This window comes from Streptomyces sp. NPDC016469 (assembly GCF_040632905.1).
In the GTDB taxonomy this organism is placed as follows: domain Bacteria; phylum Actinomycetota; class Actinomycetes; order Streptomycetales; family Streptomycetaceae; genus Streptomyces.
Genome location: NZ_JBEYCQ010000027.1, coordinates 54,089 through 109,714, shown reverse-complemented (window position 1 = coordinate 109,714; position 55,626 = coordinate 54,089). Strand labels below are relative to the sequence as shown.

Below are 55,626 nucleotides of genomic sequence, written 5' to 3'. Positions count from 1 at the left end.
ATCGGCGTCGTGCAGTCGCTGCACCGCCAGGTCAAGACCGCGATCGACCTGTACGCGACGCCGGAGTGGCGCGAGGCGGGCCTGACGCAGTGGACGGAAGCCACACTGGAGCAGCTGCGGGCCGCCGAGCCCGGCAGCGACCACCAGCTGGCGTGGGCGCAGGCGTTCGCGGCCACTGCCCGCACCGACGAGCAGCTGGACCTGCTGGGGGCATTGCTCGACGGCAACCAGACGGTGAAAGGCCTCGCCGTCGACACCGAGCTGCGCTGGGCGTTCGTCGAACGCCTCGCGGCTACCGGGCGGGCCGACGAGAAAGTCATCGAGGCGGAGTACCAGCGGGACAAGACTGCGGCGGGCGAACGGCACGCGGCCACCGCGCGGGCGGCCCGGCCGACCGCTCAGGCCAAGGCGGAGGCCTGGGCCGCGGTCGTCGAGTCCGACACATCGCCGAACGCTGTGCACCAAGCGGTGATCACCGGCTTCGTCCAATCCGACCAGCGCGAACTGCTCGCCCCGTATACGGAGAAGTACTTCGCGGCGGTCAAGGACATATGGGAGTCCGGGTCCCGTTCGCAGGACATGGTCCAACAGATCGTGGTCGACCTGTTCCCCTCACTGCAGGTGTCGCGGGCGACCCTGGACGCGACGGATGCGTGGCTGGCCTCCGCAGAACCGAGCGCCGCCCTGCGTCGGCTGGTGTCGGAGTCGCGGTCGGGCATCGAGCGGGCGCTGAGGGCCCAGGCGGCAGACGCTTCCGCATAAGCGTTGCTTCTGGCCTCCGGCTTTGATGAGGCGCATCGGGTGCTGCCCACGCGTCCGTGTCCCGGGCGGTGGCCGTAGGGTGGTGTCCCTCCCGAGCCGGGACCCATTCCGCGGGTTGAGACCGTCCGCGAGGCCTGGCTGGACCAGTTGACCCTGCTGGGCGTGGCCCTCGCGGTCGCAATGGGCGGAGACTGCCTCGCGGATGTCGGAACTCTGAAGGCGACGGCGGCGCTGATACGGAAGATGCCCCCGGGAGGCCGGACCGCATCCGGCTTCCTGACGCCGCCATCCGCATACGCTCAGCGTGTGGCATCGCCGCGGGTCTCCTGAGGGCCGGGGACGACGCGATGGCTGACCGGGATGGGGGAGCTCGGAACCCAGGCCGGACACGTTGGGTCGGGCGTCGCCGACAGGAGGACCCCGCGCAGGGGCAGCGAGGCCGGCAGGCCTTCGAACGCCGGCACCGGCCGGTCCTCGTGGTAGGCGATCGACAGTGAGGGCTGCGCCAGCGCCCGCATCCGTACGACGAGCTCCGCTTCGTCCCCAGCGGCCTTGGGCTGCATGGTCTGCATGGGGACCGGGGTGAAGCTGAACCGGGCCTTGAACCCGAAGAGGCCCGGTTGAGCTGTGTGCCCGAGGAGGGAAGGGTCGCTGCCCAGTGAGGCCCAGGTGTAGCCGCGCTCCCGTGCCGCGTCGAAGGCAGCGGTGTACATCAGACGCGAGAGCATGCCGTTCCGGGCCGAGTCCGCTGCTGCGGAGAACCTGACGTGAACGAGAGACTGGTCGGGCCGCAGCGAGCACAGGCAACCGCCGACAAGGACGCCGTCGGCGTGCGCGAACACTCCGAGCAGAGAGGGCAGGTCACGCAATAGGAGCCGCTCCTGCCGCCTGGCGTAATTGACACCGTGGGGCATCGCGGAGATCTGCCGCTCGTACAATTCGAGGAAGCCTCGCAGGTCCTCCTCCCCCACTTGGTCGAGGACTCCCACCGTAATGCCGCTCGTGACAGCTGCCCGCGCGGCATTGCGGTGACTCTTGCGCTCGCTGACCGACAGGCGCTGTCGGAACGCGGCCGCCGAATCCGTCAAGGGAGCCAACCAGTTCACCCACGTCGGCTTGACCAGAAAGCCGGCAGCTTCAAGCGCGGGACGCCGATCAAGGTCTGCCAGCCTCACCCTGACGATGTCGACAACGCAGGCAGGGTCGTGCCAGTTCCTCTCCAGGGCTTCTTCCAAGCCCACGTGTGCGATCGTGACCGCTCCCTGCACGTCAACCCGCATGCTCGTCCCTCTGACCCGTCGATTCGCGCCGGTCACGAGCCGGCATGGCGGAAGATGCGTACTGTCCGGGGCAGGCGGACTGCCGCTTACATGGTGGTTCCGGTCCAGGCGCTTACGCGACCCAGGGCGCCATCGGATACCAGATCAGGTCACGGGCCGCGAGAATGCGTACGTCCCAGTAAAGGACCATAAAGATGCCGGCAGCGAGGAACGCCCCCGCCATCAGAGCTGACGCCCGGCCCGGGCGCTTCGTCAGCGCTCGGTGAATCCGGTCCCCGAAGAGACCTGTGACGATCAAGAACACCGTCGCCATGACCGTGATGTTGCCGAGGCTCTGCAGGGCGAACTCCAGCGCTGCGAAAAACGAGTTCCGGCTCTCAGCGGCATCCTGGAACAGCTGCCTGAACAGCGGGAACGGCCGACCGATGAGGAAGGCGCCGATCAGGCCGCCCATGAAAAGCAGGGGAGCACTCGGCAGAACCCGGGACACGTTTGCCAGCGGGTCGCGCACCACGCCCAGCGCGGCCAGCCCGAGGTACGTCATGACCAGGCCGATCAGCCCGAACACCACCATGGCCTGTACGAGTCGCCCGGAGAAGCCACCGCCGCCCTGGCCCTGCTCGAACTGCGGCATGCCCGCGCCCACGAGGCCGACGACCGTGCCGTACAGCGCCGACACGATGACAGCGCCCAGTGCGAGCAGACCGACTGGGCGCAGCGCGGCGGCCGTACGACCCCGTCGTGAGGTGGATCCAGCACCGGTCAGTGGCGCCAATGCGCTGAACACGGCGACGTTGCACGCTGTGAACGTTCCTGCGATGCCGGTGGCCAGGGCAAAGGCGAGGCCCGCCAGGGCGCCGGCGATCGGCGTCTCCTTGGCAGGGTGGCCCAAGAGCGTATTCGCCACGTTGTCACCGATGGTCTGGTCGACGAACTTCGCCGACCAGACCACTGTGAGCGCGAAGCCGAACAGCGCGCTGAGGGTCACGATCAGTGCGCGTCGCCGGGGCACGTGGCCGTTGAAGAAGAATGAAGGTGGGCGGGTCGCGGCTTTCGTACTCCGCTGCAGTGTCTGCGTCATGAGGTGTCGCCCTTCCATACAGGGGTGAGAGGGGGTGTCGCGCTGGGCAGCGGCTGCTTCGTACACCTCAGCGGCGTATTGAGCACGCGGCAGGAACGTCATGCGTCCACTTCGAAGGCCGTCCTCACCGGGGCACTTGGCGTTCCCACGGGCGAGAGGTCTCCGCGTCGGCCGCTGGCCGGGGCCTGGCCTGCTCGTGTTCGTACGTCGACGGCGGCTCCCCCTGCGGCGCGGCGCCCGACACATCCGGTAGCTGCATGTCGAAGCCCCGCCACAACCAGGCCCAGGCCGCGACCGAGCGGGGCAGCTTCGCATACGACACGACGCGCTCGTCAGGCACTACTCTCGCCCCTGCCTGCCAGTACGTGGGCGCACGGCGTCGTCCGACGCCTCCGCGGTCGTGGGCTCGTACGTGTACTGGACCCCGGACAGTTCCTCGGACAGGGCCCACAACCGTGCCTGCGCTCCCTTGCTTCGGGAAGCCCGGCTGGAGGACGCCGGCCCGGGTTTCCCTCGGTTCCCGAAGAGCCCCGACGGACCGAGATACGCACCGCCCGGCACATCAGCGTCCATGGCCGCCCGCAGCGAAGGCAGCGCCGCCTGCTCCGCGGGTTGGGCCAGCCGTTGGAGTCCCGCCGCCACCGCTGGGCGTAGCAGCGCAGGCGGGTCTCCGTTCCACAGCTGGGTCGGTGACAGCCCCGGATGCACAGCCAGGGACGTTGTGGGGGCGCCCACGGTGGTGAGCTGCTGCTGCAACTCCCTCGCGAACAGTAGGTTGGCGAGCTTGGAACGCCCGTACGCGGTCACCGATCTCCGGCCGTCATCGGCCCGGGCGCGGGCGGCATCGGAACCACCGATGCCTGCGGACGCGCCGGTCACCAGCGCCGTCCTGCCCTTCTGGCCGGGAGCATGAGCAAGGGACCAGGCCATACACCCTCCTAGAGGCACACAGGGGCCGAGCGTCAGCGCGCTCCGCTGTATCCACGTACGACGATGACGTCGGCCACGGCGTTGTAGAACGACGGGTCGGCCGGCAAGGCCGTAGCGAGTCCGCTCACGTAGCGGTTGAACATCGCGAACGCGGCTGCGATCAGTACTGTGTCGTGGATGTGGTCGTCCGTCGCGCCTTCAGCGCGGGCCGCAGCGATCGTTGTGTCGGAGACCGGGGCGGCCTTCGCCTGTACTTCCGCGGCAACCTTCAGCAGTGCCCGGATCAGCGGGGAGATGGGGGCCCGGTCCGCATCCGCGAGTACCGAAGCGACCAACTCAGTGCCGCCTTCCAGCTGTGCTGCCGCGAAGGCGCTGTGCGAGCCGGAGCAGTAGGCCGTGCGGTTCAAATCGCTCACGTACGCGGCGATCAGCTCGCGCTCACCTCGGCTCAAAGGCGACTCGCCTTCGCGCAGGAGAGTGTCGGCGAGCTGCGACAGAACACCCGCCGTGGCCGGGCGCTGGACGAACAGCCCGCTGATTCCGGGAAGATCATTGGCAATCTCGATGTGGGGCACGGGCGTCCTATTCCTCATCCGGAGTCGATAGCGACGTGCTCATAGTCGGGACACGCGCCCCTGGCAGCCAACTCCCAGAGTGCGGTGCTCATGCGTCCGGGCCTCTCCTCGAACCTCCTCCGATCCCCTACGGACACACGGATACACGGGTTCCGGGGAATCAGTACGCCGGGAAGAAGACTGCTGTTCGGGCGGCTGCTGCAATGCAGAAGTTGATTCCGATACTCGGAGGGACAACTCATGTCGACCGGCACACAAGGTCCGCCCTCTCGGTCGCGTCGTGCGTTCGAGGCGCTCAACACCTCATGGCACAAAAACGGGCTCAGGATATTCCTGGTAATTGTCCTGGCGCACTGGGCGGAGCACTTGACGCAGGCGATCCAGATCTATGCCCTCGGCTGGCCGGTGCCCGAGGCGCGTGGCGTCCTGGGGATACCCTTCCCATGGCTGGTCACCTCGGAATGGATGCACTATGGCCACGCGCTGGTCATGCTGGGTGGGATCATTCTGCTCCGGCCTGGATTCACCGGCCGGTCGCGCACCTGGTGGAATGTCACGCTCGGCGTTCAGACGTGGCACCACTTCGAGCATCTCCTCCTGTTGACGCAGGCGCTGGCCGGTTCGTATCTGTTCGGCAAGGCGGCACCCACCAGCATCGTTCAGCTCGTCATGCCGCGAGTGGAACTGCACCTGTTCTACAACGCCCTCGTCGGTGTGCCGGGTACGTTCACCGCACGCCGGCTCAGTTGCGTATCCCACCCCGGCCATGAGACCTGCGAGTGGATCGGCACGTTTCGATCTACCGATGGAACGGTCGAGCGCACGGCCGCCCGACTGTACGGTTCGTTCGGCCGTCACGCGACTGTCAGCAAGGCTGATTCGGAAGGACGATGTCCTCACCTTCCTCCCAGGCGTTGATGTGGTGGAAGGCAAAACAGGCCGGCCGCTGAGCAGCGGCTTCAGCGGGTTGACGACCAAGGGGAACTCCGCGAGCACCAGATACCGGTCCGTGACGCCGAAGCGGTGCATCTACGAGGGGCCGCAACACGGCGACGCCCGACAGTTTCCTTTCCGTCCCTCCTGCCGCCTGCCGATACACGCGGTACTCGCTACGGCGGGAATGGTGCGTCAGATAGTTGACCAAGTCGCCGGTGGCCCGGTCCTGGTGAGGGTGGGCTGACGTGATCTGGCCGTGCAACTCATCCTGATGGTCCACGATTCCCACCGTGGCAAGCGTCTCCGAATCGAACTCCACCGGCACAGGAGTCTCGGTCAGCGCCACCAGCCGCTCCCCGAAGCGGGCGATAGGGAGCGGCAGGGGTCGGTGGCGAACTCCATATAGGCGATCCGGCCCTGGGCGCACAGGCCTGGCCGTCGAACCAGTGCTGGAACGCAAGCGCTCCGGCCTCGAAACAGGCCGGACCGTTGCGCAGCAGCGTGCCGCTCAGCCAGTCCGGCAGGGAGCCTGTCACAGACAGCTCGTGGCGGACTTCTCGGATTCCAGGCTTCGCAGGCCGGCCGCAAAATCGAGGGCAGGCGGATGCACAGAGGTGCCGGGTGTTCGCATGTCCCTCCCCTCGCTGCGGGCGATCGGCGTGCGCGCACGTCACATGGAGCTTCATCGATTCGCTGTCCGGGCGTGGCTCCCTACACCACGTCGGTGGCAGGGGAAGCGCTGCCCGTTGAGGCATCAGTCGCCGCCGTTTGCGCTTCGGTGGTCTCGCCGGACGGCCGGGTGCGCTCTCCCCACCTCGCAATGGCCGGGCCGGTGAGCCCGAGGAGCAGCAGAAAGGCACCGACCCCGATCCAGCCGGTGCTGCCGAGGCTCAGCGCGAGTCCGAGCAGCAGGGCGGGTGCCGCAGCCTTCGCTGCTCCGGCGACCGCGCCGGCAACCCCTTGGTACTGGCCCTGCGCGTACGCGGGCGGCATGCCGAACTCGAACGCGAAGGTGCCGCTCACGTAGTAGATCTCGCCGAGTGTCAGCAACACCATGCCGACGACCAGGAGCAGCAGCGCCGCCCATGCGGGCACACCGGCCATCAGGCTCATCGCGGCGCAGCCCAGCAGCAGGGCGAAGCCGGCTCGGCGCAGTGCCGTGCCCCCGTCGGTGATCGACTGAATCTTTGCGCCGATTCTCACCTGGAGCAGCACGACAAGTGCTGTATTGAGCACGAAGGCGACGGTGACTGCCCACCCTGGCGCGTCGGTGTAGTTGACGATCCATACAGCGATCATGATTTCCAAGATCATGTTCTGTATCGCCATCGCGCCGCCGACCAGCGAATACGCAAGGAACGCCTTGTCTCTCAGCGCAATCCTCTTCGATGGCGCGCCCTCGGAGCCGTCGGCTTCCTTCTGCGGCCGGGGCAGCGGCTGGTAGTTGGGCAGCCTGAACAGCAGGGCGAGGGAGGCGACCTGAGTCAGCGTGAAGGCGAGAGCCAGCACTCGGTAGGAGGTGGGGGTGTCGATCTGAATGCCAACGCCGGCGATCAGGGAACCGAGGGACACTCCCAGGTTCGCCACCACTCTGATCTTGGACCTGATCGTGACCGCTTCGTCGCCGCCGATCCGTCGCAGCATCGCGCCGGAGGCGGGGTAGTTGGCTGCGAGGCTGGCGGCCGAGAGCATCTGGACCGCCAGCAGCATCCAGAAATTCTGGACGAACAAGTAGGAAACGCCCACCAGGCTATGACCAGCAAAGGTCGCCATCATCACGCGCCGCGGGCCGATTCGGTCGGCAAGCGCCCCGGCAGGAACGGAGAGCGGAATCGCCAGCAGCCCGGACACCGTAAAGGCAAGGCCTACTTGTGCCGCCGACAGGCCAACTATTTTGATGAAGTACAGGGTGCTGATGGGCAGGATGATGCCGCCACCGATCGTGGCGACGAATGTCGACACGACAAACGTGCGCTGAACACCTGGCTCGGCGAATGCAGATCCCATCAGGGACAAAAGCTTAAATCTGGACATACCCTGCCTTCTGTGTTCAGCAATGGCTGCACTCGCTGCAACAGCGTAGAGCGCACCTGACGCGGCAGCATCTCTCAGAATGCGATCTATTTCCAGGGATCGCCGGACTCATCGGGTACAGCGACAGACCAGGGCGCACATCCGCAATCCACGAGTCGTCGGCTTCCCTCTGCAGCGCATACGTTCCCTTCTCGTGCTTGAGCACGAGAAGGGAAGGTGGTTGGCATATGCCACACATCAAGGGGCCGGTTCGCTACCCGCTCTCCGCCGAGCTGTCCGCGCGCTGCGTCGATCAGCCGGGTGGAGAGGACATGGCGAGGTTCGTCATGCCGCTGGCGTGGCGGATCAAGGGAAACGTGGACTCAGCTGCCCTGCAGCATGCGTTGGACGACGTGGTGACCAGGCACGAGTCACTGCGCACCACCGTCACCTGCGGCTGCGGGGACGGCGAAGCCGGCTACCAGACAGTGCTGCCGCCCGTTCCAGTGCCGTTGACCGAGCACCGGTTGGCAACCGGTCCGAACCAATCGCGCGACGATCTCGCCGAGGAGCTCCTCGTCAAGCTTCACTCGGACACCATGTCGATGCACCAGACCCCTTTGCTGCGGGCCGCCCTGCATCGGTTCGATGATCAGGATTCCGTGCTCACCATCCTGTTCCACCACATCTCCGGCGACGGGCGGTCAACCCACCTGCTCTGGCGCGATCTGGCCGCCTTCTACCGTGCACGCACAACCGGGACGGAACCGGACCTGCCGCCCATCAGACAGTACGGTGAGTACGCCGAATGGCAGCAGGATTGGCTGAACAGCCCGAAGACCAAGGAACTCAAGGAGTTCTGGGGCGGTCAGCTCGCCAACGCGCACATCCTGGCGCCATCGGCAGATCACCCTGACCGGGTCGCCAATGCGCATGACCCTCACTACGGCAGCACTACCGTGGATGTGGCTCCGGACGAGATGGCGGAGGTACGGGCCCGCGCGCGCAGTGGGCGCAGCTCCACCTGGCACGTGCTGATCGCGGCGGGTGCGCTGCTCGCCGCTCAGCTCTCCGGGGAAACCGATGTGGCTCTGATGACCCTCCGGGCTTCGCGTGATCACAAGGATTTCCAGGAGACGATCGGCATGTTCGTCGACACCATGCCGCTGCGAGTCGATCTCAACGGATGCGAGACCTTCCGGGATGTCCTTGTCCGTGCACGCAATACTTGCCTGGAGGCGTATCGCCGCCCGCTGCCGAGCCGCAATATTGCAGAGCAAAGCCCTGATTTCCTACAGCCCTACGTGAGTTCGGAGAACGTACCGGTCCTCTTCACCTACTCGGTGCATGCACGACCGGGCGAGGAAATCAGGATCGCCGACGGAGCCGAGCCAGTGAAACTTCGGCAGGAGGCAGCGCTCAACCGAGGGGGCTTGTGCAACTGGATTATCTGGGACCTCCAGTCGGGCGGCCTGAGGATGCAGCTCGAATATCCCCCCGAGCGGATCGATGAAGGCACCGCAGCGCACTGGACCACGCTGTTCCGCGAGCTGATGCTGCGCATCACCAACACTCCCGATCAGAGCTGGAAGGAAGTCTAGTGGACGCCACAACCGCCAATGACCTTGCCTCCAAGGTTCTCGCCACGGTGATCACCGCGGTCCAGAGGGTCTATTCCGGGGAAGTCGACGAGAACCTGGACCTGATCGCGGCCGGCTTCGATTCGCTTTCCTCCATGGAGCTGACGACCATCCTGGAGCAGGAACTCGGTGTCGACTGCACGCTCGCGGATATTTTCGACACGACCTCTCTTGCCGAGCTGGCCGACCTTCTGGTCCAGCGCATCAATGAGGCCGGCAACCGGTAGCACCGAGGACCGGTGAGGAGGCAAGGAGCCCGCAGCACCTGATGGAGGCGTCGGATGACTGATGAGAACGAAACCTGCACAGTCGTCGTGTGCAGGTATCAACCGGAGCTGCTCGCGGCGCTCTTGGACCACGATGCCCGGGCTTCCCGAGACGTCGACGTCTGTGTCGTGCTGGAACGCGCCGACGTCATGTACAAGTCGACGGATGAACAGCTGCTTGCACGGTGCCGAAAGGTGTACACCGTCGGCAGTTTCGACTCGCTGGCCGAACTGTCGGCTGTAGCCGTCGATCTGCGCCAAGCCTGGCCGCCGGTGAGCCGGGTGTGCAATCAGGACGAGCTGAGCCAGTTCGGCGCGGGCTATCTGAGGTTGCTGCTCCAGGACGCTCAGTCCGAGCCGATTCATCACGTCGCGCTCCGGGACAAGCGTTTGATGAAGCAATTGGTCCGAGAAGCAGGTGTGCCCACAGCGGAGTTTCGGTCCCTTCCTGAGCCCGGAGACCGGGCCGCCGCAGCCGCGGCCGCGGGCGAGCTCACTGCTCCGCTGGTCGTGAAGCCGGCCGCCGGCTTCGGAGCCAGCTCCACGGTCAGAGTCGATGACGCCGAGGAACTGGGCCGGGCAACCAGCGAGGTGACCTTCGATCCGGCGCAGCGCTCCCGGCATCTGATCGTCGAGGAGTTCGTGCCGGGCGATGAGTTGTGCGTCGATGCACTCTGGTCCGGCGGAGAGGCGCTGACCTTCGTGGTGCACCGTTATCTGCGCCCACGGATGACAGTTCTGGAGAACGCGCTTGACGGATCGGTGATCCTGCTGCCCGAGGAACATCCTGAGTTGTACCGCCGGCTGCGAGAGATGCATTCCCGGATCAACCCGGCTCTCGGCATCCACGACGGGCCGAGCCACCTCGAGGTTTTCGAGCGTCCGGACGGTGAGCTGGTCTTCTCCGAGGTCGCTTCGCGTGCCGGAGGCGGCTGGGTCCAGGACATGATCAGTGCCTATCACGGCCACTCCACATGGTCACTGGTCGCCGAGACGGTTCTGACCGGTGGCGTTCCAGCCTTCCACCGGGCCTTTCCGCACATTGGCGGGATCAGTATCCGGCCGGCCTCGCCCGGTGTCATCACCGCGGAACCAGCCGACACCGACCTGCAGGCCTTTCCGGGCACGATCGCCTGGCACCGGCGCCGTCGCATCGGTGATCGAGCCCGTCTGATGGGACCGTCGGACTGGTACTTCTTCGTGATCCTCGGTGCGGACACGGCCGAGGGCCTCGTGGAGACCTGCGTCCGAGCTGCCCGGACCTTCGCCCTCCGGACGGACGCCGAGGACACATCCGCGGTTGCGTCGAAGCCATCGGACCGCGAGGGGCGTCGGCCGCAGTCGACGAGATGACGGCCTCCACGACGCCCTGGCCCCAAAGATCTGGTCGACGTCGACCGCCATGCGTGCAATTGAACCACGCAAAAGTGGAGAATGTGGGATTCTGAAATGAATGCAGATTACTCCGCTGCACCCTGGGCGGACGTGGCATGCGGTCTGTCGAGTCGCCACCCCTGCGGAACCGTTCCGATTCGCGAGTCAATCGCTTATCCGTTCCTGGAACAGGCAACCACACAGCCCCACCGCGAGGCCGTAAGGCATTCTTCCGGAGTATATACGTACGGGCAACTCGCAGAACGAGCAATTTCAGTTGCCGGCGGCCTCCAAGATTTCGGAGTCACACCGGGATCTCGGATCTCCTTGATCGCGAACCGCGACCCCCAGTTGATTGTTTCCGTCATCGCGTGCCTCATGGCAGGTGCAATCATTTCCGTCGTGGATGCATCGTATCCGGTGAGACGCATACATGGAATGGTCACTGCTGCTCGACCTGCCTGCGTACTCGTCGCCGGAACACGCTATCGCTCAGATTCAGGAATCCCCGTCCTCTCCACTGATAAAATCGCCTTCCGTAGCGGAACCGTCGCCGAAAACGCCTCCGCCCACGCGTATCTTGGACACACATCCGGGACTACCGGCCACCCCAAGCTTGTCAATGGAACGCACAGCGCGGTCAGGCACTTCATCCAGTGGTATACACAGAACTTCAAGCTGGACGCCCGCACTCGCTTCGCCATGATCTCCGGCCTGTCACATGACCCGCTGTGGCGGGACATTTTCCTGCCCCTCTCCATCGGCGGCCAGGTCCACATACCTGACGTCCGCACGTGGGCGCACGGAGAAAATCTCGCAGCCTGGTTGCAAGAAAACGCAATCACTGACCTCAACACCACCCCGACAATGGCACGAAGATTCCTGACGGGACAAGAGGGCCCTCTGACCGCATTGCGTCGTGTGGTTCTTGGTGGAGAGCCAACATATTGGGATGACCTTCGCAGCTTCACGAGGAGCGCCCCCGCAGCCACCTTCGTGCCCTCCTACGGTGCAACCGAGACACCCCAAATTGCCGCCCTGGGAGTCCTTGATCCCGGTGATATCGGAGACCAGTCGGGCATGGTTCCGCTCGGGGCCGCCGCTCCAGGCTTTGAGCTGGTGCTCGTGGACGAGACCGGCGTCAGGCTGTCCGGCGAGGGGTTCGGTGAAATAGTTGTCCGCTCTCCACACATAGCGCACGGATACTTCGATACGGAGAACAGCACCGGCTTCAGCGTATCGGGCGGCGTTCGCATGTACGCGACCGGCGATATGGCATACCGAACCGCACAAGGAAGCGTGGTATTTCGCGGGCGAGGTGACCGGCGCATAAAAGTCCGTGGCGTGAGGATCGAGTCGTCTGAGATCGAGTCGGCCATCAGGGAACTTCCAGAGGTAGTGGACTCCGTGGTCGTCATGGCGCCTCCACAGTTGCCCGGAAAAGGACTGCCGGCCAGCGAGAAGCTATTGGCGTTCGTCGCCACAAGGGGATCGGGCTCCCTTTCCGAAAGGCAGGTCAAGAGCCATCTCGCCAAAGCTCTACCGGCCCCTGCGGTCCCCGAGTTCGTTTCCGTCACGCGCGAGTTCCCCATCGGAACGAACGGGAAAGTCGACCTGCCCGTAATGCTCGATGAATGGAGGAAAGAGGTTCACACCCGAGCCGTTCCTCAAACAATCGGCGCCGCACGCTCAGATCCGCGCTTGCGCGCGCCGGCGGATGAATAGAACCACGCCGACCACGTCGTCGGGCCCTCTCCCTATCGCAGAGAACATCGCTCGGAACGGAGTTTTCCAGTGTCTGACACACCAACGCCGACCGGTACGAAGCGAGTCCTGGTCATAGGCTCCACCGGATATCTCGGCCAGTACGTCGCGCAGTCGTTTGCCGATGCCGGGTACCGTGTCGCCGCCTTGCAGCGCCCCGGTGGCCGACCGGTCGACCCGCGCTTCACCGCAGTACCTGGGGATCTGACGGACCCCGCCTCGTTGCGCAGCGCTTCCAAGGGCTTTGACCTGGTCATTCACGCAGGCCGGATTGAGGGCCCCCTGGAGCGCGAGGGTGTCGAGGCGATCCTCGCCTCCGGCACTCGGCTCATCCACACCTCTGGTGGCGACGTGCTCGGCCCTGGCGAAACCTTCGAGGACACAGTCCCCCAGCCACCCGACTGCGTGGCCTGGCGTGGCCCGGTCGAGGACGCGGTGCGCCAGGGCGGCGGCATCCTGATCCGGCCCGGACTGATCTACGGCAACAATGGCGGCGTCGTCCCGGACCAGCTGCTGCCGGTGACCGTCAAACTGGGTGCGGGACTCTACTTCGAACGGCGTGGCATACGCTGGCCGGCCGTGCACGTTGCCGACCTCGCGGAGCTCTATCTGTTGGTGGCGGAGAAGGCCCAGCCGGGCACCGCGTGGAATGGGGTTGCCGAAACCATCCTTGTCGACGAACTCGCTGCGGCGACGGGTGATGGAAAGTCGGTGTGCTGGCTGTCGACCGACAATCCCCCGGAGGAGATCGCGGACATCGTCGAGCTGTACGTGATGGACCATACCGTGAGTTCAGAAAGGACTCGGCGTCACATGGGTTGGGTTCCCAAACATCTGAACGCCATCGAATATCTTCGCGAGGAGTGCACGAAGGCGCTTCAGGCGCTTTCCTGACCTCGGTTCGTCAGCGGGTTCGATGCCCTGCCTCCCCGTCTGGTCTTCGTCGGTGCGGGGTCGGCGCGTCCGGTGACGGCCGGAAGCTCGCTGATGATCCACGCGCAAACATGAGTGTCCCGCCCATGAATATGCTGGGCGGGACACTCACGTTTGGCGTGGCCATTCGGGTCCGGCGGTGCAGTCCGGCCCACCCGTCCAGTGGCCACCGGTCGGGTGAGGGTGCGGTGTGGGACCGGGGTGCACAACGGACAGGGCTCCCGTGCCGTTGAGGGAGGTGTTCGACGCCTCAACTCAGCGACTCAGGAGCCCTGTTGGTGCTCATCGTCACCCGTGAAGGTGACCGCCCGTGCAAACTCGTCACCGCGGTCACCGGGCTGCTCACCGAGCGGTCACCGGGCCTACTGAAGACGCTGCGCACACACGATCCGGACTTCGGTCTCCCGAACGGCACGCTCGCGGAGCGCGACCGCGTCGGTGACGGCGACTGGGCAGCCCGTGCACGCGTCGAACAAGGCACAAGCACGACTGAAGTCCTGGCAGATCTTCCGCAGATCCCGCATCAGCCCCAACCGCATGACCGTCATCGCCAGAGCCATCCTCACCCTGGAGAGACAACGCTGAAAACGCTCAGTGAAGGACGACCGGAAGGGTTGCGTAGCCGTTCATGATGAACGTGCCCTGCGGCGGGATGTCCTCAGGCGCGGTGGCGAGCCGCATGTTGGGGAAGCGCTCGAAGAGAGCCGGAAGGGCGAGTGTCGCTTGGAGAGTGGCCAGCGAGCGGCCGAGGCACGCGTGTGGTCCGTAGCCGAACGACAGGTTGGTCTTGTCCTCGCGCAGGATGTCAAAGGCATCGGCGGTCTCGCCGTGGACCTTCGGGTCGCGCCCGACGCCCGCGAAGGCAATCAGCACCAGGTCGCCCTTCTCGATCCGGACGCCGCCGATCTCGACGTCCTCGGCCGCGTACCGGAAAGGCAGCTGGGCGACCGCGGCGTCCTTGCGGACGGTCTCGGCAAACGCCGTAGCCCAGTCGGCCTTTCCGCTCGTCACCAGATCCAGCTGGTCGGGGTGGCTCAGCAGGTCGACGACCGCGTGTGCCATGACGTTGCCGAGCGTCTCGGACCCTGCCCCGAGCAGCACGTGGAGGCTGCCGAGGAGTTCGTCGTCGGTCAGGGCGTCGTCCTCTTCACGTGCCTGGATCAGCAGACTGGTGAGGTCGTCACCGGGCTTTGCGCGCTTGGTGGCGACGAGCTCTGCCATGGCCTCGTGCCACTGGCGCAGGTTCTCCTCCGCCTCCTCCGGCGTGATGGTCGTCTTGCTGTTGGCCACCGCGCCCTGCAGCATCCGCTTGCGCGCCTCGACCGGCACCCCGAACATGTCGCAGATGACCCAGGCGGGCAGGGCGTACGTGAACCGGCCCTTGAGGTCGACAGCCTCACCCGGCTCGGTGGTTTCCAGGTCGTCGAGCAGTTCCCCGATGACCTTTTCGATGAGCGGACGGCTGGCTTCCACCTGGCGGGGTGCGAAAGCGTGGGAGACCAGCTTGCGCAGCCGATCGTGCTCTTCGCCGTCCCGGGTGTTGATGTTCTCCATCATCACCCAGGTGATCATTTCCCAGTCCATGGACACGTCGCCGTTGACCAGCGGCGGCCAGTACTTCTTGGCGTTCTTGGGGAACCGCGGGTCGAGAAGCATCTTCTTGGCGACCGCGTAGTCGGTCACCGACCAGCCGAAGTAGCCGCCCGGTAGTTCGACGCGGGTCACCGGCCCCTGCGCACGCAGCGCGCGTGCCTCGGCATGGATGTCCTTGCCCAGGCGGTCAAGGACGATCGGGCACTTACCCATTGAGTCTCCTCCAATGGACCTAGTGATGCCGGCGGTACCCAGCTTCGGAGTCGCCGACGGGCTGTGTGTGAAATCGGTGTTCGCCCACCAGCGGGGGCACCGGACGGAGCGCCCAGGGCTTCCGCGCGTTCCCGGGATCGCCACCTGGGCGGTGATGCTCAGGAGTGGCTACGGGCGCTGGTCGTAGCTCTCCGTCAGGGTGGGGTCCTTGACGATGGCCGGCGCCAAGGCCTCGTCGATCCTGCGCACGAGTTCCTCGTCCAGCTTCTGGCCTGACGCGGCGACGTTCTCGACGACCTGTTCGGGGCGCGAGGCACCAACGATCGCCGCGGACACAGACGGGTTGTGCAGCACCCAGGCGATCGCCAGCTGGGCGAGGGTGAGACCAGCCTCCGCCGCCAGCGGCTTGAGCAGCATCACCCGCTCCAGGAGCTCGTCCTTGAGCAGATGCCCCATGAACATGTCGTTGGCCGGGTCGGCTCCTCGGGCACCTGCGGGTCGCTGCTGTCCGGGCACGTACTTTCCGGTGAGCACGCCCTGCGCCATAGGTGACCAGGCGAACAGTCCAAGCCCTTCCTCGTCCCCCGCCGGCATCACCGCGGACTCGGGGACCCGCCAGATCGCGTTGTACTGAGGCTGGGAGGAGATCAGCGGCAGGCGCAGCTCGCGGGCGAGTGCGGCAGCCGCGTGGATCTGCTCCGCGGTCCACTCCGAAACCCCGATGTAGAGGGCCTTGCCCGCGCGGACCACGTCGGCAAATGCCTCCATGGTCTCCTCGAGCGGGGTGAACTTGTCGAAACGGTGGGCCTGGTAGATGTCGACGTAGTCCGTCCGCAGCCGCCGCAGGGAGCCGTCGATCGACTCGAGCACGTGTTTGCGGGACAGACCGCGATCGTTGCGACCCGGGCCCGTGGGGAAGTAGACCTTGGTGAGGATCTCCAGGCCTTGCCGACGCTCGCCGTGCAGGGCTTCGCCCAGCACAGACTCCGCACGGGTATCGGCGTACATGTCCGCCGTGTCGAATGTGGTGATCCCGGCGTCGAGCGCCGCGCGGACACACGCGCGCGCGGCGTCGGCCTCGATCTGCGACCCGTGGGTGATCCAGTTCCCGTAGGCGATCTCACTTACCATCAGGCCACTGCGGCCGACGAAGCGGTATTCCATCGTTCCGTCCTCTCGGTTCGGCCGATCGACAACGAGGGGTACCGCAGGCACCCCTCGTCGCGGTCCGGCCTGGTCAGCTGCCCGAACCCGGCATCGGCACCACGCCGTCCATCGGGGTGTTCGCGTAGCAGTCCACCAGCCACTCGCCGTCGCGCTCGACGAAGAACCACATGGCGCGGATGGCGTGCTCGGTCGGCACCTCGGTGGCGTCGGGCAGATATGCGCCTCCCTCCGAGAGAAGCAGCACGACCTTCTCGTCCTCGCCGACGTAACGCATTTCCTTCGGCACGCCGAGAACGTGCGTTCCCTTCCACTTGCCGCGGAAGGCTTCAGCCATGTACTCGTGAATGGCCGTGCGGCCCTTGAGCAACGCCCCGGGGAGAATCACGCTGGCGTCCGGTGCGTAGACCAGCGAGAACGCTTCGGCGTCCTGTGCGCGCCAGGCCGCGACGACGCGCTGGATGAGCCCACGGACCGCTGCCGCGTCGTGAGGACGAACCGCGTTGGTCGGCGCGGCTGTTGTGTCGGTGGTCATGGTTCTCCTGTCGGGTCGCTCAGACGAAGAAGGTGTTCGGCTCAAGCCCGCACAGCACCCGGCCGTAGAGCTCGAGGTTGGTGCTGGGCAGGTTGAGCGCGTGGATGGTGATGGCCTGGATGTCCCGGCGGATGCGCTGGATGAGCTGGTCGGCGTAGATGGAACTGGCGCCGGATGCGCCGGCGAGCAGGTCCACCGCCTCCGCGGTGAGCTGGCACACCCTGCCGACAGCCACTCGCGCGTAGGCGCGTTCCTGAAGCGTCCACTCCTGACCCGCGCCCGCCTTGCCGTCCACCATCGCGGCGAGCTTGCGGGCATGATGCTCGGCCTCGTCGGTCTTCAGCGTCGCCTCGGCGACCTGCAGGTGGGTGACGGGTGCGTCGATCTGCCGCTCATATGACGTGTTGGTTATGGGGCGCTTGGCGATCCGTTCCAGGAAGTCCTCCTGGGCCGCGCGGGCCAGACCGATGAGCTTGCCGCAGGTGGCGGCCCCGACAGCACCGACCACCGGCGCGCGGTACATCGTCGATTCGGCATTGCGCTTCGAGGCGTACTGCTGCTGCAGCAGGGCCGGGATGGGGATGTAGCGTCCCTCCGGGACGAAGACGTCGTGCCCACTCAGCGTGACGCTGCCGGTGCCACGCAGGCCGGAGACGTCCCAGTCCTCGACGACGTCGAGCTCGGCGCTCGGAACAAGTCCCATGATCGGCAGCGCACCGTCATCGGTGGGCAGGATGGCCGAGAACACCTTCCAGGAACTGTGCGCGGCGCCGCTGTTGAACGCCCAGGTTCCGGTGACCCGGAGGCCGCCCGTGGTGGGTTCGGCTGTAGCCGTCGGCGCGAGGGTGCCGCAGATGCGCACGTCCGGGTCGGCGAAGACCGCGTCCTGCACCTCATCGGGGAAAAGGCCCACATTCCACGACATGATCCACCAAGCGGCGACATCGAAGGCCACGGAACCGTCGCCGCGACCGAGTTCGATGCCCACGTCTATCAGCGTGGCCGCGTCGCACTCGTAGCCGCCGAAGCGCGCGGGGGTCCGCATGCGGAAGATCCCGGCTTCGGTCAGCGCGGCGACCACCTCGTCCGCAGGTCGAGCCTTGTGCTCGGCGCGGGCAGCATGCTCGCGCAGCATCGGCACCAAGCCCCTGGCGCGCTCGACCAGTTCGGCCCGAGTGGGTATGGCTGTGCTCTGCACTTCGGCTCTCCTCTACTGTGACTGTGCCGGCGTCGTGGCGCGCACTGCCGCGGCGAACGACCGCAGATCGGCGGTGAGCAGGTCAGGCTCTTCCATCGCGGCGAAATGACCGCCGCGATCGTGCTCGGACCACTGCACGATGTTCGGAAAGACTCGCTCGGCGAAGCGGCGGATCGGCTGTGCGGGATCGCGGGGAAAGACCGAGACACCCAGTGGCACCGGCAGCACCGGCGGCGGCGGGGGCAGGTTCGGCGCAGTGGGCAGAAGCGGGGCGTTGTCGCAGTAGAAGTGCGCGGACGACGCTCCGCTGCGGGTCAGCCAGTAGAGCGTGGCGTTGGTCAGCAGCTGATCGCGGTCCACCGCGTCATCGGGCGACTTCTCCGCGTCGGTCCACTCCATGAACTTCTCGACGATCCAGGCGAGTTGGCCTACGGGGGAATCGGTCAGGCTGTACGCCAGCGTCTGTGGCCGGGTGGCCTGGAGCTTCATGTAGCCCGATCCCTCATCGGCGAAGAGCGACAGCAGGCCGAGCCGGCCGAGCTCGATCTCGCTGAGGCCGATGAGGTCGGCGGGGTCAGGGCCCGGCGGGGTGATCAGGAAGTTCAGATGCAGCCCGGCGACATGCTCGGCATCAAGACCGGCCTGGATCGTTCCGACCCATGTGCCCAGGTCGGCGCCCTGAATCACGTAGCGGTCGTAGCCAAGGCGGCCCATCAGCTCGGCCCAGGCGCCTGCCGTCCGGAAGAAGCTCCAGCCGCGGTCGGCCACGGGGTTGGAGAAGCCGAAGCCAGGAAGGCTGGGGATCACCAGGTGGAACGCCTGCGAAGGGTCTCCGCCATGTGCGCGGGGATCCGTCAGTGGCCCGATCACATGGGTGAATTCCACGAAGGACCCCGGCCACCCATGCGTCATGATCATCGGTGTCGCGTCCGGCTCGGGCGAGCGTACGTGCAGGAAGTGGATCGGCGTGCCGGCGATCTCCACGCGGAACTGCGGGAACTCGTTGAGCTTGGCCTCTGCGGCGCGCCAGTCGAACTCGGTCCGCCAGTAGGACACCAGATCACGGAGGTAGTCGAGTGGCACACCCCGCTCCCAGTCCATGCCGGGGGACGTCTCCGGCCATCGGGTGGCGGCCAGTCGTCGCTGAAGATCCTCGAGCTCGGCCTCAGGGATATTGATACGGAAGGGTTGCATCTACGCTCCATGACCTTCGGCAGGACGATGACGGCGATGACAGGGAGTTGCCGCGCCCAGCGGAAAGGGGCCGACGTCCGTCACGCTAGGCGGACGACGCAGACCGCCGAAAGTGCCTGGCTGACCAGCGCAATCACGAAGTGGAAGCCTCGCACTACAGAAGAAGAACGAAGGCACGCCCGGGCTTTAGCGTGGACTGAGGATGACAGCGGGTCCGTATGGTTCACACCCAAGGAGATATGAGCTCATGGCAGCACACATCGGCGACCGCGCGGTCGTGCTGGGCGGGGGGATCGCGGGGTTGTTCGCCGCGCGCGTCCTTTCCGAGTCGTACCACGAGGTGACCGTGATCGACCGGGACACCCTCACCGGCGCCTACGGTCCGCGCTCCGCCACCCCACAGGGCCACCACATCCACGCACTGCTCGCCCGTGGGCAGCAGGTCATGGAGGAGCTCTTCCCAGGCATCACGCGCGAGCTGACGGCGTGCGGTGTGCCGGTCGGTGACTTCGGTTCCAGCCTGAGCTGGTACTTCAACGGGCAGATGATACGCAGGACGGAGACCGGTCTGGTCTGCGTTGCCGCCGGTCGTGCACGGCTGGAGGCTCACCTGCGCGAGCGCGTCACCGCGCTTCCCGGCGTGAGCTTGGTCGAGCGCACCGACATCCTCGGACTGGTCACGACCGGGCGGGAGCGGATCGTCGGAGTACGGATACAGGAGAAGACGCCTGGGTCCGCCGAGAGGAGCCTGGAGGCCGACATCGTCGTCGACACCACGGGCCGCGGCTCCCGCACCCCGCGGTGGCTCGAGGAACTCGGGTTCGGGCAGGTGCCGCAGGAGCGCGTCTACATGGATCTGACGTACACCACGTGCGACTTCGAGGGGCCGCTGCCCTTCGATCCGATCGGCGACGACATCGCGCTGATTCCCGTGGCGACGCCGGCGATGCCGCGTGGAGCGATCTTCGCCCGCATGCCGGACCGATACTCGCTCTCGCTCACCGGAATCCTCGGCGACAAGCCACCAACGGACCTCGAGGGTTTCCTCCGGTACGCCAGGACGCTGCCCGTCCCGGAGATCTACGAGGCGGTCAAGGACGCCGTGCCGATGGGCAAGCCCCACACCTTCCACTTCCCGGCCAGCGTGCGCCGGCACTACGAACTGCTGCCCGACCTGCCTGAGGGCCTGGTCGTCCTGGGCGACGCGGCGTGCACGTTCAATCCGGTGTACGCGCAGGGCATGACCGTCTCGGCGCTGGGTGCTGCGCTGCTCGCCGAGCATCTGAGGGTCGGATCGCCGCCCAAGCCCACCGCGTTCCAGCGGGACCTGGCCCAGGTGATCGACGCGCCGTGGATGATGGCCGCGGGCGCCGACCTGGGCTTCCCCGGAGTCCAGGGTCTGCGCACGCTTGAGGTTCGGATGGGCAACGGGTACATGCCCAAGCTGCAGGCCGCCGCCACGGCTGACTCCACTCTGTCCGAGGCCTTTCTGCGTGCGGCCGGCATGATCGACCCGCCGCAGGCTCTGATGAGCCCGGAGATCATGGGCCGTGTCTTCGCCGCAGGCTGATCCGGGACGCACCTCGCCGCCTTCTCGGCCGCATCGGTCTCGGACACCCCGATGAGTCCCTTGCGAGTGGCCCTGCGCACTCGGCCTCGGTTCGAGGCGGTCCCGCAGTAGATGGCGCGGTTGCAGGGCCTGGGCCGGCGAAGCGTGCCACGCGCCCGTGTCCGCCTGGAGAATCGCCTCCAGGCGGACACGGGCGCGCAGCCGGACCGGTCACGCGGCCTCGGGCCCGCGAACTCGCCCCCTGTCGGCGTACTCCTCGCGGTGCTCACCCGCTCGACCCACCAACGGGCCACCGGATTCCCTCGCTGAGGCAGCAGCCCTCCTCCAGTTCTCCTGATCGGGCCTACCGCAAGGTGAGCACGTACATCCGTACCCGGCTGGGCACGTTCATGTGTACGCAGACACCCCCTCCATACGTGCGCGGAGCCGACAGATGGTTGTCGGCTCCGCGCACGTATGGAGGGGGCGATGCTGTCACAGGGCCTGGATCATCGCCTCGGCAACATGAGTGTCCTGCTCCACAGTGCCGCCGGACACACCAACTGCGCCGATCGTACGGTTGTTTGCATCCGAGAGCGGGAGGCCGCCCCCGAAGGTGATCAAGCCGTCGTTGCTGTGATCGATGCTGTAGAGCGGGCCGCCGGGCTGCGAGATCTCGCCCAGGGTCGCGCTGGGCATGCGGAACAGCACTGATGTCTTCGCCTTCTTCAGGGCGATGTCGATGCAACCGAGCCAGGCGTCGTCCATCCTCGTGAAGTGCAGCAGGTGACCGCCGGCGTCGACGATCGCGATGTTCATCGCGACGCCGATGTGCTCAGCGGCCTTCTGGCCGGCAGCGGCTATCCGAGCGGTTGTCTCCAGGGTCAAATCGGTCACGGCAGGTCCTGCCCTTCGGAGTCATCGGTAGAAGCGGAAGGCTGAGGATCGTGGGGTGATGCTCATCGCGCAGGAGCGGACAAGACGCAAAGAGGACGAGCAGGCCGGCCGGGCACGGCACGGAGCACGAGCGAAGTCCACGTGGAGCCCGCTGTCCGGCGATCGCTAGCCGAGCAGGCGCAGACCCGTACCGGCCAGCAGATACGAACCCGTCTGCTCCGTCCCGCCGGCGGCCAGGCTCACGAACGCGGCTCCTGCCACCTCCGGGGTGAGGACCGGGTCCCCCATCCCCTTGATGAACTCCTCGACGCCGATTCCACTCCGGCGTGCGTATGCCTCGGCCGCAGCGAGGCCGAATGGGGTGGCTGGAGTCAGCTGCGGCAACACCGCCGCGAAGTTGATCCCGAGACCTTCTCGGTCCGCCTCCTGTGCCGCGTATTCGGTCAGGAAGCGCACGGTCGACTTGGCGCCGGCGTAACCTCCGCTCAGAGGAGATCCGCGCAGGGCCGCCCCACTGCTGGTCACGATCACCTGGCTGCCTGGCTCAAGCGGCCGTACCAAGGCCTCGCGTACCCATGTGAAGGCGATCCGGACGTCAACGTCCCACGGCGTCGAGAAGGTTTCCCAGGTCTGCTGTGCAATCGGGCGCAGCAGCGGCGAGGCACCCGCAAGGATCGCGAGCACGTCCGGACGGTGACGGTCGAGCAGCTGACCGGCCAGCACCGGGTCGGCTGCGTCGCCTTGCTCGCAGTGCAGCCGCGGCTGTCCTGCGGCGAGTTCGCTCAGGGGGGCCATGTCGCGGGACAGCGCCACCACCTCTGCCCCGGCGGTGAGGAACGCCTCGAGCACACCTCGGCCGAGCCCCCGGCTCGCGCCTACCACCAGGGCGCGTCGTCCTGCGAGTTGACCCATTCTCCTCGTTCCCTTCCTTCGTGCGCGACAGCGGGTGGCGGCTGTGTCAGCGATCTCCGTGTATTCGGCACTACGGCAGTGCCGTGCACGGCGGAAGCCGGAACGTTGCTGGGTACCTGATCGGCGCGAGACGAAAGCCGCAGACGCTGACTTTGGCAGGAGGGCCCGGTGTGGACATCTTTCAGATTGCCGAACCGGAGGCCCTCTGCTGCCAATCACCTGATGGGGTGAGGACTGCCATGCGGCCGAAGAGTCCGAACGGCGTCCTGATCAACATGCGGCCGTGTTGATCAGGACGCGGGAACCATCCCTACGACTGAGACGAATCCCCTCGTGCAATCAGTTCCTCAAGGCTGGCGAACGGCCGCAGCTCCAGGCGCCCCAGCTGCGCCAGCGGGTGAGCCCGTGCTACCTCGATGGCCTCATCGCTGTCTGCGCACTCAAGGATGTCGAAGCCGACGATGACGTCCTGGGTAGCGGCGAATGGACCTTCCGTCACGAGCAACTCGCCGTTGCGGACACGGACGGTCAGGGCCTCCTTGCTGGACACCAGGGGACTGCCCAGCACACGCCGGCCGTTTGCGTCGTTGGCGGCGACCCAAGGACCGCAGTCATCGGATACGCCCGTCTCGGGCTCGCTGTCGGTGCACACGAACATCATGAACTTCATTGGTCTGCTCCTTGGGATACCACGATGTGCTCCTTGCCGCGCACCACGCTAGGCAGACGAACAGGGCTGGGCGTCGTCTCCATTGGTGAGGTGCCACCGGATGCAGGACGCCACGCCGAGGCCGAGTGCGGTGCAGACGGTCAATCATGGGAGGCCGGGCTGAACGGCGAGGTTGCCGTGCTGGATGCCGCGGACCGCGTACCAGTCGGCGGCGAGCGCGTCGGACCGCGCCGGCGAGGCCGAGTGGAGGTTGGTCCGGGCAGGCGCTCGGTCTCGGCCATCACCACACCATGCAGACTACTCAACCCGCCAAATGAGACGACGCCAAAAGGCCACGATTGGCTGGAAGAGAGCACTGAGCGAGATTGAAGCAAGGACCGAGAAGGTGTGTTGCCTCCGAACCGCTGCCGTCCGCTCAGCTGCTCCAGCGGCCGAGACGGGCTCCCGTGTTGCGGCCTATGGTCAGGGCGGCAGCGAGGGCCGCCCAGGACGTGAGCTCAATCAGACTCCGGTCAGCGGGGTACTGCTCCCGGACCGCGGCTACGTCCGCGGCCGTCACCTGATAAGGAGCCGGCGCCGTCAGCAGCGCTAGCCGCGCAGCGGCCACGTCTGCCGCCGGCACCTTGGCCGAGATGTCGCCGAGCCAGGCTCGACTCGGCCCCATGGGATGACCGTCCCACACCGCGAGACGCGCGCCCACATGCTCACGTACCAACTCGGGCAGCCATCGGGCTGCCCCGTTGGCCGCGGCTGTGGCACGGCCGAACGCCTCTGCCACGCCCGGGTTGGGCTCGGTCCACTCCAGTCCGTCCGGCAGTGGCGCTGCGGGTAGCAGGTCGAGAGGGAGGCTCCGGGGACCAAAGGGACGCGTAGTAGACGGTGCCGACCAGATTGGTCTCCTCGAAGCCGACCGTGTGCCGGTACTCGAAGTAGTCGCTCACCATGCTCACCTTTCACATCAGTCCGAGTGGGTGGTGTGCCACATCGCGCCGACCGTGACCTACCGCCTTGTGATTCCCTCAGCGATATTTGATCTTGTGCGGCAGGGTCTCTCGGCTTTCAGGACTCAGTCCCGAGCAGAGAGGGCAGCTTGGCGATGACGCTGTTGCGGGAGCTGCGGGAGCCGTCGGGCGCAGGCGCGCCGTAGCGGACGGACACCCCCGGCGCCGTGCGGCGCCCGCGCAGTTCGTTGCGGTCGTCCAGGGCCGACGTGTGCGGGCCGTCGCCCATCCGGCACGAGGCAAGGGGTGCACGGTGTAGGCACCGACGACGTCGTTGGTCCAGGGCATGACCTTGGAGAGCCCGTCCTTCTCCAGGATCTCCTTCGCCTCGGCATCGGATCGGGCCCGGGCGGCGACGGTGCTGGGGCTCGGGTATGGGTGCCGAATCGCCTGGTCCGGAAGGGGAACGGATCCGCGAGTCTGTGCCCAGAAGCCCAAACAAACCTGATTGCGCGGGTGGGCGTTCTGAGCAATATCAAGGTTGCCGGTGGGCCTGTCAGGGCGTTTGATGGCCGACGGGCTGTACGGACGATCGGAAGAGATCAGCGCGACCGGATTACTTCAAGTGACCCCGTCGCGTTGCCGTCCCAGCCTTCGCAGGTGTGTCTCGGTTTCCGTGCGCGCGTGGAAGTCTGCACGTTGTTCTGAACGACTGAGGTAGTGAGGTATGCGCGATCGGGCGGTCCGCACCCGTAAGGGCAACATCGAGACTGCGGCGTCCACGTTCGAGGAACGGGGCTACGTCGGCCCGAGGGGGGCCCAGACGATCGGCGCGGAGGCCGGCGCGGCTCCCGGCCTGGCGGGCCGTGGTGTCACTGCTCCCAGCCCGCCGTGAGAACAACCCCCGCACCGTCACGTTTGCTGCCCTCCAACCACACCGCCGAGGATAGGAAGTGGCCCATGCCGTCGACACAGCACGTGAGGCTCGGCAAAACCGAGTGGCTCGCCTGGCCCGACGCACAGTTGCGGAGCACGGGCTTCCCGGCCTCCGGCCTGCTCAGGTTCGCCGCCGGCGAGTGTGCAGAGCGCGCTGACGACTTCCTTGCGGGGAGAGCGGACCACGACGCCTTCGCCACGGTCTTCGAGAAGACCGTGGTCGATATATCGGTCGAGGTGAACCGGGTGGCCGCCGACCCGTCCCTCCGCGAGGCAATCGTCTGGCAGAACCCCGCCGTGGCCGGTCTACTGGACTCTCTCCTGCGGAATCAGGAGCCGATCAAGCGAAATGCCAAGCGGCGATACCGCGAGGTGCAGCTCAGCAAGTTCTGGCAGCGCTACAGCTCCAAGGCGGAGACCATCGGATTCTTCGGGCCGTCCCTGTGGATCACGCTCGACCCGGAACGCTCCGACATCCATGCTGTGCCCGGGCGCCGGCTGATTGACAAGCGCCACGTGTTCCTGGAGCCCTGGGCGGTTGTCGCGTACGGCGAGTGGCTCACCACGGATGAGGAGATGCGCCGGTGGCTTCCGCCGGCCAGGCACCCCCACCATCTCCTGGAGCGGGAACAGGTGACCCGGCCGGGCGAGGAGCCCGCCGTGATCTCGGAGGCGGAATTCGTCCTGCTGCGGGCATGCAACGGCAAACGTCCGGCCGCCCTTGTCGCGCAGCAGCTGTCCTCCGGGGATGCCCCTCTGTTCGCGAGCACGGACGAGGTCTATCAACTCCTCGACGCGCTGGTGGAGCGAAAGCTGGCGACTTGGGATGCCAACGTGCCTCTCAACACAGCTGGTGCGGGGGTACTTGACGAACGTATCGCAGCCATCGGCGACCCACGGCTACGCGACAGGGCCCGCTCGGGATTCGATCGGCTCAAGGCGGCCCGGGACGGCGTGGCGAGGGCCGCAGGTGACCCTGCCGCGCTGGAGGCCGCGCAGCTCCACTTGAGCAACGAGTTCACGGAGATCACGGGACGACCGGCACGCCGCCGCGGCGGCGTGACCTATGGCGGCCGGGGACTGTGCTACGAGGACACGACGCGCGACCTTGAGCTGTCACTCGGACGCGACTTCATCGACGACTTGGCGGCGCCGATGAGCATCGTCCTGCAGGCGACCCGTTGGCTCACCGTGGCCATGTCCGAGGTTTACGAGCAAGAGCTGCGCCGCCTCTACACAGAGCATTCCCGGTCGGGCGAACACCTGACGCTCGGTAGCATCTGGCCGCGCGTCCTTCGCCTCTTCTTCGGCTCCGGCGCGAAAGCCGCCGACGGGGTGACGCAGGACTTCATCGAGCGGTGGACGCAGGTACTCGGCCTGAACCAATCGACCACCGGCCTGAACGAGTTGCGCCTGTCCGCGGACGCACTTGCCCAGCGGGTCCGGGAGCGGTTCCCGGCATCGGCGCCCGGCTGGGACGGCGGCCGGGTGCACAGTCCCGACCTGCACATCTGTGCCTCGTCGCCACAAGCGGTGAACGACGGCGACTACGTGATGGTGCTGGGCGAAATGCATGCCGCAGCGGGCACGATGGAAGGGCACCTCTTCGGCTGGTCCCTGGATGATCCGGCAAGTGTGGTGGAACGGCTCGCGGCAGATCAGGGCAAGGACCGCATCATCCCGCTGTTCCCCAAAGTGTGGCCGCGCAACGCCGGCCGAACCGTCCCGTTCGAGCACTCGGTCAATGACCGCTTCCTGGCCTTCTCCTCCGTGCCGGGCGCCGACCTCGACCGCACCACCTCCATCGCCGCGATCGACCTGTCACTTCGAGACGATCGCGTATGGGCGAGTATGGAAGGCCGTGAGTTTCCGTTGGTGCACGTGCTTTCAGCCTTCCTGTCGATGGCGAACATCGACGCACTCAAGCTCGTCTCGGCAGGCGAGCACACTCCCAGGATCAGCGTCGACCGCCTGGTGCTGTTTCGCGAGACCTGGCAAACCACGGCTGAGGCGACGGGCTTGCTCCCGGTTCGGAGCGAATCGGAGGAATTCCTCGCCGCACGTCGCTGGCGTCAGCGCAACAATCTGCCGGAGCGCTGCTTTGTCAAGATCTCCACTGAAACCAAACCCTTCTACGTTGACCTGAGCAGCCCACTGTTCGTGTCCTCACTCAGTTCCGCCCTTCGCGCCGCGCGAAAGTCCGCTCGGGAGAACGAGGTGGTCACCGTGACCGTCACCGAGATGCTCCCCGCCCCTGAACAGGCGTGGGTTCCCGGCCCCGACGGCGAGTCGTTCTTCGGTGAGATCAGAATGCACATCGTCGACCCTCAGCCGTGTGCCCAGCCGTAGGGCCCGATGATGCGGGCAGTTGAACGCCGAGGGCCCTCCGGCATGCCTCGACGGCTCTCCTGTCCGTGTCGCGTTGAAGCTCCGTTGCGCAGGCAGCCTCCCCAAGTCGGCCTTGCTCAACGGAGCCTCAACGTGCGGTCAGCCTGTTGACCCGGACTGCTACGAGAAGCCCGCGACACTCGCCACGTGAGAAATTCCCTACGTGTTCACCACCCACTGCCGCCCATCAATGAGTTCACGCGCCGCGTCAAGGTGGCCGGCGTGACAGGCAGTTTCGGTGATCACATGAAGGACGACCTCGCGCACATTGTGCAGGCGCCAATCGTCCTCCTCGGGGAAGGGCCACCAGAGCAGGCCCGCGTCTATCGATGAGGCGGCGATGATCGTATCCGCCAGTGACGCTTCTCGGCGGTAGCGGGCGAGGATCTCCGCGGTCGGCACGCTCGAAGCCACCTGCCATGCGCATTCCTGGCTACCGACAAGGCCGATGGCGTCCGAATCACCAGCCACAACAGCACGAAACCACAGGCGCTCCACGGCCACAGTGAGGTGCTGCACCATTCCCAGGCAGCTCCACCCGGAGGGCAGCACCGCCCGCCGCAATGCTTGATCGTCCAACCCCTCCAGCGCGCCGAGCACATGCTTCCGCTGCGCCCGCAAGTACCGCAGCAGGGCCGACATCTCCAGGTCCACTCCCACGGTCATCTCCGCACCTCCCGCGTGCGGCGCGCTTCGATGGCCGTCAGATCCTCGACATCGGCAGGGGGTACACCGGTCGTGCCTAACCCGGCGTAGGTGTTCATGTGCATCATGTGCCTCATGCTCCCCCGGAGCACCAGAGCTGTACAGGAAGACATGCTCGTGGCCAGGGACCAAATGTCTCGTCATCCTGTCCGATTGAATTCCGTGTCAACAGGTCGCTTCTGCTAGTGGTGGCATGCGCGTTCACCAACGGTCCTGGTGCGGTTGCCCCCTCCAGGCCTGCCCGCTTCCAGCGCCGACGCGACGTTCCGGGTGCTCTCCATCCGGCCGATGTACCAGCGCCGGCGGACTGGGCTGTGGCTCACCCTCCGGACGATGGCTGACGACCTCGGCCTTCTTGACTTCGAAGGCCGCTCCTTCCTGGAGTACGAAGAATCGTTACGCCCGGCTCCGCCCGGGTGACCTCGCGCGTCCCGGGGCCGGGCTCAGGGAAGGGACCTGCGGGTCCGGCAGCTCGCCGGGGCCCGGCGTCGGGGTGGCCTACGTGCCCGGATCGGTACGGGTGCAGTCGACATGGGTCACATGAGGCTTCGTCATGGTGCGGCCGCCGCGTTCGGCGCGCTCGCTCTCCTCGCCGCGCAGCCGGGGTCCGCGAGCGCCGCCGTGGGGAACTTCTCCACACGTACGCCGGGCTCGACGGCATGCCCCGCACGGTCACCCTGCACGATCCCCAGAGCCCCGGCTGCGTCACGCTCCCCGAGGTCGCCGACACCCGGGGCTCCGAGCCCGCCTACGCCCCGCAGAACGAGACCGCCGAGTGGGTCATGGTGTTCACCGGCACCGACTGCACCGGCGACTCCTGGACCCTGGGCCCGCACGGACGGCCCACATCGGAACGGCTCAAGCTGCGCTCGGTGTACCTGACCGGGCGTCACTCGGGCGTGTCAGCCCAGGATCAGCGGGAGCCGTGCCGCCAGGTCGCCGAGGTCAGCCGTCTGCGCGGGGGTCGGTGTGCTGCGGCCCGTGCCGGTGCGCAGTGCGTCGGCGTCCGTGAGCGAGGCGGGGAACGCGGCGCCCGCGACGGCCTCCAGCGCGGTCCGGGCCACGGCCAGGGTCTCGGCGGGCGGCCCGGGGGCGGCGGGCAGGTGGGCCACGAGGTCGAGGTGGTGCAGGGTGCCTTCGAGGACGTACGCGGAGAGGTAGTGGGCGACCGTGAGGACCATGTCCTGCGTACGGACCCGGGCGGCCGGGTCCGCGAGACCGGCGGCGCGGACGGCCGCCGTGCCGACGTCGTCGATGTGGTGCTTGAGCCAGCGCGGTTCGCCGTACGCGGCCGCCAGCCGGGGGATCAGGGCGTCGAGCGGGTCGTCGCCCGTCGGGGGTTCGGGGAGCAGCGTCCAGTAGCCGGGCGCGTCGGTCGTGGCGGGCTCGTCGGCGGGGGTGACCAGGGTGATCAGGACGTCCTGCGCGTCGATGACCAGGTGAAACACCAGGTCCCGGACGAGCCACCCCGTACAGCCCGAGGGTTTGTCGAAATCCTCGTCGGGAAGACCGGCCACGGCGTCGAGCAGCGCCGTCCAGGAACGCGAAAAGGAATGCATGGGCCCACGCTAGGGCGTGCGTGCCTCATCCGTAGTGACGCAGCTGCGGCCACATCTCGGCCCAGGGGTGGCGCGGCCCCGTACAGACGTAGACGTGTCCGCCCCATTCCACGTTGTGCATGCCGTACGGGTTGGTGAGGCCTGCGGCCACGGTGACGTGCCGGAAGTACCGGCGCAGCTGGGCCTCGTAGCCGGGGGCGTGCTCCGGGCCGGGGGCGACGGCCAGGACCGTGGTGGCGGCCGGGTCGCCGGGGCCCCACCACCAGTCGGTGTTGTGGGCGCTCACGGCGTGCGGCAGGCCGGTGCCGCGCCCGAGTTCGTTGATGGCGCCCGCTTCTCCGTAATCGGCCGTGAAGATCACCGCTTGGGCGCGCTGCTCCTGGGGGAGGCCGTCCCACACCTCGCGCACGGTGCCGACGAGTTGGGGCCAGCCCAGGGTCTCCCCGGTGTTGGTGCTGACGCCGTACGTCCAGGCGACCGCGCCCGGCGGCAGGACGGGCAGGACGATGACGGCGAGCACCGCGGTGGAGACGGCGGTCGCGATCGTGAGGGAGCGCATGCGGTCGCGGCGGGCGCGCAGCCATCCGTCGAGCCCGACGGCGCCGGCCGCCAGCAGGCACACGTACAGCCCGCCCAGGTAGTAGATCTGGGCGCCCGTCGTCACGGCGAACACCACGAACAGCACGGCGTACGCGGCGACCAGGCACTGCCACAGGGGCCGCCCCGAGCGCCAGAGGAAGCGCAGGCCACCGAACCACAGGACCGCCGTGGCGAACCCGGCCGTGGCGAGCTGCCCGACGATCCAGGTGGGGATGTGACCGGGGCCGCCGTTCTTCTCGTTGAGCGCCCGGGTCATCTCGAACATGGCCCAGTCGTGGTGCGCCTGCCACCACAGGTCCGGCAGCACGAGCAGCACGGCGAGCGCCGCCCCCGCCAGGAGCCACCGGTCGGCCACCGCGCGCCGGGCCGGGCCGAGCAGGACGGCGGCCACCAGGACGATCCCGAAGATGCCGGCGAGGTGGTTGAACTCGGCGCCGATGCCGACGAGCGCCCCGGCCGCGAGCCACCAGCGGGTGTCGCCGGTGCGGCCGATCCGTACGACCACGAGCGCGATCGCCGCCCAGGCCAGCACCTCGTACGCCGTGGTGTTGGCGAGGTGCGCGCCGCCCAGGAGTGCGGGCATGGCGGCGGTCGCGACCGCCGCGAGGAGCTGCGTCCGCCGGGCGCCGCCGAGCTCCCGCGCCGTCAGCCCGCCCACCACGACCGTGCCCGCCGCGGCGAGCGCGGGCCAGAGCCGCAGCCCGGCCTCCGAAACGCCGAACAGCTCCAGCGAGACGCGCGCCAGCAGCGGGGCCAGGACCGGCTGGTCCACGTAACTCGCCTGAAGGTGCCGGGCGCTGTCGAGGAAGTACAGCTCGTCGATGTGGAAGCCGTAGCGCGTGGACAGCGCCATGAGGAGGACGAAGACCCCGGCGGCGACGAGAAGCACGCGGCGGTCGGGCGGGGTCAGGGGGTGGCTCGCGGTGTCACGTGCGGGTGTGGTCGGGGCTGCCGTGTCCGGTGCCGGTGTGTCCGTCTCGTCCGCCATGTCGTCCGTCCCCCGGGTGCCGGCATCCCGGGCGTCGTCCGCAGCCCGGGCGGCCCGTGCGCTGCGGGCCGCCCACACCCTAGGGCCGGGCGAGGTCGTCCACGGCGAGGAACGGTTCGGCGGCCGGCGTCGCCGGGGTGGGCCCGGTGAACGCCATGACGTCGCGGTGCAGGTGGGACTGGTCGGCGTATCCGGCGTCGGCGGCCACCCGGGCCGGGCGCTCGCCCGCGACCAGGCGGTGCGCGGCGTGGTCGAAGCGGACCAGGGTGGTCGCCGCGCGCTTGGGCGGCAGGCCGAGCTGGGAGCGGAAGCGTTCGCGGATCCGGGACGCCTCACGGCCCCACAGCGCGTCCAGTGGGACGAGCCGACGGCCACCACGAGGAACTCGGTGCGCTGGGCCGGCTGCCGGGACGCCCGAGTTCGACTGCCACCTGGCCCTTGTGGCGGCGGGTGTCTGCCAACCCTGCCCTCGCCGTCAGCTCCCGGCCACCCACTCGGCATGGAACCCGTGCGGGACGCGCACCGGCAGCCGTACGACGGCGACCGGCCACCCGGTGAAGTCCGCGGTGTCGATGACGACGAGGTCGCTGGTGCCGGAGGCGGTGTCGAAAACGGCACTGAGCAGATAGCCGTCTCCCTCCGGGGCATTGGCGGAGCGGGGTACGAAGACCGCTTCGCCGCCCTCGCGTCCCGGCCCGAAGCGGTGCCGGTCGACACGGCCCCTCACGAGGTCGTGGCGCAGCAGCGCGGGCCCGGCAAGCGCGGCGCCCCGGTCCGGGTGCAGCTCCACCGTAAAGGCGTAGCGGTACGGGGAGCCCGCGTACCGGTCGTCCATGCGGGGGAACTCCTGGATCTCGCCGGACAGCCGGTCCTCGGTCACGAGGCCGCCGGCCCGGTCCACGGTCCAGCGCCACAGGGTGGGCGCCGACTCGCTGGGATGCAGGGGGTCGCGGTCGAAGGCGCGCTCGTGGCGGATGACGTCGATGACGATGTGGCGGCCACGGCTGTACGCGTTGACGGGATGGAAGACGAAGCACGGGGCGATGCTCATCCACCGCACGTCGGCGTCCGTGCCCTCCCGGGGGAGTATGCCGAGGCGAGCCTCATGACTGTCGTTCCAGGTGTACGGGACGCGTGAACCCGCGGCCGCCGCCCGGGCGTCGTAGGTGACCGGCAGGTCGTAGATGATTGCCTCGCGGTCCGTCAGCGAGAAGGCGTGCATCATCGGGGTGTCCTTCACCGTGATGTTCTCGCGTCGGCGTACCCGCCCCGACGCGTCCAGCGTCAGGTGGTCGACCCCGGGGCGGCCCGGCTCGTACGCCACCGCATGCATCTCCTGGGTGAGCGGATCGACGACGGGGTGGGCGCTGAAGCCGCCGGGCAGGGTGCCGTCGAAGTCGACCCGGTCGAGCGTTTCCAGCCGGTCGCCGAGCCGGGTGGGCAGCGCGCCGCCGTCGGCGAGCGCGAGGGTGTGCCCGGCGTGCCGGACGATCGCGCAGTTGGTGTTGTCCGACAGGCCGTGACGCGGCCCGGGCGCGGGGAGTTCGCCGAGGGCGCGTGCCACCCGGTCCGTGCGCACCCAGCGGTTGCGGTACCACTCGGCGCGGCCGCCGCGCAGCCGCAGGCCGTGCACCATCGCGTCGCCGGCGAAGGAGTGGTCGACGGCCGGGTCGTGGCCGTCCAGCGCGTTGGGGCCGATCCGCAGGAAGGTGCCGTCGAGCTCGGCGGGCAGCTGTCCGCTCACCGCGGGGAAGGGCAGGGTCACCTCTTCGCGAACCGGCCGGTAGCCGCTGCTCAGCAGATGTGACGTGCTGTGCCGGTGATGAGTGGGCATTGCTGTCCATCCTCACGAATCGCTGTTACGTAACATCGTTATGGCAGCGTTGCACCGGCATGGCAGGATGTCAACCGTGAGCCCACGGACAGCGAATCCCGCTCTTGGCGTACAACTCCTCGAAGCCGCGGCACAGCTCCTCGCCGAGGAGGGTCCCGCCGCGCTGTCGACCCGTCGTCTCGCCGCGGCGGTGGGTGCCTCAACGACGGCGGTGTACACGCACTTCGGCGGAAAGAGCGACCTGGTCAGGGCCATGGTCAAGGAGGGCTTCCGGCTGCTCGACCGGCGACTGCGGGAGGTGCCGGAGTCGTCGGACCCGGTCACCGACATCTGCTCCCTCGGGGTGGCCTACCGGTGCAACGCGCTGGAGCATCGCCACCTCTACGGGGTGATGTTCGGGGGCGCCGTCCTGGGCGGCTTCTCGCTGACCACGGAGGACCGCCAGCACGGCCGCTACACCCTCAACGTCCTGGTGCGGGCGGTGGAGCGCGGCATGGAGACGGGTCGGCTGCACCCGGGGGACGCGTACCTGGTGGCCCATCAGCTGTGGGTCGCGCTGCACGGTCTCGTGACGCTCGAACTCGGCGACTACCTGGTCGAGCCGTACGACGCGAACGTCTGCTTCGAGGCCCAGCTCACCGGCCTCCTCGTGAGCGTCGGCGCGGCCCGGGACACGGTGGCCGCCGCGCTGAGGCAGAGCTGCGACGGCACGGACGCCCCCTAAGGGGGTGCGGATTTCAGCCCGCAGAGGCCGGCCGTGGAGCCTTCCACTGGAGGACCTGGCCCTGCGGGTCGCGGCTTACTGGCGGACGGACCTGACGATCCGGCAGCTCGCGCCGTTGTGCGGGGTGTCCAAGTCGGCGGCGGACCGCGTCGTCGACCGCCTCGGGCCGGACCGCCGGCGCAAGGGCGAAGTCCTACCCTGCCTGCAGGAACACAACAAGTCCCACAAGCAGGTCCGCGCCCGTGTCGAGCACGTCTTCGCCCGGATGTACAACCTCGCCCTCACCGGATAGACGAGCGGCCCCACCGCGATCGACCCCGTCGAGCGCGACTCGGAGATCATCTACGGGACAACCCCTAGTACGACCTAGGGGCAGCGCGGCCGCCGGGACCGTACGACCGCGTGGACAGCACGTTCGCGTAAATCCGTGACTCGGCGTCACGGCTTCTCCCGCGATGAACCTCCTTCGAGAATGCTCTCTTACGCCGACATCGAGTAGTCCGCCGAGGCCGGACCCGCTTCAAGCAATGTCGGAGAGGCAGTGCGCGCTGCCGTCGCTCATTCTCGGAACGCGAACCCGTGCAGGACAAGCCGTCCAGCTCTTTGTGGTAAGTGAGGGGGAGTGCGATGAATCAACGCGAACGCTTTCGCAGAATAACGCCAGGTGTAGTGACGGTGCTGGTGGCCGCGTCCCTGTTCTTTGCGGTCCGGAGTTCCGTCGCAGTGGCGGGCGGTGACGAGGCCGCCGCAAAGTACAAGTTCCAGGAAATGCCCATCGCGCTGCCACCCGGTTACAACTCGCAACCGATGAATACGGTCCGCAAGGTGAACCCGGCGTACGAGAAGATCCGGTCCTGGATCTCATCCGTGGGTGCCGGTATCGCGATCAACGACCTGGTCGGCAACGGCAAGGCCGACGGCATGTGCATCGTCGACACCCGTACAGACCAGGTCGTCGTGACATACACGCCGAACGCCGTCAAGGAGGACCGGTTCACCCCGTTCGTCCTCGACGGGTCCCCGCTTCCGATGGATGACGCCATGGCGCCCACCGGCTGCGCCCCGGGCGACTTCAACGGTGACGGCAGGATGGACCTGCTGGTCTCATACTGGGGCCGCACTCCGATCGCCTTCATGGCCAAGGAGAGCGCGACCACCCCGTCGCCGGACGCTTACGTGGCCCGGGAGGTGGTGCCGTCGAAGAGCGCCGACGGCGCCTACCACGGCCCCCGCTGGAACACCGACGCCCTGTATGTCGGTGACCTGGACGGCAGTGGACACCCGTCCGTCGTCGTGGGGAACTACTTCCGGGACTCGGACGTGCTCGACCCGAACGGTCTCGACAACGTGGGCATGAACGACTCGCTGTCCAACTCGAAGAACGCCGGCGGCGACCACGTCATGCGCTGGACGGACGCGACCACCGGCGACGAACCCGGTGTCTCCTTCGTGGAGGAGAAGGGGGCCATCCCCTACAAGGCATCCACCGGCTGGACTCTCGCGATCGCCGGGGCCGACCTCACCGGCGACGATCTGCCCGAGATGTACATCGCCGACGACTTCGGCCACGACCACCTGCTCTACAACCGCTCGACGCCCGGGCACATCGAGTTCACCGAGGCCACCGGCAAGCGCACGCCGACCACACCCAAGTCCTTCGTGCTCGGCAAGGGCTCGTTCAAGGGCATGGGCGTCGACTTCGCCGACGTCGACCACAACGGCCGCTTCGACATGATGGTCAGCAACATCACCGCCGCATGGGGCCTGGAGGAGAGCAACTTCCTCTGGATCAACCAGACCCGCGACGGGGCCGAGATGGCCCGCAAGCTGGCCGACGGCGAGGCACCGTTCAAGCAGGAGGCTCAGGAGCACGGCGTCGCGTGGACCGGCTGGGGCTGGGACACCAAGATGGCCGACTTCCTGAACAACGGTGAGCTGTCGATCCTTCAGGCCACCGGCTTCGTGAAGGGCAAGATCGACCGCTGGCCCTGGCTTCAGGAGATGGCCATGGCCAACGACAACCTGCTGTCCAACCCGAGGATGTGGCCGAACGTCCAGCCCGGTGACGACATCGCCGGCGACGACATACTCGGCTTCTACGCGAAGACCGAGAGCGGCAAGTACGCCAACGTCTCCAAGCAGCTCGGTCTGGACGTCGAGATCCCGACCAGGGCACTCGCCACCGGCGACACCACCGGGACCGGAACGCTCGACTTCGCCGTCGCGCGGCAATGGGGCCCGCCGGCCTTCTACGCCAACGAGGCGCCCGCGAAGGGCCAGTACCTCGGCCTGCGGCTGTACCGGCCGGCCACCGGCTCGGACAAGGACGCAGGTAAGGGCATCGCGAACATCGGCGCGCCGGCCTACGGCGCCACGGTCAAGGTCACCACGTCCGCCGGCACTCAGATCTCCCACCTCGACGGCGGCGGCGGGCACAGCGGATTCCGCAGCTTCGACGTGCACTTCGGGCTCGGCACGCACACCGGTCCGGCGACCGTGGAGCTCTCCTGGCGCGACGCGGACGGCGGCAGGCACCGCACCACCCAGAAGCTCACCCCCGGCACCCACACGTTCATGCTGACCGACACCGCGCAGGAGGTTGCCAACCGATGACCGACGTCGCCTCTCCCCCAGCCGGCTCCCCGCCGGCGGCCAAGCGCGACCCGCGTTACCTCGCGCTGCGCAACTTCGCCATCTCGATGAGCGTGTTCAACATCCTCGGCTACACCGTGCTCGGTTTCGAGCAGCCGTGGCTGTGGCCCATCATCGCGATCGTCGCCGGATATGTGACCGAGATCCTCCTGGAATTGCTGAGTTCCTGGGCACAGCGCCGCTCGCCGCGCTACCAGGGCAAGGGATTCCGCGGACTCTACGAGTTCCTGCTGCCCTCGCATATCACCGCGCTGGCCGTGAACATGCTGCTGTTCGCGAACAATCAGATTCTGCCGATTCTCTTCGGCGTGTTCGTGGGTGTCGCGGGCAAGCACGCTCTCCAGGCACCCGTCGCGGGCCGTATGCGGCACTTCATGAATCCGTCGAACTTCGGCATCACTCTCGCGCTCGTCTGTTTCGGATCATGGGTGAGCATCGCGCCACCCTACGAGTTCACCGAGAACGCCGACACATTCATCCGGATGGCGATTCCGCTGATCATCGCCACCGCCGGAACCATCATCAACACGGCGCTCACGAAGCGGACCGCGCTGATCGTCGGCTGGCTCGGCGCCTTCGTGATCCAGGCCCTGATCCGGCACTGGTTCTGGGACGTGGCCCTGGCCTCCGCGCTCGGACCGATGAGCGGTGTGGCCTTCATCCTCTTCACCAACTACATGATCACCGACCCGGGCACCACCCCCACCAAGGGGCGCAACCAGTTCATGTTCGGGTCGTCGGTCGCCATGGTCTACGGCGTGATGATGCTCTTCAACGTCGTCTACACCCTCTTCTTCGCCACCACCGCGGTCTGCGCCCTGCGCGGCATCGGCTGGTGGGTCGCCCACTTCATCCAGCGCCGCAAGGCGTCCGGGATCTCCGGGGGCGGCCAAGCCGGCGGCCCGAGCCGGGCTCTCGACGACAAGACCACGATCGAGGCGGTGGCCGCATGACGTCCTCCCCCCCTACGCAGCCCGCCGGGATCGCCGTCGTCGGTATGGCCTGCCGCTACCCCGATGCGGACAGCCACGAGGAGCTGTGGCAGAACGTCCTGGCCGGCCGGCGAGCCTTCCGCAGACTGCCGGACGAGCGCATGCGCGCCGAGGACTACTACTCGCCCGACCCTGCGGCCCCGGACCGCTTCTACTCCAGCAAGGCCGCCGTCATCGACGGCTTCGCATTCGACCGGGTCAAATACCGCGTCGCGGGCAGCACCTTCCGCGCCACCGACATGACGCACTGGCTCGCGCTCGACACCGCCGCCCGGGCCCTGGAGGACGCGGGATTCCCGCTGGGCGAAGGGCTCGGCGACCTCAACACCGGGGTCATCCTCGGCAACACCCTGACCGGCGAATTCAGCAGGGCCAACCTGATGCGGCTGCGCTGGCCCTACGTGCGCCGCACCGTCGGCGCCGCACTGCGCGAGCAGGGCTGGGACGACGACGCGCTGGCGAAGTTCCTGGGCGAGCTGGAGGAGCGCTACAAGAGCCCCTTCCCGCCGATCGGTGAGGACTCCCTGGCCGGCGGCCTCGCCAACACCATCGCCGGACGGATCTGCAACCACTTCGACTTCAAGGGCGGCGGGTTCACCGTCGACGGGGCCTGCTCCTCGTCGCTGCTCTCCGTCGCCACCGCGTGCGACGCCCTGGCCGACGGCCGGCTCGACGTGGCCGTGGTCGGCGGGGTGGATCTCAGCATCGACCCCTTCGAAGTCATCGGCTTCGCCAAGACGGGCGCCCTCGCCACCGGTGAGATGCGCGTCTACGACCGCGGGTCCAACGGCTTCTGGCCCGGTGAGGGCTGCGGCATGCTCGTCCTCATGCGCGACCGGGACGCCGTCGCGCAGGGCAGGTTCCGCTACGCCAACGTCGCCGGCTGGGGCTACTCCTCCGACGGCCGGGGAGGGATCACCCGGCCCGAGGCCAGCGGACACCGCCTGGCCCTCCAGCGGGCCTACGCCGCCGCCGGGTTCGGCATCGAGACCGTCGGCTACTTCGAAGGCCACGGCACCGGTACGGCCGTGGGCGACGCCACCGAACTGCGCGCCTTCTCGGAAGCACGCCGCGCCGCCGACCCTGACACGGAACCCGCCGCCATCAGCACGGTCAAGGGCAACTTCGGGCACACCAAGGCCGCGGCAGGCGTCGCCGGACTCATCAAGGCCATCCTCGCCGTACGCCACCAGGTCATCCCGCCCGCGACCAGCCACGTGGACCCGCACCCCGAACTCACCGGCGACCGGCCGGCCCTGCGGGTCCCCGGCGACGCGGAGCTGTGGCCCGAGGGCGCCCCCATCCGCGCCGGTGTCTCCTCCATGGGATTCGGCGGGATCAACGCCCACGTGGTGGTCGAACACGCCGACGGAGTACGCAAGGAGGCCGTCGGCCGCGTCACCCGGCAGCTCGTACGGTCACGGCAGGACACGGAACTGCTGCTGCTCGACGCCGAGACGACGGCCGAGCTGCGCGGGAAGGCCACCCACCTGGCCGCCTTCGTCCAGAAGCTGTCCTTCGCGGAACTGGGCGACCTCGCCGCCACCCTTCAGAGCGACCTCGACGGCCGGCCGGTCCGGGCCGCCGTCGTCGCGGCCACCCCGGAACAGGCGGAAAAGCGCTTCACCAAGCTCCTCACGCTGCTGGACGGCGGGGCCCGGTCGGCGCTCGACATCGACGGCGGAGTGTTCCTCGGCGGTGCCTCGCCACAGGCCCGCATCGGGTTCCTCTTCCCCGGCCAGGGAGCCGGCCGGCGCGCGGACGGCGGTGCGCTGCGCCGCCGCTTCGCAGCCGTCGACGAGCTGTACCGCGCTCACCCGCTGCCCGCCGAAGGCGACCTGGCCGACACGGCGGTGGCCCAACCGCGCATCGTCACCTCCTCCCTCGCGGCCCTGCGGGTGCTCTCCGACCTGGGCATCGAGGCGGTGGGCGCGGCCGGTCACAGCCTCGGCGAGGTCACCGCCTTGCACTGGGCGGGAGCCACGGACGAAGCCTCGGTGCTGCGGATCGCGGCGGAGCGCGGCCGGCTCATGGCGGCGGCGAGTGCGGGCGGCGGCGGCATGGCGGGCATCTCCGCCCCCGCCGACGACGTCGAACCGCTGCTGGCCGGTGAACCGGTCGTGATCGCCGGCTACAACGGCCCCCGGCAGACCGTGGTCTCCGGCCCCGCCGACGCCGTTCAGCGGGTCTGCGCCGCCGCCTCCGCCCGGGGACTGGGCACCGCGGCCGTCAACGTCTCGCACGCGTTCCACTCCGAGGCCGTCGCCCCCGCGGCCGAAGCCCTCGGGACCTTCCTGCGGGCCCAGGAGTTCACCCCGCCGGCCCGCCGCATGATCTCGACGGTCACCGCCGACGAGGTCACGGCCGACACCGATGTGCCGGAGCTGCTGACCCGGCAGGTGCGCCAGCCGGTGCGCTTCGCAGAAGCGGTCCGGGCCCTGTCCGCCGAGGTCGACCTGCTGCTCGAAGTCGGCCCGGGGAAGATCCTGCGAGGACTGGCCGAGGACATCGCGCCCGGCGTGCCCGTCGTCTCGCTCGACGCCGACAGCACCTCGCTGTCCGGACTGCTGACCGCCGCCGCGGCCGCGTACGCCCTCGGCGCGCGCCTGGAGTCCGGCGCACTGTTCCGGGGCCGCTTCACCCGGCCACTGCCCCTGGACAAAGAGTTCCGCTTCTTCGCCAGCCCGGCCGAGTCCACCCCCGACGTCGACCTGCGCTTCACCGACGTACGCGTGGACGAGCCACCCGCCCCCGCGCAGGCGGACGAGACCACGGCAGACGCCACGGGCGGCGGAGGCGACAGCCTCTCGGTGGTCCTGCGGCTGGCCGCGGAGCGTGCCGAACTCCCCCTGGAAGCGGTCAACCCGCACAGCAACCCACTCGACGAACTGCATCTGAGCTCCATCACCGTGGCCCAGATCATGAACCGCGCGGCCCAGGAACTCGGCATCACAGCCCCCATGGTGACCACGGCGTTCGCCACCTCCACGCTGGCCGAGCTCGCGGGCCTGCTGGACGGGCTGCGGGAGACCGGCGAGGCCGACGACGGGGCGCAGGAGTCCCGGATCGCCCAGGGCGTCGCCCCCTGGGTGCGCGCCTTCGCCATCGATCTGGTGCCCACCGAGCCGGGCCCCGCCACCGTGCGGGGGTCCGCCGGGCACGGGGACTGGGAACTGTTCGCATCCGAACGGCACCCGCTCGCGCCCGCGCTCCACGAGGCGCTGTCCACCGCGGGGCTCGGCGGCGGCGTGCTGCTGTGCCTGCCCAGGGACTGCGACGAGAACCACACCCCGCTGATGATCGCCGCCGTCCGTGCCGCGCTCTCCCGCGGCGCCTCCCGCTTCCTGGCGGTGGGGGACCGGCGCGGCGCCGCAGGTCTGGCCAAGACCCTGCACCTGGAGGCGCCGGACATCGCGACCACCGTTGTCACCCTGCCGCTGCCCGACGACATGCCGGCCGACCGCGCCCGCGAACTGAGCGCCCGCATCGTCACCGACGTCGCGGCGACCGGCGGATTCAGCGAGGTCCACTACGGGCGCGACGACCGTCGCACCGTACCCGTCCTCCGCGCGCTGCCCCATGCCTCCCCGGCCGGTGAGCGTGACGCGGATGCCGGGGCGGGGCAGGCGCTCGGGGCCGGGGACGTCCTGCTGGTCACCGGCGGCGGCAAGGGCATCACGGCGGAATGCGCCCTCGCCCTCGCCGTCGGCACCGGAGCCGGAGTCGGCCTGCTCGGCCGGTCCGACCCGGCGACCGACCCGGAACTGCGGGCCAACCTGCGCCGGATGACCGCGGCGGGCGTCAACTTCCGTTACGTGAGCGCCGACGTCACCTCCGGCGACGAGGTCAAGGCGGCGGTTGCCGAGATCGGCGACGCGCTCGGGCCGGTCACCGCCGTGCTGCACGGAGCCGGCCGCAACGAACCGCACGCCCTCGCCAACCTGGACGAGGCGTCGTTCCGCCGCACGCTCGCCACGAAGATCACCGGACTGGAGAACGTGCTCACCGCCGTCGACCCGGCCGCCCTGCGTCTCCTGCTGACGTTCGGCAGCATCATCGGCCGGGCCGGGCTGCGCGGCGAGGGGGACTACGCCACCGCCAACGACTGGCTCACGGACCTGACCCTGCGGGTGCAGGAGGACTACCCCGACTGCCGCTGTGTGGCACTGGAGTGGTCCGTCTGGTCCGGGGCCGGAATGGGCGAACGGCTCGGCGTGCTGGAGTCGCTGGTCCGGGAGGGCATCGAGCCGATCCCCACCGAGGACGGCGTGGCCATGCTCAAGCAACTGCTCGCCGAGGGGCGGACGCCGTCCGCCCTGGTGGTGATGGGACGGGCCGGCGGCCTGCCCACACTGACCCTGGAGACCGCCGACCTGCCGCTCATGCGCTTCGTGGACCGCCCGCAGGCCCACTACCCGGGCATCGAACTGGTCGTCGACTCCGATCTCAGCGCCTCCGACGACCCCTATCTGTCCGACCACGAGCTCGACGGCGACCTGCTGTTCCCCGCGGTGCTCGGCATGGAGGCCATGGCCCAGGCGGCCGCGGCGCTCACCGGGTTCGAGGGCGCGCCCGTCCTTGAGGACATGGAGTTCCTCCGCCCGATCGTCGTACCCCCGGACGGCCGGACCACCATCAAGGTCGCGGTGCTGGCCGAGAGCCCCGGAGCCGTGAAGGCCGTCATCCGCAGCAGCGAGACCGGCTTCCAGGCCGACCACTTCCGCGCCACGCTCCGCTACGACCGCCCGGAGCCGGAGGACGCCGGGCCCGTCCCCGTATCCGACGACGCACCGCGCATCCCGCTGGACCCCGCACAGGACCTCTACGGACCGGTCCTCTTCCAGGGGGCGCGCTTCCAGCGCCTCGCCGGCTACCGCCAACTGGCCGCCAAGGAGTGTGTCGCCGAGATCGCGGACATGGCCACCCTCCCCTGGTTCGCCCGGCACCTGCCCGACGAACTCGTCCTCGCCGACCCGGGGACACGGGACGCGCTGATGCACTCCATCCAGTGCTGCGTACCGGACGCCACGCTGCTCCCGGTGAGCGTGGAACGCCTCCACCTGGCGGACCCCGCCGCCGCGCGCGGCGACAAGCAGGTGACGCTGCACGCGCGGGAGCGATCGCGCAACGGGGACACGTACGTCTACAACCTCGACGTCCGCGACCAGCTCGGCACCCTGGTCGAACGCTGGGAGGGTCTGGTCCTCCAGGCGGTCCGCAAGCAGGACGGCACCGGTCCCTGGCAGCCCGCCCTGCTCGGCCCCTACCTGGAGCGGCGCGCCGAAAGGCTCCTGCCCGAGGCCGTACGGTGTGTCGTCCGGCCCGACGGCGAGGCACCCGGGGAAGGGCTGACCGCCCGCCGGAAGGCCACCGCGGAGGCCGCCGGCTGGGCCCTGGGCCGCCGGACCACGGTGGACCACCGCCCGGACGGCAGGCCCGAGATCGCGGGCGGACCGCGGATCTCCGCCTCGCACGGCGCGGGGGTGACCCTGGTGGTGACCAGCGAGGCACCGGTGGCCTGCGACGTACAGCAGGCCGAGCACCGCTCCCCGGAGGAGTGGGCGGGGATGCTCGGAGCGGAAGGCACCGCCCTCGCCCGACTGATCGCGGCCGAGCACCACGAGGAGCCGTCGGTCGCGGCCACCCGGGTGTGGAGCGCGGTCGAGTGCCTGCGCAAGAGCGGACGTGCGGTCGCCGCGCTCACGGTGGACAGCACACCCGACGCCGAGAAGCACTGGGTGGTGCTGCGCTCGGGAGAGGCCCGCATCGCGACCTTCCCGACATCCCTGGAAGGGGTCGGTGAGCCCGTCGTCTTCGCGCTCATGGCCCAGCCCGTGGAGAGGAACGACTAACGATGTCGCCGTACTACGAGTACCGCCACCTGGTCGGGTTCGAGGACACCAACCTGGTCGGCAACGTCTACTACGTCAACTACCTGCGATGGCAGGGCCGGTGCCGGGAGATGTTCCTGCACGAACGCGCACCCGAAGTGCTCGCGGACATCCAAGACGACCTGAAGCTCTTCACCCTCAAGGTCGACTGCGAGTTCTTCGCGGAGATCACGGCGTTCGACGAGCTGTCCATCCGTATGCGCCTCGACGACCTGACCCAGACCCAGGTGGCCTTCAGCTTCGACTACGTCCGGGTGCGACCGGACGGGACCGAGGACCTCGTGGCCAGGGGCCGGCAACGGATCGCGTGCATGCGCGGCCCCAACGCGGACACCCGCCCGGCACGGGTGCCGGAGGCGCTGCGCAACGCGCTCGCGCCGTACGCCGCACCCGGGCAGGGGCAGCTCATCGGTACGACGAGCGGGGCCGGGGCATGACCCTCGTAGACCGGCTTTCCGTGGGCCCGCCGCCCGCGGCGGACCCGACGGGCCCGGACCTCGCACTCGGTGAACTGCGCGGTGTGCTGGGGCGCTTCGCCACCGGGGTCACCGTCCTCACCACGGGCCGGGACACCCCCCAGGGCATGACCGCGAACTCCTTCACCTCCGTCTCGCTCGAACCGCCGATGATCCTGGTGTGCGTCAAGCGCACGGCGGCGCTGCACGACGCCATCCTCACCGAGAAGGCGTTCGCGGTCTCGGTCCTGGCGGGCCATCAGCAGGATGTGGCCAAGTACTTCGCGGACCGCGGCAGGCCACGCGGCTCCCGTGAGTTCGAGACGGTCGACTCCACGCCGGGACAGCACACCGGGGCCCCCGTCCTGACCGACGCTCAGGCATGGCTGGAATGCGGCCTTGCGGCGGTGTACGACGGCGGTGACCATTCCATCTTCCTGGGCTCGGTGCTCGACATCGGGCGCGGGGAGACCGACGACCCGCTGCTGTATTTCGGCGGCGGATTCCACCAGTTGCCGGCCTGACCGGACCGCCGAGACCGACCACCAAGGGAGAGCTGCCAGATGGCCACACCGCTCGGTTCGCTGCGTAGGCTCGTGCTCGCCCCTTCGCTGCACTCGGTCACCTTCGCCGGCCGGAAGTTCCCCGTCACCCGGACCCCGGCCACGGACCGGCTGGAGATGATCCCCCAGTCGGTCGTCGTCGGATTCGAGTGGGGCATCGAGTCCCGGGGGACCGCGGAGGTGGAACAGCGGCTGGCGATGGTCGAACCCGAGATGCGGGGCTTCGCGTACGAGGGGGCCGCCATGGCGTTCACCGTGCGCGACGCGATACGCGGGCACCGGACCGGGGAGCTGATCCTCGGCTCCGGCCGCCCGCACTTCTTCCTGGCCTACATAGGCATCGGATTCGCCATGGCGCGGCTGCCCCGCCCGCTGTGGCGCAAGATACTGCCCGACCTCAGCGACATCCCGTTCCACCCCACGATGAGCTGGCTGGCCGTCGACGGATACGGCTTCGACCTCGCGTACTTCCATACGGCGCGCTGGGTCGACCAGCAGCAGCGCCCCGTGCCCTACCCCTGGGAAGGGCACCCCGGCTACTTCCTGCGGGCCGTCGACCAGGGCATCGGACGGGCACTGTGGTTCATCCACGGCGGCCGCCCGACCGCGGTGGCCGCGGCCGTGGCACGGTTCGCCGAGGACCGGCGGGCCGACCTGTGGAGCGGCGTCGGTCTCGCCGCGACCTTCGCGGGCGGCGCGACGGCCGCGGAACTCGCCCGGATGCGGGACACGGCCGCCCGGGACGGCTACGCCGCGGACCTCGCGGTCGGCGCGGTGTTCGCCGTCAAGGCGCGGCACTACGCGGACTTCGTACCCGGGCACACGGTCGCGGCGGCGTCCGCACTGACCGGACTGGGCATCGAGGAAGCCGTGGACCTGGCCGACCGCACCGAGGTCGAGCGCACCGGCACCGGACCCGAGCCGCAATACGAGCTGTGGCGCCGGAACATCCGCACGCAGTGGCTGAGCACGGTCGTCACCCCTTCCCACGAGGAGTAGAAATGGCGAATCAGTTCGGCCGGCTCCGCAGCCGCCTGCTGACCCCGAGCATGAACGAGACGAAGCTGTCCACCCGCGGCTTCCACGAGAAGAGCCCCGAGGCGCGCGAACGGCTCGAAATGGTCGGCGAGTCCTTCCTGACCGGCTACGCCCACGCCGCAGCGTCCTCATCGACCGCGGGCGCCGAAGCCGGGCTCGAAACCGTACCGGCGGAGTTCCGCGGGTTCGCGTACGAGGGGGCCGCGATGGGGATGGCGGTGCGTGACGGGCTGCCGATCGGCGGCAGCCGGCACGTGGAACGCTTCCTGGCCGGCGAGGCTTCGAAGCACGCCTACATGGCCTACGTCGGAGTCGGCTGGGCCATGGCCCGGGTGCCGCGGTTCCGCTGGTCGCGGATGTACCTCGCCGACCCGCTGCTGCGCTGGCTCGCGCTCGACGGATACGGCTTCCACCAGGCGTACTTCCGCACCGACCAGTACGTCCACGGGCAGTACCAGGACCCCGGCTTCACCTGGCCCGGCGCCCCCCGCTCCCCGTACGCCAACCGGGTCATCGACCAAGGGGTCGGCCGCGCCGCCTGGTTCGTCGGCGGGACCGACGTCGAGCGGATCACCGCTCTGCTCGACGCGTTCCCCGGGAACCGGCACGCCGACCTCTACGCGGGGGCCGCCCTGGCCGCCACGTACGCCGGGGGCGTCGGCAAGGAGGAACTTCAGCTCTTCCTGGAGCGGTCCGGGAAGCACCGCCAATGGGTCGCCCAGGGCTCCGCGTTCGCCGCCACCGCGCGCGTCGAGGCCGGGCTGGACAACGCGCACACCGCGCTGGCCACCGAGGTGCTGTGCGGCACCACCCCCGAGCAGGCCGTCGCCGTCTGCCGCGAGTCGCGGCCCGGCCCCGGCGCCGACCGGGACACGCCGGCCTACGAGATCTGGCGCTGCCGGATCGCCGAACGGCTCACCGCCGGCGCGGAGGGCCGGGCCCTGTGACCGCCACCCAGGCCGAAGCGACCGGGACCCGGCGGGTCCCTCCCGGCCCCTCCCGGCTGGCCACCTTCAAGCTGCTCAACATGCTCCTGCGCGACCGGCTCGCGCTCATGCGCACGGCCGCGGACGGCTACGGCGATGCCGTCCGGGTCGCGATCGGCCCCAAGACGCTCTACTTCTTCAACCATCCCGACTACGCCAAATACGTGCTCGCCGACAACCCGGCGAACTACCACAAGGGCATCGGCCTGCACCAGGCCCGCCGGGCGCTCGGTGACGGACTGCTGACCAGCGAGGGCGAACTGTGGCGGGAACAGCGCCGGGTGATCCAGCCCGCGTTCCAGGCCAAACGTATCGCGGCCCAGGCCGAGGTCGTGGCCGAGGAGGCGGCCCGGATGGTCGGCCGGCTGCGCTCCCGTACGGGGACCGGGCCGGTGGACATCACGGGCGAGATGACCGAGCTGACCCTCGGCGTGCTCGGGCGCACCCTGCTCGACGAGGATCTGAGCGGCCACACCTCGATCGGCCACGACTTCGAGGCCGTACAGGACCAGGCGATGTTCGAGGTCGTCACCCTGGGGGCGGTCCCGCAGTTCCTGCCGCTGCCCCAGCAGCTCCGCTTCCGCGCCGCCCGGGCCCGGTTGCAGAAGGTGACCGAGAAGCTGGCGGCGGACCGCGCGTCGCGCTCCGGCGGAGACACCGACGACGTGCTCTCCCGGCTGCTCGAATCCGTGCACGCCGAACAGGACCCGCGGGTCGCGCGGCGCAGGCTGCGCGACGAGCTGGTCACCCTGCTGCTCGCCGGGCACGAGACGACGGCCAGCACCCTCAGCTGGGCCTTCCACCTCATCGACCAGAACCCCGAGGTGGCCGAGCGGCTGCGCGACGAGGCCCGCAGCGTGCTCGGCGACCGGCTGCCGGAGTACGAGGACCTGCACCGGCTGACGTACACCTCCATGGTGGTGGAGGAGACCATGCGGCTCTACCCGCCGGTGTGGATGCTCTCCCGGATCGCCCAGGCCCCCGACGTCATCGCCGGATACGGCATTCCCAAGGGCGCCGACGTGGTGGTGTGCCCCTACACGCTGCACCGGCACCCCGGGTTCTGGGAGCAGCCCGAACGCTTCGACCCGGAGCGCTTCGACCGGCGGCGACGGGCGCAGCGCCCCCGCTACGCGTACATCCCGTTCGGCGCAGGACCGCGGTTCTGCGTGGGGAACCACCTCGGGATGATGGAAGCGGTGTTCGTCATCGCGATGGTCATGCGTGAACTCCGCCTGGTGCTGCCGAAGGGCGCGTCCGTGGTGCCCGAGCCGATGCTCTCGCTGCGTGTACGCGGGGGCCTGCGGATGTCCGTGTGGAAAGCCTGACGCCCGGAGGACTCCTGCCTGGTCTCGGCCAGGGCGGCATTGGCGGGCGGCATGAGGGCCTTCTAGTTGTTCATGCAGATATCGCAATCCACACCGAACCCGGAAGGCCCTCACTCGTTCGAAATCACTTCACAGGTACAAGGACCTGTCCGCTGGCGCCGTTCAAGCCAGTTGTTCCCGTGATACGCCCGTCAGGGCAAGGTTCCAGACACGTTCGAGCTGCCTCACGATCCCTTCATGTCCGTGCTCGGTCTCCGGTCTTGCGTACAGATGCGCCTCGGCCCCGTTGATGAGGTGCTCCACCAGCGAGGTGACGTCCCCGGGCGGGGCGCTGTTGCGGAGTTGGTCGGCCGTGTGGGCTTCGGTGAGGAGGTCCTGCACGGCCGACAGCCAACTGCTGGGCCAGACGGAAGGGGCGGCCCGTTCCCGGGCGAGACGGGCCGTGGCACGGACCGACGGCTCCGTCTCCAAGAGGCGGACGAGGTCGAGCGCGAGATCGGCGACCCGCGTGAGCGGTGGCGCCGTCCGTACGGTCACCTGCTCCACGAGGGCCCGGATGAGATGGCCGCCCTCCTCCTGGATGGCGTCCGCCATCTCCGCCTTCGTCACGAAGTGGAAGCCCAGTGAACCCATGGATACGCCCGCGGTCTTGCTGATGCGGGCGAGCGATGTGCCGTCGTAGCCGCTCTGGCCGAATTCGACAGCCGCGGCCCGGATGATGGCGGTGCGCGTCCGTAAAGCTCTGTCCTGTTTCACCATGATGTCTCCAAATATCCTCCGGCTCGCACATTTTTGCGAGTCGCTTACTTCCGTGCGGTGCTTGATGTGTACCGTGGTGGCGAAGTGGGAACAGTTGCCCCTGTGGAAAAAAATGAGGGTGCCCCTCTTATTTTTACATCGCGGTAGCGGGGCTTGATCAAGGTGGTCCAACACTTCGGTACATGTCGTTTCCTGGGTTGCCGTCACCCCTCTCGCAAGGCCCTGGACGGTCGTTGCAGCACGCGGAAAACGTGAGATGGGAGGCATGGCATGGAGGGCTGCTTCGGCCGTGGCCCTCCACGATTCGCTCTCGGCAAGGACTCGAATTCGCCCGGTGCCTGAACATTCCCGCAGGACACCGAAACAGCTGCACCCGACCATCACAGCCCGCCCATCCGGACCCGTAATGCTTGGTTTTGCAGATATGGGGGAGATGCATGGAGACGCCCGCCACAACTCTCACACAGGCATCGCTGCCCGCGTTCGCCAGAGAGCTGTTCGACCACCTGCCGAGGGCCGACCAACGCCGTTGGGCACACATTTATCTGGAGGGCCTGCTCAATACACCGGGAAAGAAATCGGTACGACGCATTGCCGAAACGGTCTCGGGATCGCCCACCGCCCCCCAGTCGCTCCAGCAGTTCGTCAACGCGAGCCCGTGGGACTGGATGCCCGTCCGGGAGCAGCTCGCCCGCTGGGTCGAACGGCGCCTGCTCCCGCGGGCACTGGTGATCGACCAGGTCATCCTGCGCAAGCGCGGACAGCACTCCTGCGGGGTGCACCGCCGCTATCTGACGTCCACGGGGCGCTCGGTGACCTGCCAGGTGGGAGTCGGCGCCTTTCTGGCATCCGACGACGCCGCGGTCCCGGTGAACTGGAGCCTGTTCCTTCCCCGGGCGTGGACCGAGGACCCGATCCGGCGAGCGCGCACCCGCATCCCGGAGACGGCGCGGGCCCGGCCCTTCGCGTCGCACGCACTGGAGCTGGCCGGCCACGCCGCCCGGCGCGCCCGGTCGAAGCCGCTGCCCGTGGTGGCCGACCTGGAGGGCACACCCGGGGCGAGCGATCTGATCGGCCGGCTCGACGGGAGCGGGCGCGAGTTCGTCGTCTCCGTGCCCGGCAAGCTCAGGATCGTCCCCGGCATCGTCCGAATGGCGCACTGCCCGGTCACCCCATCCTTCCTCGGACCGGTCCTGCCTGCCTACAGCCTTCATGAGCGTGATCCCGGCTTCCAGGTCCGTACCGAGGAGGTGCCCCTGCCCGGCCACCTCGGCGCCGGCACCGTGACGTCCTGTTTAGTCCACGTACCCGAGACGGGGTCCGGGGCGGCGCTGCGCACCTACCGGCTGCTCGTGGTCCGGAACACGGCGAAGGGCTGTCCCGCGCAACTGTGGCTCACCAACATGCTGGAGACCTCCACAAAGGACGTGCTCGGCCTGGCGGCGTTGCTGCCCCGCGCGGCGCGTGCGGTACGGGACATGGAGAAACAGGTCGGCCTGCTCGACTTCGAGGGGCGTTCCTATCCGGGGTGGCACCACCACATGACCCTGGTGTCGGCGGCCTACGCGCACCGCCTGCTCAGCTCCGCCGTCCCATGGGGCGGCGGTCACCCGCTGCCGCGCGAGCGGATGCTGGTGACCTACGCGGGGGCCGAACCGTGAGCGTACCGCCGTGTGGCCACCCGGCGGGGCTCAGGCTGCCCAGGGCGCGATCGGATACCAGATCAGGTCGCGGCGGGCCGGGATGCGCACGTCCCCGTACAGGAGCAGGAAGACGCCCGCCACGATGAACCCCACCGCCATGACGAGGATGTTGCCCAGGCTCTGAAAGGCGAAGGCCACAGCTCCGTACAGCACGTTGTGGCTTTCGGCGGCGTCCCGGAACAACTGCCGGAAGAGCGGGAAGGGGCGCCCGACGAGGAAGGCGCCGATCAGCCCGCCCGTGAACAGCATGGGCGCGCTGGGGTGCTTCCGCGACACCTTCGCCAGCGGGTCGTGTACGAAGCCCAGAGCAACCAGGCCTAGGTACGTCATCATCGCGCCGATAAGGCCGAAGACGACCATGGCCTGAATCGTTCGCCCGGGGAGGCCGCTTCCGTTGCCGCTCTGGTCGCCCCCGCTCTGCGGGGCCAGGGCGCTGAACACTGCGATGCTGCATGCCGTGAAGGTTCCGGCGACGCCCGTGACCAAGGCGACCAGGTTCCGCGGGCGGGGCGCGTGTCCGTTGAAGAAGAAGGACGGGGCGGGGGGTTCGGGCACGCTGACCTGTTCCGTACATCGACTGGGGCAGGTATGTGCGCCAAGGCGTGCCGCCTTCCCTGAAGGAGAGTGGGGGATACGCGGCGAATGCTAAGGGCGCCGAGGCTTTTCCGGGGGGTGGCACCGGCAACTCAGCACTTTGGAAGAAGGGCCAGCACTTGTTCGCTGCCCGCTAGGGATTACGGGGTACGGACCTTAACTTGTTCCTTTTCTTCCGGAATCGAACGGTGAGCCTTTTCCAACCTCCGCTTGAGGTGTGGTGAAGGGCGAGGGCGGCCTTCACGATGCCGGTCATGCGGTTGGTGCTGCATCGAAGCTTGCGGAGGAGTCGCCGGCTCTTCACGGTGGCCACGGTCTGCTCACCGAGGCGGCGGATCTTGGCGTGGCTGCTGTGGTGACGGCGTATCCATCGCTTGAGACGGCGGCTCCGGAACGGGACCCGTACGGTCCCGCCGGCCCCTTGGTACGCCTTGGCCCGGCCCCGATGCCAAACCCGGCCGGCGCCACCGCGTCCCGATCTCCCGTCGGGAAGAGCTCAGTGGCTCCACATCATCTCGATCGCACAGTGCACGGCGTCGTGCACAGGACCCCCAGTGGGGGTGCCCCCTTTGCAAGGGCAAGACGCTGACCTGCTGGGGCAAGACTGCCCTCCATATGTCATAGGCATATGGAGGGCAGTGAAATCGGATGGCACACTCCGGGGGACGATCAGGCCGGACTCCTGCGAGCCGGACGGCGGCGGGGGCCTGGAGAGCACTTGCGCGCCCCGGACGGGCAGGAGCGGGGACAGCTCACAGGCCGGCCGGGGCGCGCAAGTGCGCGCCGATCGCCGTCGCCTCGTGCCGGCGGCGTACCCCTCCGGACGTGGCCTCCGTACTACTCCCGGGCACGGCGATCAGCACCGGCGGGTCCAGCGGGCTCGCCGGGCGGAGCACCACGTCTGCGGGCATCAGCAGCACCCCGGGCCTGACCGTGACGGGCCCGTAGCGTCCGACGGACAGGTTCTCCGGGCCTCCGCGTCCGCGGCCGGCCACGACCGAGGGGCTTCCGTAGGGGACGGAGGCGGCCATCAGATGCCAGGTCCCCGGCTGGACGTCGCGCAGTTCGAACGGGCCGGGTCCGTCCATGATGGTGCACTGCGCGGGGCTGCCCTGGGGGATGGGGCTCTCGAAGAGCCCGACGAACACCTGCCCAAGGGGCCGGTCGCCCGGCAGCACGATGCGGCCGTGCACGGAGAGCCCCTGAGCGGAACCGGAAGCACTTTCCAGTGACGTCGGCTGCGCGGTCACACTCCTGAAATTCCCGTCCAGTTCCCGGAATCTGCTCGGCGATATTCCGACACACTCTTTGAACCGCGAGCTAAATGTCCCCACACTGCCGTATCCGACCTGGGCGCTGATATCAGCGACGCTGTGCTCGGTGCCGACCAGAAGGCGCTTTGCCTCCTGAATGCGGAGCGCGGACAGAAAGCGCCCCGGCGAAACGCCCGTCACCTCTCTGAACATCCGGGAGAAATGGAACTTACTGAACTGCGCGGTCCTTGCCAGGTCGTCAGTAGTCAGGTCCTGGTCAAGACGTTCATGCATATAGTCGATGACCTGGAGGATTGCAATCTCCATGGAAGCGGTGGTCATGGGTAACCCCTTCGAAGGATTCAAGCGCGGGAACGGCCGGCGGGAACCGACTGCATCCTTTCCCTGTCCGAAAGTTCGTCAGCGAAGCGCCGCCAGGCGTCCGCACACTTCAGCGCGATTTCCGCAACGGTCTCCGTGCAGTGCGGCGGAATCGCGTCGACACGTTCTTTCCATGCCTTGTCCGTGAGGAAATGCCCGTGAAGCCAGTGCAGGAATTCCCGTCCGGCCTGCGAGTTGCGGAGGGACGGGTTGTTGCTCAGGATGCGCAGCCGGTCCCGGGCGGTGCGCGCCATCACGGGCCGCCCGCCGCAAAGCTGGGGGTCTCGCGCCGTGGGCACCCGGGGCGGGACCAGAGACGGCCGGGCCCGGGGGGCGTGCTCCTCCTCGTGTCCGCGCGCGCACTCCCCCGCGCTCTGCGGGGCGCCGCCGGACAGCGCTCCCGCCGTCCGCTCGCCGGGTTCCCGCTGTTCTCCGGGGTTGCTGCGCCCGGGTGTAGCGACCTGGGCGCATGCGGCGGTGTCCGGCGCGGGCAGCCTGGCCGCGCCGCCGGCGTGGTCCGGCTCCGACGCGCCAACCGCGGCGCGCCAGCGCACCTCGGCCACGACGCCGGCGTCAAGCCCGGTGTAGACGGCGAGGCTCAGGTCGGACATGGCGGGGAAGCTGTCGAGGATGCGTCGCACGGCGGCGCTGCGGTCGGCCAGCGTCAGAACCAGGCCGTCGGCGGTATTCCGGGCGACCGACTGGATGAACGCCTCGGCTTCGGACCCGTCGAAGAACTGGGTGTCGACCGCGTCGAGTCCGAGAATTATTGCTGCCCTGACCCGGTGTATCCCGTCAATCACCCGCATGGACGGGCTGTGCACCAGAATCGGCGGCAGCGAGGGGTAGACATCCGCGAGGCGGCGCGCATGAGCTTCGTCGACCCCGTTGATACGCGGTGAATCCGCGACCACGAGGTCTTTCACGTACACGGACTGGGTGAAGTAAGGCGGTTGGTCCCTCATTCGTGCAGCGATTCCCTTCACGGATTCCTCCACTTTCCGAGCGAATCGTTCTGCCGGACGCTCCCGCTTACATCCGTATACGGGTGCCGACACCAGTCAGCCGGAGTGCGGTGGTCCAAGCGAGCGCATCATGGGGCATCCACTGCCTGGAGTGCATGACGATCTCTCTCCTCGCGACACCGGTCTCCACGCCACCGTTCCGACCGGGCGAAGCTAGAAGAACCAGAACACCTCTGGCAACAAATCTCGCTACTTCGGCTAGTTGCCGTTGTGGCGGTGTCCTTTGGTAGGGCACGCCGCGAGATGCACGCCTCTTGCCTCGGACGCAGCCTTGCCCAAAGCTGTGTGCGTATCAGACCCGCCATGCGGCCGTGAAGAAGGGGAACCATGTCTGACGGGACGACCGGAACCCGCTTGGACACGGCTGTGCGGCGGGCGCGGTCTGACCGCGCCCGCCGCAGTGGCGACCAGGAGCCCCTCAGAGCGCCCCGGAAATCTTCACCCCGTTCCTCCAGGCCCACCGTTCGCGGCCGGCGCCCCCGCGGTCCAGCCGCCGACCCGGCGGGCCGCCGAGAGCGCCGCCCAAGAGGCCAGCACGACCAGACCGGCGTCGTCCGGCCGGTCCCCGCGGTAGTCCTCGATGACATCGGCGTCGATCTGGTACGAGGCAAAGGCGACGAGCAGCGCGAGCCGGCCGGCCCGGCGGTCGGCCGGGGGCAGCGTCGCCAGCAGGGCGTCCAGCCAGCCACGGCCGAGTCCCCGGGGCGCACCGTCCCAGACCCTGAGTTCCCGGTCGAGCAGGTCCCGGACGCTCGGGGCGACCACCTGGCGGGCCGCCCGGTCCACCGCGCCGGCAGCTCGGGCGAATGCCTGCGCGATGTGCGGACTGGCCTGCGCCCAGTGGAGGTCGGCAGGCACCGGTTCCCACGGGAGCAGGGCGAGTGAGTCACCGGCCGCGCCGATCCTCCGGCTCGCACCGCGGATCATGGCGCTGAGGACGCGCTGCACCATGCCGAGCCCGGCCCGGGGCGTACTGGCCGGCATCGGCGCGTCCTCCAGGAAGGTGTTGACCACCCGGTTGAGGTAGTGGAAGAGCACCGCCACACCGACATACTCGGGGGCCTCCCGCGCGGTGAACGGCGTGTGCGGGGCCTCGCCGTCGCGGGGGCGCAGGGATGCCGTCGTGGCCCAGTGCGCCGCCTCGCGCAGCCGCTCGTCGGCCACCTCCGCGAGGCGCCCGCCGACGATGGTCCGGGCGGCCTGGTCGCCTGCCAGGCCGCGCAGCGTGGCGCCGTGCACGGACACGCAGTAGGGACAGCTGTTCGCCGCCGAGACTCCCGCGGCGACCGCCTCGCGTACCGCACGGTCGACCACGCCCGGGGCGATCAGGGCCTCCCGGAGCATCAGCCAGGCGCCGGTCATCAACTCGGGCGCGGGCGAGTGCAGCACCACCGGGGGCGCCAGCACGCCGAACTCCCGTTCCACCTGCCGGTACACCTCGGCCGTCGGACCGTCCGCGTCCCCGGGCCGCACCGGGGTGACGTAGCGGATCTGGGCGAGCGCGAGTCCGCGCATGGCGCGCGCGGTGACCGGGGCCATGCCGGTCATCCCAGGACCGTGCGTACGGCGGCCGCGGTGCCGCGCCGGGCCGCGCCTCCGCCGTCCGGCGCCGGTGCCCCGTAATGCACCTCGACGCCACGTTCGCGCAGCGCCTGCACGATGCCGGGCACCGCCCGTTCGGCGAGCGCGGCGATGGTGAAGGCAGGGTTCACCGTGAGAGCCCCCGGTACGGCCGATCCGTCCGTGACGAAGATGCCCGGGTGCCCGCGCAGCTCGTGCCGGTCGTCGAGCGCGGAGGTCTCCGGGTCGTCGCCGATGCGGCACGAGGCGAGCGGGTGCACCGTGTACGCCC

At 68.5% G+C, this 55,626-nt stretch carries 44 protein-coding genes and 6 pseudogenes (1 of these 50 running past the window's edge); 22 read left to right on the top strand and 28 right to left on the bottom strand.

The genetic code is table 11. The features are described 5' to 3' along the window. Positions 1-762, top strand: a 762-nt coding sequence (locus ABZ565_RS27205; protein WP_361032130.1) for an ERAP1-like C-terminal domain-containing protein, incomplete at its 5' end; no start/stop codon positions are given. A 299-nt stretch (positions 763-1,061) separates the two neighbouring features. Here ABZ565_RS27205 and ABZ565_RS27200 read toward each other — a convergent pair. The 3 genes from ABZ565_RS27200 to ABZ565_RS27190 form a co-directional block, all read right to left on the bottom strand. Next, positions 1,062-2,003: a GNAT family N-acetyltransferase gene (locus ABZ565_RS27200; RefSeq protein WP_361032126.1), complete on the bottom strand. Its 942-nt coding sequence runs from the start codon at positions 2,001-2,003 to the stop codon at positions 1,062-1,064. A 151-nt stretch (positions 2,004-2,154) separates the two neighbouring features. After that, positions 2,155-3,123: a hypothetical protein gene (locus ABZ565_RS27195; protein ID WP_361032124.1), complete on the bottom strand. Its 969-nt coding sequence runs from the start codon at positions 3,121-3,123 to the stop codon at positions 2,155-2,157. Positions 3,124-4,085: 962 nt separating this feature from the next. Continuing rightward, positions 4,086-4,628, bottom strand: a complete 543-nt coding sequence (locus tag ABZ565_RS27190; RefSeq protein ID WP_361032121.1) for a carboxymuconolactone decarboxylase family protein — start codon at positions 4,626-4,628, stop codon at positions 4,086-4,088. A gap of 240 nt (positions 4,629-4,868) precedes the next feature. Between ABZ565_RS27190 and ABZ565_RS27185 the strand changes: the two genes are divergently transcribed. Further along, on the top strand, positions 4,869-5,546 hold the full coding sequence (locus ABZ565_RS27185; RefSeq protein WP_361032118.1) for a hypothetical protein: 678 nt from the start codon (positions 4,869-4,871) through the stop codon (positions 5,544-5,546). On the opposite strand, the gene ABZ565_RS27180 is transcribed toward ABZ565_RS27185, so the two are convergent. The 3 genes from ABZ565_RS27180 to ABZ565_RS27170 are packed head-to-tail and all read right to left on the bottom strand — an operon-like array spanning position 5,494 to position 7,571. Beyond that, positions 5,494-5,883 carry a carotenoid oxygenase family protein gene (locus tag ABZ565_RS27180; RefSeq protein ID WP_361032115.1) on the bottom strand — a complete coding sequence of 130 codons (390 nt, stop codon included), beginning with the start codon at positions 5,881-5,883 and terminating at the stop codon, positions 5,494-5,496. The two genes, ABZ565_RS27185 and ABZ565_RS27180, sit on opposite strands and share 53 nt — an antisense overlap. Beyond that, positions 5,828-6,250, bottom strand: coding sequence for a carotenoid oxygenase family protein (locus tag ABZ565_RS27175; RefSeq protein ID WP_361032112.1), 423 nt, complete (start codon positions 6,248-6,250; stop codon positions 5,828-5,830). The genes ABZ565_RS27180 and ABZ565_RS27175 overlap by 56 nt, the downstream gene beginning before the upstream one ends. Before the next feature lie 25 nt (positions 6,251-6,275). Then, the gene (locus ABZ565_RS27170) at positions 6,276-7,571 is read right to left on the bottom strand and encodes an MFS transporter (RefSeq protein ID WP_361032109.1); all 1,296 of its coding nucleotides are present in this window, start codon (positions 7,569-7,571) and stop codon (positions 6,276-6,278) included. A 254-nt stretch (positions 7,572-7,825) separates the two neighbouring features. Between ABZ565_RS27170 and ABZ565_RS27165 the strand changes: the two genes are divergently transcribed. From ABZ565_RS27165 to ABZ565_RS27140, 6 genes and pseudogenes are all read left to right on the top strand, one after another. Further along, on the top strand, positions 7,826-9,178 hold the full coding sequence (locus tag ABZ565_RS27165; RefSeq protein ID WP_361032106.1) for a condensation domain-containing protein: 1,353 nt from the start codon (positions 7,826-7,828) through the stop codon (positions 9,176-9,178). Beyond that, the gene (locus ABZ565_RS27160) at positions 9,178-9,444 is read left to right on the top strand and encodes an acyl carrier protein (RefSeq protein WP_161211897.1); all 267 of its coding nucleotides are present in this window, start codon (positions 9,178-9,180) and stop codon (positions 9,442-9,444) included. The genes ABZ565_RS27165 and ABZ565_RS27160 overlap by 1 nt, the downstream gene beginning before the upstream one ends. Before the next feature lie 54 nt (positions 9,445-9,498). Continuing rightward, positions 9,499-10,836, top strand: coding sequence for an ATP-grasp domain-containing protein (locus ABZ565_RS27155; RefSeq protein ID WP_361032103.1), 1,338 nt, complete (start codon positions 9,499-9,501; stop codon positions 10,834-10,836). An 81-nt stretch (positions 10,837-10,917) separates the two neighbouring features. After that, positions 10,918-12,582 (top strand): AMP-binding protein, encoded by a 1,665-nt coding sequence (locus ABZ565_RS27150; RefSeq protein ID WP_361032100.1) that lies wholly within the window; start codon positions 10,918-10,920, stop codon positions 12,580-12,582. Between the two features lie 69 nt (positions 12,583-12,651). After that, on the top strand, positions 12,652-13,515 hold the full coding sequence (locus ABZ565_RS27145) for an NAD-dependent epimerase/dehydratase family protein (protein WP_361032097.1): 864 nt from the start codon (positions 12,652-12,654) through the stop codon (positions 13,513-13,515). A 359-nt stretch (positions 13,516-13,874) separates the two neighbouring features. After that, positions 13,875-14,139, top strand: a pseudogene (locus ABZ565_RS27140) (IS5/IS1182 family transposase); the annotation flags it as partial. Between the two features lie 6 nt (positions 14,140-14,145). Here ABZ565_RS27140 and ABZ565_RS27135 read toward each other — a convergent pair. From ABZ565_RS27135 to ABZ565_RS27115, 5 genes are all read right to left on the bottom strand, one after another. Beyond that, positions 14,146-15,360 (bottom strand): cytochrome P450, encoded by a 1,215-nt coding sequence (locus ABZ565_RS27135; RefSeq protein ID WP_361032094.1) that lies wholly within the window; start codon positions 15,358-15,360, stop codon positions 14,146-14,148. 168 nt (positions 15,361-15,528) lie between these two features. Beyond that, positions 15,529-16,524: an aldo/keto reductase family protein gene (locus tag ABZ565_RS27130; RefSeq protein ID WP_161211893.1), complete on the bottom strand. Its 996-nt coding sequence runs from the start codon at positions 16,522-16,524 to the stop codon at positions 15,529-15,531. Between the two features lie 73 nt (positions 16,525-16,597). After that, positions 16,598-17,059, bottom strand: a complete 462-nt coding sequence (locus ABZ565_RS27125; RefSeq protein WP_361032091.1) for an SgcJ/EcaC family oxidoreductase — start codon at positions 17,057-17,059, stop codon at positions 16,598-16,600. A 19-nt stretch (positions 17,060-17,078) separates the two neighbouring features. Further along, the gene (locus tag ABZ565_RS27120) at positions 17,079-18,257 is read right to left on the bottom strand and encodes an acyl-CoA dehydrogenase family protein (protein ID WP_361032088.1); all 1,179 of its coding nucleotides are present in this window, start codon (positions 18,255-18,257) and stop codon (positions 17,079-17,081) included. A gap of 12 nt (positions 18,258-18,269) precedes the next feature. Next, positions 18,270-19,451 (bottom strand): epoxide hydrolase family protein, encoded by a 1,182-nt coding sequence (locus tag ABZ565_RS27115; protein ID WP_361032085.1) that lies wholly within the window; start codon positions 19,449-19,451, stop codon positions 18,270-18,272. A 247-nt stretch (positions 19,452-19,698) separates the two neighbouring features. On the opposite strand from ABZ565_RS27115, the gene ABZ565_RS27110 reads away from it, so the two are divergent. Continuing rightward, on the top strand, positions 19,699-21,021 hold the full coding sequence (locus ABZ565_RS27110) for an NAD(P)-binding protein (RefSeq protein ID WP_361032082.1): 1,323 nt from the start codon (positions 19,699-19,701) through the stop codon (positions 21,019-21,021). Positions 21,022-21,495: 474 nt separating this feature from the next. Here the strand turns inward: ABZ565_RS27110 and ABZ565_RS27105 are convergent, their stop codons facing one another. The 5 genes and pseudogenes from ABZ565_RS27105 to ABZ565_RS27085 all read right to left on the bottom strand — a co-directional run. Beyond that, the gene (locus ABZ565_RS27105; RefSeq protein WP_018105852.1) at positions 21,496-21,897 is read right to left on the bottom strand and encodes a heme-binding protein; all 402 of its coding nucleotides are present in this window, start codon (positions 21,895-21,897) and stop codon (positions 21,496-21,498) included. A 165-nt stretch (positions 21,898-22,062) separates the two neighbouring features. Next, on the bottom strand, positions 22,063-22,809 hold the full coding sequence (locus tag ABZ565_RS27100; RefSeq protein ID WP_361032078.1) for an SDR family oxidoreductase: 747 nt from the start codon (positions 22,807-22,809) through the stop codon (positions 22,063-22,065). Between the two features lie 310 nt (positions 22,810-23,119). After that, entirely contained in the window at positions 23,120-23,479 is a 360-nt protein-coding gene (locus tag ABZ565_RS27095; RefSeq protein ID WP_361032075.1) for a YciI family protein, read from the bottom strand. 863 nt (positions 23,480-24,342) lie between these two features. Beyond that, positions 24,343-24,423, bottom strand: a pseudogene (locus ABZ565_RS27090) (acyl-CoA thioesterase); the annotation flags it as partial. A gap of 115 nt (positions 24,424-24,538) precedes the next feature. Continuing rightward, positions 24,539-24,822 (bottom strand): annotated as a pseudogene (locus ABZ565_RS27085) (GMC family oxidoreductase); the annotation flags it as partial. Positions 24,823-25,147: 325 nt separating this feature from the next. Between ABZ565_RS27085 and ABZ565_RS27080 the strand changes: the two are divergent. Together ABZ565_RS27080 and ABZ565_RS27075 are read left to right on the top strand one after the other, a co-directional pair. Next, a complete protein-coding gene (locus ABZ565_RS27080; protein WP_361032072.1) occupies positions 25,148-25,315 on the top strand; it encodes a hypothetical protein in 168 nt (55 codons plus the stop codon). Between the two features lie 65 nt (positions 25,316-25,380). Next, positions 25,381-27,705 (top strand): lantibiotic dehydratase, encoded by a 2,325-nt coding sequence (locus ABZ565_RS27075; RefSeq protein WP_361032069.1) that lies wholly within the window; start codon positions 25,381-25,383, stop codon positions 27,703-27,705. 198 nt (positions 27,706-27,903) lie between these two features. On the opposite strand, the gene ABZ565_RS27070 is transcribed toward ABZ565_RS27075, so the two are convergent. From ABZ565_RS27070 to ABZ565_RS27050, 5 genes and pseudogenes are all read right to left on the bottom strand, one after another. Continuing rightward, complete coding sequence (locus ABZ565_RS27070) at positions 27,904-28,410, bottom strand: DinB family protein (protein WP_361032066.1); 507 nt, start codon at positions 28,408-28,410, stop codon at positions 27,904-27,906. A gap of 941 nt (positions 28,411-29,351) precedes the next feature. Then, entirely contained in the window at positions 29,352-30,008 is a 657-nt protein-coding gene (locus ABZ565_RS27065) for a maleylpyruvate isomerase N-terminal domain-containing protein (protein WP_361032063.1), read from the bottom strand. 25 nt (positions 30,009-30,033) lie between these two features. Beyond that, a complete protein-coding gene (locus ABZ565_RS27060; protein WP_361032060.1) occupies positions 30,034-31,596 on the bottom strand; it encodes a glycosyltransferase family 39 protein in 1,563 nt (520 codons plus the stop codon). Between the two features lie 79 nt (positions 31,597-31,675). Further along, positions 31,676-31,921 (bottom strand): annotated as a pseudogene (locus ABZ565_RS27055) (helix-turn-helix domain-containing protein); the annotation flags it as partial. A 150-nt stretch (positions 31,922-32,071) separates the two neighbouring features. Further along, on the bottom strand, positions 32,072-33,430 hold the full coding sequence (locus ABZ565_RS27050; protein ID WP_361032057.1) for a carotenoid oxygenase family protein: 1,359 nt from the start codon (positions 33,428-33,430) through the stop codon (positions 32,072-32,074). 76 nt (positions 33,431-33,506) lie between these two features. Here ABZ565_RS27050 and ABZ565_RS27045 point away from each other — a divergent pair, with 76 nt between their 5' ends. From ABZ565_RS27045 to ABZ565_RS27000, 10 genes and pseudogenes are all read left to right on the top strand, one after another. Next, positions 33,507-34,154, top strand: coding sequence for a TetR/AcrR family transcriptional regulator (locus ABZ565_RS27045; RefSeq protein WP_026171889.1), 648 nt, complete (start codon positions 33,507-33,509; stop codon positions 34,152-34,154). Between the two features lie 19 nt (positions 34,155-34,173). Next, positions 34,174-34,413 (top strand): annotated as a pseudogene (locus ABZ565_RS27040) (transposase family protein); the annotation flags it as partial. Positions 34,414-34,922: 509 nt separating this feature from the next. Beyond that, positions 34,923-36,767 carry a CRTAC1 family protein gene (locus tag ABZ565_RS27035; protein ID WP_361032053.1) on the top strand — a complete coding sequence of 615 codons (1,845 nt, stop codon included), beginning with the start codon at positions 34,923-34,925 and terminating at the stop codon, positions 36,765-36,767. Next, on the top strand, positions 36,764-37,759 hold the full coding sequence (locus tag ABZ565_RS27030) for an enediyne biosynthesis protein (RefSeq protein ID WP_361032050.1): 996 nt from the start codon (positions 36,764-36,766) through the stop codon (positions 37,757-37,759). Before ABZ565_RS27035 ends, ABZ565_RS27030 begins: the two co-directional genes overlap by 4 nt. Continuing rightward, on the top strand, positions 37,756-43,650 hold the full coding sequence (locus tag ABZ565_RS27025; RefSeq protein WP_361032047.1) for a type I polyketide synthase: 5,895 nt from the start codon (positions 37,756-37,758) through the stop codon (positions 43,648-43,650). Before ABZ565_RS27030 ends, ABZ565_RS27025 begins: the two co-directional genes overlap by 4 nt. Positions 43,651-43,652: 2 nt before the next feature. Then, positions 43,653-44,126: an acyl-CoA thioesterase gene (locus ABZ565_RS27020; RefSeq protein ID WP_018105874.1), complete on the top strand. Its 474-nt coding sequence runs from the start codon at positions 43,653-43,655 to the stop codon at positions 44,124-44,126. Continuing rightward, on the top strand, positions 44,123-44,668 hold the full coding sequence (locus ABZ565_RS27015; RefSeq protein WP_161206613.1) for a flavin reductase family protein: 546 nt from the start codon (positions 44,123-44,125) through the stop codon (positions 44,666-44,668). The genes ABZ565_RS27020 and ABZ565_RS27015 overlap by 4 nt, the downstream gene beginning before the upstream one ends. A gap of 39 nt (positions 44,669-44,707) precedes the next feature. Then, the gene (locus ABZ565_RS27010) at positions 44,708-45,706 is read left to right on the top strand and encodes a DUF1702 family protein (protein ID WP_361032042.1); all 999 of its coding nucleotides are present in this window, start codon (positions 44,708-44,710) and stop codon (positions 45,704-45,706) included. Positions 45,707-45,708: 2 nt separating this feature from the next. Next, entirely contained in the window at positions 45,709-46,692 is a 984-nt protein-coding gene (locus ABZ565_RS27005; protein ID WP_361032039.1) for a DUF1702 family protein, read from the top strand. Beyond that, positions 46,689-48,059 (top strand): cytochrome P450, encoded by a 1,371-nt coding sequence (locus ABZ565_RS27000; protein WP_361032036.1) that lies wholly within the window; start codon positions 46,689-46,691, stop codon positions 48,057-48,059. The genes ABZ565_RS27005 and ABZ565_RS27000 overlap by 4 nt, the downstream gene beginning before the upstream one ends. 162 nt (positions 48,060-48,221) lie before the next feature. Here the strand turns inward: ABZ565_RS27000 and ABZ565_RS26995 are convergent, their stop codons facing one another. Continuing rightward, a complete protein-coding gene (locus tag ABZ565_RS26995; protein ID WP_161206617.1) occupies positions 48,222-48,818 on the bottom strand; it encodes a TetR/AcrR family transcriptional regulator in 597 nt (198 codons plus the stop codon). Positions 48,819-49,255: 437 nt separating this feature from the next. On the opposite strand from ABZ565_RS26995, the gene ABZ565_RS26990 reads away from it, so the two are divergent. Beyond that, entirely contained in the window at positions 49,256-50,479 is a 1,224-nt protein-coding gene (locus tag ABZ565_RS26990) for a transposase (protein WP_361032033.1), read from the top strand. 30 nt (positions 50,480-50,509) lie between these two features. Here ABZ565_RS26990 and ABZ565_RS26985 read toward each other — a convergent pair whose 3' ends face one another. The 6 genes and pseudogenes from ABZ565_RS26985 to ABZ565_RS26960 form a co-directional block, all read right to left on the bottom strand. Further along, entirely contained in the window at positions 50,510-51,076 is a 567-nt protein-coding gene (locus ABZ565_RS26985) for a hypothetical protein (protein ID WP_361032030.1), read from the bottom strand. 259 nt (positions 51,077-51,335) lie between these two features. Next, positions 51,336-51,548: pseudogene (locus ABZ565_RS26980) on the bottom strand (IS5/IS1182 family transposase); the annotation flags it as partial. Between the two features lie 319 nt (positions 51,549-51,867). Next, complete coding sequence (locus ABZ565_RS26975; protein WP_361032027.1) at positions 51,868-52,710, bottom strand: AraC family transcriptional regulator; 843 nt, start codon at positions 52,708-52,710, stop codon at positions 51,868-51,870. Between the two features lie 20 nt (positions 52,711-52,730). Continuing rightward, a complete protein-coding gene (locus ABZ565_RS26970; RefSeq protein ID WP_361032024.1) occupies positions 52,731-53,747 on the bottom strand; it encodes a ParB/RepB/Spo0J family partition protein in 1,017 nt (338 codons plus the stop codon). A 465-nt stretch (positions 53,748-54,212) separates the two neighbouring features. Beyond that, complete coding sequence (locus ABZ565_RS26965) at positions 54,213-55,322, bottom strand: carboxymuconolactone decarboxylase family protein (protein WP_361032021.1); 1,110 nt, start codon at positions 55,320-55,322, stop codon at positions 54,213-54,215. After that, positions 55,319-55,626, bottom strand: partial view of a GMC family oxidoreductase gene (locus ABZ565_RS26960; RefSeq protein ID WP_361032018.1) — the final stretch only. Its footprint extends 1,345 nt past the window's final position; only the last 308 of its 1,653 coding nucleotides appear in the window; its start codon lies off the right edge, out of view — the gene reads right to left on this strand; its stop codon occupies positions 55,319-55,321. The genes ABZ565_RS26965 and ABZ565_RS26960 overlap by 4 nt, the downstream gene beginning before the upstream one ends.

Excerpts from the sequence above, each read along its gene's own strand:
- ABZ565_RS27195 (WP_361032124.1), bottom strand. The coding sequence starts at position 3,123 with ATGACGCAGACACTGCAGCGGAGTACGAAAGCCGCGACCCGCCCACCT.
- ABZ565_RS27185 (WP_361032118.1), top strand. The coding sequence starts at position 4,869 with ATGTCGACCGGCACACAAGGTCCGCCCTCTCGGTCGCGTCGTGCGTTC.
- ABZ565_RS27175 (WP_361032112.1), bottom strand. The coding sequence starts at position 6,250 with ATGAAGCTCCATGTGACGTGCGCGCACGCCGATCGCCCGCAGCGAGGG.
- ABZ565_RS27170 (WP_361032109.1), bottom strand. The coding sequence starts at position 7,571 with ATGGGATCTGCATTCGCCGAGCCAGGTGTTCAGCGCACGTTTGTCGTG.
- ABZ565_RS27165 (WP_361032106.1), top strand. The coding sequence starts at position 7,826 with ATGCCACACATCAAGGGGCCGGTTCGCTACCCGCTCTCCGCCGAGCTG.
- ABZ565_RS27155 (WP_361032103.1), top strand. The coding sequence starts at position 9,499 with ATGACTGATGAGAACGAAACCTGCACAGTCGTCGTGTGCAGGTATCAA.
- ABZ565_RS27150 (WP_361032100.1), top strand. The coding sequence starts at position 10,918 with ATGTGGGATTCTGAAATGAATGCAGATTACTCCGCTGCACCCTGGGCG.
- ABZ565_RS27135 (WP_361032094.1), bottom strand. The coding sequence starts at position 15,360 with ATGGGTAAGTGCCCGATCGTCCTTGACCGCCTGGGCAAGGACATCCAT.
- ABZ565_RS27130 (WP_161211893.1), bottom strand. The coding sequence starts at position 16,524 with ATGGAATACCGCTTCGTCGGCCGCAGTGGCCTGATGGTAAGTGAGATC.
- ABZ565_RS27125 (WP_361032091.1), bottom strand. The coding sequence starts at position 17,059 with ATGACCACCGACACAACAGCCGCGCCGACCAACGCGGTTCGTCCTCAC.
- ABZ565_RS27115 (WP_361032085.1), bottom strand. The coding sequence starts at position 19,451 with ATGCAACCCTTCCGTATCAATATCCCTGAGGCCGAGCTCGAGGATCTT.
- ABZ565_RS27110 (WP_361032082.1), top strand. The coding sequence starts at position 19,699 with ATGGCAGCACACATCGGCGACCGCGCGGTCGTGCTGGGCGGGGGGATC.
- ABZ565_RS27100 (WP_361032078.1), bottom strand. The coding sequence starts at position 22,809 with ATGGGTCAACTCGCAGGACGACGCGCCCTGGTGGTAGGCGCGAGCCGG.
- ABZ565_RS27095 (WP_361032075.1), bottom strand. The coding sequence starts at position 23,479 with ATGAAGTTCATGATGTTCGTGTGCACCGACAGCGAGCCCGAGACGGGC.
- ABZ565_RS27080 (WP_361032072.1), top strand. The coding sequence starts at position 25,148 with ATGCGCGATCGGGCGGTCCGCACCCGTAAGGGCAACATCGAGACTGCG.
- ABZ565_RS27075 (WP_361032069.1), top strand. The coding sequence starts at position 25,381 with ATGCCGTCGACACAGCACGTGAGGCTCGGCAAAACCGAGTGGCTCGCC.
- ABZ565_RS27070 (WP_361032066.1), bottom strand. The coding sequence starts at position 28,410 with ATGACCGTGGGAGTGGACCTGGAGATGTCGGCCCTGCTGCGGTACTTG.
- ABZ565_RS27065 (WP_361032063.1), bottom strand. The coding sequence starts at position 30,008 with ATGCATTCCTTTTCGCGTTCCTGGACGGCGCTGCTCGACGCCGTGGCC.
- ABZ565_RS27060 (WP_361032060.1), bottom strand. The coding sequence starts at position 31,596 with ATGGCGGACGAGACGGACACACCGGCACCGGACACGGCAGCCCCGACC.
- ABZ565_RS27050 (WP_361032057.1), bottom strand. The coding sequence starts at position 33,430 with ATGCCCACTCATCACCGGCACAGCACGTCACATCTGCTGAGCAGCGGC.
- ABZ565_RS27035 (WP_361032053.1), top strand. The coding sequence starts at position 34,923 with ATGCCCATCGCGCTGCCACCCGGTTACAACTCGCAACCGATGAATACG.
- ABZ565_RS27030 (WP_361032050.1), top strand. The coding sequence starts at position 36,764 with ATGACCGACGTCGCCTCTCCCCCAGCCGGCTCCCCGCCGGCGGCCAAG.
- ABZ565_RS27025 (WP_361032047.1), top strand. The coding sequence starts at position 37,756 with ATGACGTCCTCCCCCCCTACGCAGCCCGCCGGGATCGCCGTCGTCGGT.
- ABZ565_RS27020 (WP_018105874.1), top strand. The coding sequence starts at position 43,653 with ATGTCGCCGTACTACGAGTACCGCCACCTGGTCGGGTTCGAGGACACC.
- ABZ565_RS27015 (WP_161206613.1), top strand. The coding sequence starts at position 44,123 with ATGACCCTCGTAGACCGGCTTTCCGTGGGCCCGCCGCCCGCGGCGGAC.
- ABZ565_RS27010 (WP_361032042.1), top strand. The coding sequence starts at position 44,708 with ATGGCCACACCGCTCGGTTCGCTGCGTAGGCTCGTGCTCGCCCCTTCG.
- ABZ565_RS27005 (WP_361032039.1), top strand. The coding sequence starts at position 45,709 with ATGGCGAATCAGTTCGGCCGGCTCCGCAGCCGCCTGCTGACCCCGAGC.
- ABZ565_RS26995 (WP_161206617.1), bottom strand. The coding sequence starts at position 48,818 with ATGGTGAAACAGGACAGAGCTTTACGGACGCGCACCGCCATCATCCGG.
- ABZ565_RS26990 (WP_361032033.1), top strand. The coding sequence starts at position 49,256 with ATGGAGACGCCCGCCACAACTCTCACACAGGCATCGCTGCCCGCGTTC.
- ABZ565_RS26975 (WP_361032027.1), bottom strand. The coding sequence starts at position 52,710 with ATGACCACCGCTTCCATGGAGATTGCAATCCTCCAGGTCATCGACTAT.
- ABZ565_RS26965 (WP_361032021.1), bottom strand. The coding sequence starts at position 55,322 with ATGACCGGCATGGCCCCGGTCACCGCGCGCGCCATGCGCGGACTCGCG.